52 protein-coding genes and 1 riboswitch (2 of these 53 only partly in view) are annotated in these 56,748 nt (G+C 70.6%); of the genes, 9 read left to right on the top strand and 43 right to left on the bottom strand.

Annotated features, from left to right (window positions below; all coding sequences use genetic code 11):
• Positions 1–899: the 5' portion of a polyprenyl synthetase family protein gene (locus tag ACWDUZ_RS13340; protein ID WP_451631941.1), read on the bottom strand. 112 nt of this gene lie to the left of the window's left edge; 899 of the gene's 1,011 nt are visible here — the first part of the coding sequence; the start codon lies at positions 897–899; the stop codon falls past the left edge of the window.
• A gap of 592 nt (positions 900–1,491) precedes the next feature.
• A riboswitch (cyclic di-AMP (ydaO/yuaA leader) is annotated at positions 1,492–1,668 on the top strand.
• Between the two features lie 3 nt (positions 1,669–1,671).
• Between ACWDUZ_RS13340 and ACWDUZ_RS13335 the strand changes: the two genes are divergently transcribed.
• Positions 1,672–2,160 (top strand): transglycosylase SLT domain-containing protein, encoded by a 489-nt coding sequence (locus tag ACWDUZ_RS13335; protein WP_451631940.1) that lies wholly within the window; start codon positions 1,672–1,674, stop codon positions 2,158–2,160.
• Here ACWDUZ_RS13335 and ACWDUZ_RS13330 read toward each other — a convergent pair.
• From ACWDUZ_RS13330 to ACWDUZ_RS13320, 3 genes are all read right to left on the bottom strand, one after another.
• Positions 2,147–3,022 (bottom strand): HAD family hydrolase, encoded by an 876-nt coding sequence (locus tag ACWDUZ_RS13330; RefSeq protein WP_451631939.1) that lies wholly within the window; start codon positions 3,020–3,022, stop codon positions 2,147–2,149. The genes ACWDUZ_RS13335 and ACWDUZ_RS13330 overlap by 14 nt on opposite strands.
• Positions 3,023–3,137: 115 nt before the next feature.
• Complete coding sequence (locus ACWDUZ_RS13325; RefSeq protein ID WP_451631938.1) at positions 3,138–4,340, bottom strand: FAD-dependent oxidoreductase; 1,203 nt, start codon at positions 4,338–4,340, stop codon at positions 3,138–3,140.
• 227 nt (positions 4,341–4,567) lie between these two features.
• Entirely contained in the window at positions 4,568–5,806 is a 1,239-nt protein-coding gene (locus tag ACWDUZ_RS13320; RefSeq protein WP_451631937.1) for a carboxylate--amine ligase, read from the bottom strand.
• Between the two features lie 245 nt (positions 5,807–6,051).
• On the opposite strand from ACWDUZ_RS13320, the gene fahA reads away from it, so the two are divergent.
• Positions 6,052–7,263 (top strand): fumarylacetoacetase, encoded by a 1,212-nt coding sequence (gene fahA, locus ACWDUZ_RS13315; RefSeq protein ID WP_451631936.1) that lies wholly within the window; start codon positions 6,052–6,054, stop codon positions 7,261–7,263.
• 301 nt (positions 7,264–7,564) lie between these two features.
• Positions 7,565–8,503: a M56 family metallopeptidase gene (locus ACWDUZ_RS13310; RefSeq protein ID WP_451631935.1), complete on the top strand. Its 939-nt coding sequence runs from the start codon at positions 7,565–7,567 to the stop codon at positions 8,501–8,503.
• Positions 8,504–8,518: 15 nt separating this feature from the next.
• Here ACWDUZ_RS13310 and recQ read toward each other — a convergent pair whose 3' ends face one another.
• The 15 genes from recQ to ACWDUZ_RS13235 form a co-directional block, all read right to left on the bottom strand.
• Positions 8,519–10,564, bottom strand: a complete 2,046-nt coding sequence (gene recQ, locus ACWDUZ_RS13305) for a DNA helicase RecQ (RefSeq protein ID WP_451632008.1) — start codon at positions 10,562–10,564, stop codon at positions 8,519–8,521.
• A gap of 187 nt (positions 10,565–10,751) precedes the next feature.
• Positions 10,752–12,401 carry an NADH-quinone oxidoreductase subunit NuoN gene (gene nuoN, locus ACWDUZ_RS13300; RefSeq protein WP_451631934.1) on the bottom strand — a complete coding sequence of 550 codons (1,650 nt, stop codon included), beginning with the start codon at positions 12,399–12,401 and terminating at the stop codon, positions 10,752–10,754.
• A complete protein-coding gene (locus ACWDUZ_RS13295) occupies positions 12,398–13,969 on the bottom strand; it encodes an NADH-quinone oxidoreductase subunit M (protein WP_451631933.1) in 1,572 nt (523 codons plus the stop codon). The genes nuoN and ACWDUZ_RS13295 overlap by 4 nt, the downstream gene beginning before the upstream one ends.
• A gap of 5 nt (positions 13,970–13,974) precedes the next feature.
• Positions 13,975–15,921: an NADH-quinone oxidoreductase subunit L gene (nuoL, locus tag ACWDUZ_RS13290; protein WP_451631932.1), complete on the bottom strand. Its 1,947-nt coding sequence runs from the start codon at positions 15,919–15,921 to the stop codon at positions 13,975–13,977.
• Positions 15,922–15,936: 15 nt separating this feature from the next.
• Positions 15,937–16,236: an NADH-quinone oxidoreductase subunit NuoK gene (nuoK, locus tag ACWDUZ_RS13285; RefSeq protein ID WP_451631931.1), complete on the bottom strand. Its 300-nt coding sequence runs from the start codon at positions 16,234–16,236 to the stop codon at positions 15,937–15,939.
• A complete protein-coding gene (locus ACWDUZ_RS13280; protein ID WP_451631930.1) occupies positions 16,233–17,075 on the bottom strand; it encodes an NADH-quinone oxidoreductase subunit J in 843 nt (280 codons plus the stop codon). Before ACWDUZ_RS13280 ends, nuoK begins: the two co-directional genes overlap by 4 nt.
• Positions 17,072–17,713 (bottom strand): NADH-quinone oxidoreductase subunit NuoI, encoded by a 642-nt coding sequence (nuoI, locus tag ACWDUZ_RS13275; protein WP_451631929.1) that lies wholly within the window; start codon positions 17,711–17,713, stop codon positions 17,072–17,074. Before nuoI ends, ACWDUZ_RS13280 begins: the two co-directional genes overlap by 4 nt.
• Positions 17,706–19,070 carry an NADH-quinone oxidoreductase subunit NuoH gene (gene nuoH / locus ACWDUZ_RS13270; protein ID WP_451631928.1) on the bottom strand — a complete coding sequence of 455 codons (1,365 nt, stop codon included), beginning with the start codon at positions 19,068–19,070 and terminating at the stop codon, positions 17,706–17,708. The genes nuoI and nuoH overlap by 8 nt, the downstream gene beginning before the upstream one ends.
• Positions 19,067–21,571 (bottom strand): NADH-quinone oxidoreductase subunit G, encoded by a 2,505-nt coding sequence (locus ACWDUZ_RS13265; RefSeq protein WP_451631927.1) that lies wholly within the window; start codon positions 21,569–21,571, stop codon positions 19,067–19,069. The genes nuoH and ACWDUZ_RS13265 overlap by 4 nt, the downstream gene beginning before the upstream one ends.
• Positions 21,568–22,944, bottom strand: a complete 1,377-nt coding sequence (nuoF, locus tag ACWDUZ_RS13260) for an NADH-quinone oxidoreductase subunit NuoF (RefSeq protein WP_451631926.1) — start codon at positions 22,942–22,944, stop codon at positions 21,568–21,570. Before nuoF ends, ACWDUZ_RS13265 begins: the two co-directional genes overlap by 4 nt.
• On the bottom strand, positions 22,944–23,723 hold the full coding sequence (gene nuoE, locus ACWDUZ_RS13255) for an NADH-quinone oxidoreductase subunit NuoE (RefSeq protein WP_451631925.1): 780 nt from the start codon (positions 23,721–23,723) through the stop codon (positions 22,944–22,946). The genes nuoF and nuoE overlap by 1 nt, the downstream gene beginning before the upstream one ends.
• Positions 23,720–25,051: an NADH-quinone oxidoreductase subunit D gene (locus tag ACWDUZ_RS13250; RefSeq protein WP_451631924.1), complete on the bottom strand. Its 1,332-nt coding sequence runs from the start codon at positions 25,049–25,051 to the stop codon at positions 23,720–23,722. The genes nuoE and ACWDUZ_RS13250 overlap by 4 nt, the downstream gene beginning before the upstream one ends.
• Positions 25,048–25,821 carry an NADH-quinone oxidoreductase subunit C gene (locus ACWDUZ_RS13245; RefSeq protein ID WP_451631923.1) on the bottom strand — a complete coding sequence of 258 codons (774 nt, stop codon included), beginning with the start codon at positions 25,819–25,821 and terminating at the stop codon, positions 25,048–25,050. Before ACWDUZ_RS13245 ends, ACWDUZ_RS13250 begins: the two co-directional genes overlap by 4 nt.
• A complete protein-coding gene (locus ACWDUZ_RS13240; RefSeq protein ID WP_030174336.1) occupies positions 25,818–26,372 on the bottom strand; it encodes a NuoB/complex I 20 kDa subunit family protein in 555 nt (184 codons plus the stop codon). Before ACWDUZ_RS13240 ends, ACWDUZ_RS13245 begins: the two co-directional genes overlap by 4 nt.
• 14 nt (positions 26,373–26,386) lie before the next feature.
• The gene (locus ACWDUZ_RS13235) at positions 26,387–26,746 is read right to left on the bottom strand and encodes an NADH-quinone oxidoreductase subunit A (protein WP_007383963.1); all 360 of its coding nucleotides are present in this window, start codon (positions 26,744–26,746) and stop codon (positions 26,387–26,389) included.
• Between the two features lie 885 nt (positions 26,747–27,631).
• Here ACWDUZ_RS13235 and ACWDUZ_RS13230 point away from each other — a divergent pair.
• Positions 27,632–28,468, top strand: a complete 837-nt coding sequence (locus tag ACWDUZ_RS13230; RefSeq protein WP_451631922.1) for a C40 family peptidase — start codon at positions 27,632–27,634, stop codon at positions 28,466–28,468.
• A gap of 198 nt (positions 28,469–28,666) precedes the next feature.
• On the opposite strand, the gene ACWDUZ_RS13225 is transcribed toward ACWDUZ_RS13230, so the two are convergent.
• Positions 28,667–29,959 carry a geranylgeranyl reductase family protein gene (locus ACWDUZ_RS13225; protein ID WP_451631921.1) on the bottom strand — a complete coding sequence of 431 codons (1,293 nt, stop codon included), beginning with the start codon at positions 29,957–29,959 and terminating at the stop codon, positions 28,667–28,669.
• Positions 29,960–30,056: 97 nt separating this feature from the next.
• Here ACWDUZ_RS13225 and ACWDUZ_RS13220 point away from each other — a divergent pair, with 97 nt between their 5' ends.
• Both ACWDUZ_RS13220 and ACWDUZ_RS13215 read left to right on the top strand, forming a co-directional pair.
• The gene (locus tag ACWDUZ_RS13220; protein WP_451631920.1) at positions 30,057–30,572 is read left to right on the top strand and encodes a GNAT family N-acetyltransferase; all 516 of its coding nucleotides are present in this window, start codon (positions 30,057–30,059) and stop codon (positions 30,570–30,572) included.
• Positions 30,573–30,691: 119 nt separating this feature from the next.
• Complete coding sequence (locus ACWDUZ_RS13215) at positions 30,692–31,015, top strand: PASTA domain-containing protein (protein ID WP_451631919.1); 324 nt, start codon at positions 30,692–30,694, stop codon at positions 31,013–31,015.
• Positions 31,016–31,037: 22 nt separating this feature from the next.
• Here the strand turns inward: ACWDUZ_RS13215 and ACWDUZ_RS13210 are convergent, their stop codons facing one another.
• The 5 genes from ACWDUZ_RS13210 to ACWDUZ_RS13190 all read right to left on the bottom strand — a co-directional run bounded on the left by ACWDUZ_RS13210 (position 31,038) and on the right by ACWDUZ_RS13190 (position 36,642).
• Complete coding sequence (locus ACWDUZ_RS13210) at positions 31,038–31,730, bottom strand: demethylmenaquinone methyltransferase (RefSeq protein ID WP_451631918.1); 693 nt, start codon at positions 31,728–31,730, stop codon at positions 31,038–31,040.
• Between the two features lie 35 nt (positions 31,731–31,765).
• Entirely contained in the window at positions 31,766–32,365 is a 600-nt protein-coding gene (locus ACWDUZ_RS13205) for an imidazolonepropionase-like domain-containing protein (protein WP_451631917.1), read from the bottom strand.
• A 7-nt stretch (positions 32,366–32,372) separates the two neighbouring features.
• On the bottom strand, positions 32,373–33,587 hold the full coding sequence (gene mqnC / locus ACWDUZ_RS13200) for a cyclic dehypoxanthinyl futalosine synthase (protein ID WP_451631916.1): 1,215 nt from the start codon (positions 33,585–33,587) through the stop codon (positions 32,373–32,375).
• Between the two features lie 261 nt (positions 33,588–33,848).
• Positions 33,849–35,708: a protein kinase domain-containing protein gene (locus ACWDUZ_RS13195; protein ID WP_451631915.1), complete on the bottom strand. Its 1,860-nt coding sequence runs from the start codon at positions 35,706–35,708 to the stop codon at positions 33,849–33,851.
• A gap of 85 nt (positions 35,709–35,793) precedes the next feature.
• Positions 35,794–36,642 carry a menaquinone biosynthetic enzyme MqnA/MqnD family protein gene (locus ACWDUZ_RS13190; RefSeq protein ID WP_451631914.1) on the bottom strand — a complete coding sequence of 283 codons (849 nt, stop codon included), beginning with the start codon at positions 36,640–36,642 and terminating at the stop codon, positions 35,794–35,796.
• 361 nt (positions 36,643–37,003) lie between these two features.
• On the opposite strand from ACWDUZ_RS13190, the gene ACWDUZ_RS13185 reads away from it, so the two are divergent.
• Positions 37,004–37,207, top strand: coding sequence for a cold-shock protein (locus ACWDUZ_RS13185; protein WP_004984723.1), 204 nt, complete (start codon positions 37,004–37,006; stop codon positions 37,205–37,207).
• 207 nt (positions 37,208–37,414) lie between these two features.
• A complete protein-coding gene (locus ACWDUZ_RS13180) occupies positions 37,415–38,080 on the top strand; it encodes a class I SAM-dependent methyltransferase (protein WP_451631913.1) in 666 nt (221 codons plus the stop codon).
• Positions 38,081–38,107: 27 nt separating this feature from the next.
• Here ACWDUZ_RS13180 and ACWDUZ_RS13175 read toward each other — a convergent pair whose 3' ends face one another.
• A complete protein-coding gene (locus ACWDUZ_RS13175) occupies positions 38,108–40,081 on the bottom strand; it encodes an AMP-dependent synthetase/ligase (RefSeq protein ID WP_451631912.1) in 1,974 nt (657 codons plus the stop codon).
• A 410-nt stretch (positions 40,082–40,491) separates the two neighbouring features.
• On the opposite strand from ACWDUZ_RS13175, the gene ACWDUZ_RS13170 reads away from it, so the two are divergent.
• On the top strand, positions 40,492–41,337 hold the full coding sequence (locus ACWDUZ_RS13170; protein WP_451632007.1) for a MaoC family dehydratase: 846 nt from the start codon (positions 40,492–40,494) through the stop codon (positions 41,335–41,337).
• On the opposite strand, the gene ACWDUZ_RS13165 is transcribed toward ACWDUZ_RS13170, so the two are convergent.
• The 17 genes from ACWDUZ_RS13165 to hemL all read right to left on the bottom strand — a co-directional run.
• Entirely contained in the window at positions 41,325–41,990 is a 666-nt protein-coding gene (locus ACWDUZ_RS13165) for a TetR/AcrR family transcriptional regulator (RefSeq protein ID WP_451631911.1), read from the bottom strand. The genes ACWDUZ_RS13170 and ACWDUZ_RS13165 overlap by 13 nt on opposite strands.
• Positions 41,991–42,062: 72 nt before the next feature.
• Positions 42,063–42,362, bottom strand: a complete 300-nt coding sequence (locus ACWDUZ_RS13160; protein ID WP_451631910.1) for a DUF4229 domain-containing protein — start codon at positions 42,360–42,362, stop codon at positions 42,063–42,065.
• A 109-nt stretch (positions 42,363–42,471) separates the two neighbouring features.
• Entirely contained in the window at positions 42,472–43,005 is a 534-nt protein-coding gene (locus ACWDUZ_RS13155; protein ID WP_451631909.1) for an N-acetyltransferase family protein, read from the bottom strand.
• Between the two features lie 16 nt (positions 43,006–43,021).
• On the bottom strand, positions 43,022–43,696 hold the full coding sequence (locus ACWDUZ_RS13150) for a UdgX family uracil-DNA binding protein (protein WP_451631908.1): 675 nt from the start codon (positions 43,694–43,696) through the stop codon (positions 43,022–43,024).
• 74 nt (positions 43,697–43,770) lie between these two features.
• Positions 43,771–44,934 carry an aminofutalosine synthase MqnE gene (gene mqnE / locus ACWDUZ_RS13145; protein WP_451631907.1) on the bottom strand — a complete coding sequence of 388 codons (1,164 nt, stop codon included), beginning with the start codon at positions 44,932–44,934 and terminating at the stop codon, positions 43,771–43,773.
• Positions 44,935–44,972: 38 nt separating this feature from the next.
• The gene (locus ACWDUZ_RS13140) at positions 44,973–45,428 is read right to left on the bottom strand and encodes an Lrp/AsnC family transcriptional regulator (RefSeq protein ID WP_451631906.1); all 456 of its coding nucleotides are present in this window, start codon (positions 45,426–45,428) and stop codon (positions 44,973–44,975) included.
• Positions 45,429–45,495: 67 nt separating this feature from the next.
• Positions 45,496–46,170: a UbiX family flavin prenyltransferase gene (locus ACWDUZ_RS13135; RefSeq protein ID WP_451631905.1), complete on the bottom strand. Its 675-nt coding sequence runs from the start codon at positions 46,168–46,170 to the stop codon at positions 45,496–45,498.
• 28 nt (positions 46,171–46,198) lie between these two features.
• Positions 46,199–47,101: a menaquinone biosynthesis prenyltransferase MqnP gene (gene mqnP, locus ACWDUZ_RS13130; RefSeq protein WP_451631904.1), complete on the bottom strand. Its 903-nt coding sequence runs from the start codon at positions 47,099–47,101 to the stop codon at positions 46,199–46,201.
• Complete coding sequence (locus tag ACWDUZ_RS13125; protein WP_451631903.1) at positions 47,098–48,555, bottom strand: menaquinone biosynthesis decarboxylase; 1,458 nt, start codon at positions 48,553–48,555, stop codon at positions 47,098–47,100. Before ACWDUZ_RS13125 ends, mqnP begins: the two co-directional genes overlap by 4 nt.
• 89 nt (positions 48,556–48,644) lie before the next feature.
• Positions 48,645–49,049 carry a hypothetical protein gene (locus ACWDUZ_RS13120; protein WP_451631902.1) on the bottom strand — a complete coding sequence of 135 codons (405 nt, stop codon included), beginning with the start codon at positions 49,047–49,049 and terminating at the stop codon, positions 48,645–48,647.
• A gap of 83 nt (positions 49,050–49,132) precedes the next feature.
• A complete protein-coding gene (ccsB, locus tag ACWDUZ_RS13115) occupies positions 49,133–50,239 on the bottom strand; it encodes a c-type cytochrome biogenesis protein CcsB (protein ID WP_451631901.1) in 1,107 nt (368 codons plus the stop codon).
• The gene (resB, locus tag ACWDUZ_RS13110) at positions 50,236–52,035 is read right to left on the bottom strand and encodes a cytochrome c biogenesis protein ResB (protein ID WP_451631900.1); all 1,800 of its coding nucleotides are present in this window, start codon (positions 52,033–52,035) and stop codon (positions 50,236–50,238) included. Before resB ends, ccsB begins: the two co-directional genes overlap by 4 nt.
• A 3-nt stretch (positions 52,036–52,038) precedes the next feature.
• Positions 52,039–52,800 carry a cytochrome c biogenesis CcdA family protein gene (locus ACWDUZ_RS13105; RefSeq protein ID WP_451631899.1) on the bottom strand — a complete coding sequence of 254 codons (762 nt, stop codon included), beginning with the start codon at positions 52,798–52,800 and terminating at the stop codon, positions 52,039–52,041.
• A 6-nt stretch (positions 52,801–52,806) separates the two neighbouring features.
• On the bottom strand, positions 52,807–53,472 hold the full coding sequence (locus tag ACWDUZ_RS13100; protein ID WP_451631898.1) for a TlpA family protein disulfide reductase: 666 nt from the start codon (positions 53,470–53,472) through the stop codon (positions 52,807–52,809).
• Between the two features lie 66 nt (positions 53,473–53,538).
• On the bottom strand, positions 53,539–54,852 hold the full coding sequence (locus tag ACWDUZ_RS13095; RefSeq protein WP_451631897.1) for a hypothetical protein: 1,314 nt from the start codon (positions 54,850–54,852) through the stop codon (positions 53,539–53,541).
• A gap of 170 nt (positions 54,853–55,022) precedes the next feature.
• Positions 55,023–55,724 carry a histidine phosphatase family protein gene (locus ACWDUZ_RS13090; RefSeq protein ID WP_451631896.1) on the bottom strand — a complete coding sequence of 234 codons (702 nt, stop codon included), beginning with the start codon at positions 55,722–55,724 and terminating at the stop codon, positions 55,023–55,025.
• Positions 55,721–56,748, bottom strand: partial view of a glutamate-1-semialdehyde 2,1-aminomutase gene (gene hemL / locus ACWDUZ_RS13085; RefSeq protein ID WP_451631895.1) — the 3' portion only. It continues 289 nt past the right edge of the window; 1,028 of the gene's 1,317 nt are visible here — the last part of the coding sequence; its start codon lies off the right edge, out of view; it ends in the stop codon at positions 55,721–55,723. The genes ACWDUZ_RS13090 and hemL overlap by 4 nt, the downstream gene beginning before the upstream one ends.

Here is a 56,748-nt window from a genome sequence, read left to right as displayed (position 1 = left end):
TCCCGACGGGCCTGCTCCAGGGCCGGGTGCACCCGCAGCGCCGCGAGCGCCTCCGCGTGCCGTGCGTCGTCACTGAGGTCGGAGTCCAGCAGCTCGCACAGCGCGAGGTCCTCGGACAGGCCCAGCCGCTGTGCGCGCTCGCGCAGCCTCAGCACCGGCAGGGTCGGAATGCCCTCCCGCAGGTCCGTCCCCGGGGTCTTGCCCGACTCGTGCGAGTCGGAGGCGATGTCCAGCACGTCGTCGGCCAGCTGGAACGCGACACCCAGCCGCTCGCCGTACTGCGTCAGCACGTCCACGACGGTCTCGTCGGCGCCGGACATCATCGCGCCGAACCGGCACGAGACGGCCACCAGCGACCCCGTCTTGCCGCCCAGCACGTCCAGGTAGTGGTCGACCGGATCCCGTCCGTCCTGCGGCCCCGCCGTCTCCAGGATCTGCCCGGTGACCAGCCGCTCGAACGCCAGTGCCTGCACGCGGACCGCCTCGGGCCCGAGGTCGGCGAGGATCTGGGAGGCCCGGGCGAACAGGAAGTCACCGGTGAGGACGGCGACGGAGTTGCCCCAGCGGGTGTTCGCGCTGGCCACCCCGCGCCGCACGGCGGCCTCGTCCATCACGTCGTCGTGGTAGAGCGTGGCCAGGTGGGTCAGTTCCACCACCACGGCCGCGGGCACGACCCCCGGCGCGTACGGGTCACCGAACTGCGCCGCCAGCATCACGAGCAGCGGTCGGAAACGCTTCCCGCCCGCCTTGACCAGGTGCTGCGCGGCCTCCGTGATGAAGGGGACCTCGCTCTTGGTGGCCTCGATCAGCCCTTCCTCGACAGCCGCCAATCCGGCCTGGACATCGGCTTCGAGAGCCTGGTCCCGCACGCTCAGCCCGAACGGCCCGACGACGGTCACGAGGGGTCTCCTGTCTGCTGGTGTCTGCTGGCGCTTACACGGTTTGTCGATAGGTCGCTGCCATCACTCAAGTCAGCGTATCCGGTCACGTTTCGATCACCGATGGCGCCCACCGCTACAGGCCAGGCACTATCGGATCACGCCCGATATGACCGCTTATCACCACACATGAGCATATATTTAGCGACTCATCTCTCCCTACCCCGGGCCGCCTTCACTCGCACACATGCGCACAGGTGTACACGTACGCACAGGCCATGACGTCACGCGAAGTGACGACCATCATGCCCGAACACTCCATGGCCCGATTTAACCCTATTGTCATCTCAATCCCGTTTGGCCGTAATTGCTCCTCTCTCCATAATTCCGTGAGTTGGGTCACGCCGGGCCCTCGACCCTCCGTGCGGCCCGTCTTCTCGCCTTCCCTTCCCCCGCATGCCAGTTGACCCTTGGCGATAGCAAAGGATCAAGCACCCCATATGCCACAGATCAAGGTCAACTAGGACGATCCGCAAACCGAGCACTTGTTCCGGACATGTGCTGTCGCATACGTTCCCGGTCCATCGAGCGGACGCCGAATCCTGCCGCCGCCCGATGCCCATCGACTGAACCACTCATGGCAGGAGCGGGGGACCCAGGTAAGTCGCCGGGCCGGAGCGTTGTACGTCGCGCCGGAACGGCTCGGGGTGAAGCCACGTCCCACGGGACGCGGCCGGGCACCTCCCCGCCCGAACCCGACAGCTCACCTCGCAGGCGTAGGAGAGGAATCCGCATGTCCGCTCAGGTCCAGCGCCGCACCCGCACCACCCGTCTCGTTCGCACCCTCGTCGCCGGCGGCGCGGGTGCGGCCGTCCTCGCTCTGCCGCTCATCGGCGCGACCAGCGCCTCCGCCGCCACTCCGGCCAAGAGCACCACCGCGGCCGTGAGCACGGTGGCCCATTCGAACAACCTCGACGGCTGGATCCGCGAGTCCCTCGCAATCATGCACAAAAAGGGCATTCCGGGCAGCTACCACGGCATCTACCGCAATGTGATGCGCGAGTCGTCCGGCAACCCGCGGGCCATCAACCTGTGGGACTCCAACGCCGCCAAGGGCATTCCCTCCAAGGGCCTGCTGCAGGTCATCCAGCCGACCTTCAACGCGTACCACGTGGACGGCACCTCGTTCGACATCTACGACCCGGTCGCGAACATCACGGCCGCCTGCAACTACGCGGCCGACCGGTACGGCTCGATCGACAACGTCTTCAGCGCGTACTGATCGGTCGCCCCACCCGTTCGCCAGGGCCTGTCCGATCGGAATCGTCGGACAGGCCCTGGGGGAACAACCGCTCGAGGACGACGGCGATGCCGTCGTCCTCGTTCGACGAGGTGACCTCGTCGGCCACCGCCTTCAGCTCGGGATGGGCGTTGGCCATGGCCACGCCCCGGGCGGCCCACTGGAACATGGGGATGTCGTTCGGCATGTCACCGAAGGCCAGGGCGCTGTGCCGGCCGAGCCCCAGACGCTCGGCGGCCAGCGCCAGTCCGGTCGCCTTGGTGATGCCGCAGGGCTGGAGTTCGACGGTCCCGGGCCCCGACATGGTGACCGTGGCGAGCGAGCCGACCGCGCCACGGGCCACCTCGGCCAACTCGTCGTCGGACAGCACTGGATGGCGCAGCAGCACCTTGCTGATCGGCGCCTGCCACAGCTCCTCGCGCCGCTCGACCCGCCACGCCGGCAGGGTCGGATGCGGCATCCGGTATCCCGGCTCGATGAGCGTGAGCCCGTCCGCCCCGTCCTGGTCGACGGCGGCGTACACCTCTCCCACCTCGGCCTCGATCTTGCCGAGCGCGGTCTCCGCCGTCTCCGTGTCCAGCGTGACCGACCACAGCAGACGGTCGGTCCCGGCGTCGTAGAGCTGCGCCCCCTGCCCGCACACCGCGAGGCCCGTGGAGCCCAGCGCCTTCAGCAGCGCCCGGACCCTCGGCGCCGGCCGGCCGGTCACGACGAGGTGCCGGGCACCGGCCGCCTCGGCCCGCGCGAGCGCGGCCACGGTCCGTTCGGACACGGAGTCGTCGCCGCGCAGCAGCGTTCCGTCCAGGTCGGTGGCGATGAGGGCAGGTGCAAGGGGAGCGGGCATGATCAGAGAATACGGATCCGCCGCACCCCCGGCCCCACCGGAACCGGACGACCCCGTTCGGCCCTCGCTGCACCGGGTCACCCCCCTCCAACTCGCCTCCGCCGTCCGCGAATGCTCAGCCGTGGGCCGTCGCCAGATGACGGGCCAGCCGTGGCGAGGCGAACTCCGTGCCGCACACGAAGCGCATCACCGGGCCGTACGACGCCGCCGCCGGCAGGCCCGTGAAGTACAGGCCCGGGACCGAGGAGACGTAGCCCGCCCCGAGCTTCGGGGCACCCCGGCTCACCGCGACTTCCGTGCGCAGCTCGTGGCCGAGGAAGCCCAGCGCGGCCAGGTCGACGCGGTAACCGGTCGCCGCCACGATGTGGTCGGCGGTCAGTTCCCGGGTGCTGCTGCCCAGGGTGCGCACGGTCAGCGCCGCGTGGTCGTCGCGGGCCTCGGCGCGGAGGATCCGGGCCACCTCGACGACCGGCACCGTTCCCTCGAAGCGGTCGCGCAGCCACCAGGCGCCGAGCGGGCCGAGCACCCGCCGGGCCAGATGGTGGCGGAGCCGGGCGGGGAGGCGGCGGTAGGGGTGGGGGTAGTGGCTGAGCGCCCACAGCGACCAGGCGCGGCCGAAGGGGGACTCGGGGCGCAGCCTGGGCTGGTCCCAGGGCGGGGCGCCGAAGGCGACCTTGCCACGGCCGCGCGCCACCACCCGCACCCGTGCGCCGGCCTCCGACGCGAGCGCGGCAGTCTCCAACGCCGACTGGCCGGCACCGACGACGATCAGCTCCTTGCCGGCGAACCGGGTCAGGTCGTGATGCTGGCAGCTGTGGGAGACCGCCGCGGTGGGCGTGGGGCCGTCCGGTGCCGCGGCGGCCAGTTCCGCCGGCAGATGGGCGAGGCCCGACAGGCCGGTCGCCACCACGACCGCACGGGCGGTGAACTGCTCCCCGGAGTCCAGCTTCAGCTCGAAGCCGTCACCCGGCCGCCGGTCGACCGACACGACCCGGGTCCGCTCCAGTTCGGGCACCAGCCTGCGCTGGAACCACTCGCCGTAGGCGACGAAGGTCTCCACCGGGACGATGTCCTCGTCCGTGACCAGCCGTTCGATGCCGGCCGCGTCGCAGTAGTCGGCCAGGGTGTGGCCGTGTTGCGGGCAGTCGATGCCGGAGGCGGCCGGGGTCGACTTGAGGAGCATTCCGGCGGGCATGTGGTCCCGCCAGGCGACCATGGGCTCGCCGAAGACGCGGACCGGGATGCCGCGTGCGCGCAGATGGGCGGCGGTGGACAGGCCGTACGGCCCGGCACCGATGACTGCTGCCGGATGGTTCACGAAGTCCCTCCCCAGGACGTGCTGATGCGTCACTTCACGGGCCGTCGCGGTGGCCGTGGCCGACCGCGGGGACGACCGCCGAGACGGCCGCCGGACACGGCCGGCGGTGCCACCGGTTCGACGGGTGGATGCGGGGTTGCGGGGGCTGCGGGAGTGTGAGGGCGCACGTGCGTGCCGGTCGCGGCGGACGGGGCACGGGAGTGCGGGCGGTTGCCCGTGACCGGTGTCTAACCGGCCGCGCCGCCGCGGCGGTTGGTACGCCACAGCTGGTACAGGTGCTTCGCGCCGGGCCGTACGAAGCGGGCGAGCATCGTGAAGAACGGCAGCGGGTCGTCACCCGCCAGCCAGGCCAGCTCGGTCCCGCTCGCCTTCGCCGGAGCGTGCGGTGTGGTGTATCCGCTGCGCCGGTAGGCGATCAGGGCGGGCAGGTCGATGTTCTCCACGAGGTAGCGGCGGCCGGCCCGCTGTTCGCCCTCGGGAACGGGTCGCCCGGTCAGGTCCAGGTGCATGGCGCGTACGACGTCCACCCCCGGCTCGTTCTCGAAGAGCCGGAACTGGGCGCCCACGCGCGGGTTGAAGTCGAGCAGCTTGTACTGTCCGTCGCGCCGGTCGAAGCGCAGGTCGAGGTCGATGATTCCGGTGAAGCCGATCTGTTTGACGAAACGCGCGGCGAGGTCGGCGAGTTCCGGGTTGTCGACCACGTAGGCGTTGGCCGTCATCCCCGCGTGCGGCGGCCAGGAGCGGACCTTCACGCCGGTGAACATCGCGAGCGGCGTGGAGTCCTGGTCGAAGTAGGCGTGCACGATCCAGTCCTCGGCCTCCTCCCGGGGCAGGTACTCCTGGAGAACCACCCCCGGCCGCCCGCCCCAGTCGCGGGCGAGCGCGAGCAGTCCCTCCCGGGTGGCGATCCGCGTGGTGCCGTTCACGGCCGGCCGGCTGCGGCGCACGAACGCCTCGCGGTTCTTGGCCACCACCGGGAAGCGGGCCGTCTCGGCGAACGCGGCGATGTCGTCGTACGACTGCGGGAAGGCGGCCGCGGGGCTCGGGATGCCGTGCTCGACGCACAGTTCGTGCAGGCCCTGCTTGCTGGCCAGGCGGCGCGGCAGCCCCGGGGCGACGCGCGGGAAGAGGAAGTGGCCCTTGAGCTCGTCCTGGTGCTCCGCGATCAGGACGGCCGCCTCCTCGTCGGTGGGGACCAGGACGGCGGGCCGCCCGATCCGGCTCCCGATCCGCAGCAGGCCCTCCACCAGGTGGTCCGCCCCCTCGGTGCCCCTTGTCGGCCACACGAACGCCCGTGTGAGATAACGGGAGGAAGCCGCCGGCGTGTACGCGTCCTCGGTGATCGCGTACATGGGCACGCCCAGCCGGCCCAGACTGCGGATCGCCCCCACCCCGCCGTGGTGCAGCGGATAGTCGCCGAACTTCACGATCAGGCCCGGCACATCACGCTCGGCGCCGAAAGGCACGCTGACGGCATTCCTGGCCACGGGTCCCCCCACGTGTCCCCCCTACGGAGCGGACCCACCCCGTCCGCGTCCCCCAAAGGACGCTAAGCCGGAATTACCCGCTCCGACAAGACCAATCCGGACATTGCAAACTCTTTAGGCACTGCCCAAGACAGCCAACCCCCCCGTAACGTGTGGCGCGACCACATGAACGTGTGGCCCGAACCACCTGGAACGCACGGCACACGAAAGAGAGGCAGTACCCGATGCCCCCCTTCGAGGTCCCCGAGGGCGACCCCTTCGGTCCGCACAACCTTCCCTACGGCGTCTTCTCCCGTGCCGGATCGCAGGAGCGAACCGTCGGCGTCCGGCTCGGCGACCACGTCCTCGACGCGGGCGCGGCGGCCATGGCGCTCGGCTCGCCGTACGCCGCCCTGCTCGCGCGGCCCACTCTGAACCCGCTGCTCGCGGCCGGCCGCACCGCCTGGTCGGACGTGCGGCGCGCGCTGACGGCGTGGGTGACGGTGCCGTCGCACCGGGAGACGATCGCGGCGTTCCTGCATCCGCTGTCCTCGGTGACCCTGCATCTGCCCTTCGAGGTCGCCGACTACGTCGACTTCTACTCCTCCGAGAACCACGCGCGGAACGTGGGGCGGATCTTCCGCCCGGACGCGGAGGACTCGCTGACCCCCAACTGGAAGCACCTGCCGATCGGCTACCACGGCCGCTCGGGCACGGTGGTCGTCTCGGGCGCGGACGTCGTACGCCCCTCCGGTCAGCGGAAGGCCCCCGGCGACCCGGCCCCGGTCTTCGGGCCCTCCGTCCGGTTGGACATCGAGGCGGAGGTCGGTTTCGTGGTCGGCGTGCCGTCGCGGCTGGGCCGGCCGGTGGCGCTGGAGGACTTCCGGGAGCACGTCTTCGGGCTGTGCCTGCTCAACGACTGGTCCGCGCGCGACATCCAGGCCTGGGAGTACGTGCCGCTCGGCCCGTTCCTCGGCAAGTCGTTCGCCACCTCGGTGTCGGCGTGGATCACGCCGCTGGACGCGCTGGAGGAGGCGCGGGTGACCCCGCCGGAGCGCACCCACCCGCTGCTGCCCTACCTCGACGACTCCGGGGACGAGCCCGGCGGCTACGACCTGCGGATCTCCGTCGCCATCAACGGCCACGTGGTGTCCGAGCCGCCCTTCTCCACCATGTACTGGACGGCCGCCCAGCAACTCGCCCACATGACGGTCAACGGTGCCTCTCTGCGCACCGGCGACCTGTACGGCTCGGGCACCGTGAGCGGAACCGAGCCCACGCAGCGCGGCTCGCTGCTGGAGCTGACCTGGAACGGCCGTGAGCCGCTGGAACTCCCCGACGGCAAACGGACGTTCCTGGAGGACGGGGACGTGGTGACCCTGTCCGCCTGGGCCCCTGGCGCGGGCGGAGTGCGGGTGGGGCTGGGAGAGGTCACGGGCCGGATCGTGACGGGCTGACCGGCTCGGCGGGGAACCGCGCGCTGTGGTGTGTGCGGTGAGGTGCACACAGCCGTGCACGGGCGGAAGGCGGCGTCCGGTGGTGCGCGCACCGTGACGCGGTGGATGCGGCGAGGATTGGTTGTCGTGCGGGCCTGACCGGCGCCGCCCCTCGCCGTCATACTGACGGCAGGCCGTGCGCGGGCCCCGCGCCGGCCGCCGCACAGCCTCGCCGTGCCACCCCGCACCACCAGCACTCGGCACCACCCCACCGCACGACCCGACACCCGCCCACCTCCGATCAGGATCCGGAGTCCGTGGCATGACCGTCTGCCTGCTCCTGCTGGGCGCCGTCGCACTGACGGCCGCCGTGCCGGTACCCCGCGCACTGACCCGGGCGGCATGGCCCGAACGGGAACCGGTCGTCGCACTGTGGGTGTGGCAGTGCCTGGTCGCCACCGTCCTCCTGTGCTGCCTGGCCGGGCTGGTCCTGGGCACCGCGGCCGCCTTCCACACCGTCCGCGACCGGGTGTTCGCGCCCGCTCCGCCGTCGGTGACCGCCGCCTACGGCCTTTCGGCCACGCCGGTCTGGGCCACCGCCCTGACCCTGCTGCTGGCGTGCGGGGCCGCCTGGACCACCGCGATGCTCGGCCGCGAACTCGCGGAGGCCCGCCGCCGTCGTGGCCTGGCCCGCGCACACCTGCGGGAGCGCGCACCCGACCTGCCGGCCGGGCTGCCCACCGCCCGGGGTCCCATGCTGGTGCTGGAGGACGACTATCCCGACGCCTGGTGGATGCCCGGCCATCCGCCGCAGCTCATCGTCACCACCGGCGCCCTGCAACGCCTCACCGGCCATCAGCTCGACGCGGTCCTCGCCCACGAACGCGGACACGCCCGCGCCCACCACGACTGGCTGCTGCACCTGTCGACCGCACTGGCGACGGGCTTCCCGCGCGTCCCCCTGTTCACCCACTTCTGCGACCAGACCCACCGCCTGGTCGAACTGGCCGCCGACGACACCGCCTCCCGCCGCCACGGCCACCTCACCACCGCCCTGGCCCTGATCGAGCTCAACCAGCACCGCGGGGTCCTCTCCTGCGCCAACAGCCACCGTCTGCTCGGTGAACGGGTGGATCGCCTCCTGGAGCCCCCGCCCCGGCTGGACCGCAGGCGCAGGGCTCTGACGACGACGGTGGCGGCCCTGGTGCCCCTGCTGCCGCTCCTGATCACCTTCGCCCCCGGACTGACGGCGCTGCGCTGAGCCGTCCGGGTCGGGCTACCTCCAGTCCTCGGGCTCGGACTCGGGCTCGAGTTCAGGTTCGGGCTCGGGTTCGGGCTCGGTGTCCCGGCCCGCATCGGCGTCCGGACCCCGCCCCTCCTGCGCCGCCGCGTGCTGCCCGGCCGTGCCGTCCGGCCCCGGGGCGGCCGGTCCGCCCAGCGACTCGAGCACCGCGAGGACCCCCTCCCCGTACGTCGCCAGCTTCTTCTCGCCGACCCCGCCGACCGTGCCCAGCTGGGCCACGGACGTGGGCCAGAGCGTGACGATCTCGCGGAGCGTGGCGTCGTGGAAGATGACGTACGCCGGGACGCCCTGCTCCCGGGCCTGCTCGGCACGCCAGGCGCGCAGGGCCTCGAAGGCGGGCAGCAGTTCCTCGGAGAGTTCGGCCACGGCGGCCTTGCTCCTGCCCCGTCCCGAGGACGCCGACGACCCCGCGGACGAGGCGCCCGACCGCGAGACGGCCGGCCGCTTCGGCTCCTTGCGCAGCGGCACCTCCCGCTCGCGCCGCAGCACCGCTGAGCTCGTGTCGGTCAGCACCAGCGTGCCGTACTCCCCCTCGACCGCGAGCAGCCCCTGCGCCAGCAACTGGCGTACGACGCCTCGCCATTCGCCCTCGGTCAGATCCTCGCCGATGCCGAACACGGACAGCTGATCGTGGTCGAACTGGATCACCCGGCCGGTGCGCTTGCCGAGCAGGATGTCGATGATCTGCCCCGCGCCGAACTTCTGCCCCCGCTCCCGCTGCAGTCGCACCACCGTCGACAGCACCTTCTGGGCGGCGATCGTGCCGTCCCAGGTCTCGGGCGGGGTCAGACAGGTGTCGCAGTTGCCGCAGCCGGCCGGGTCGGGCTCCTGGCCGAAGTAGGCGAGGAGCTGGCCGCGGCGGCACCGCGCCGTCTCGCACAGGGCGAGCATCGAGTCCAGACGCGCGGCGGCCCGGCGGCGGAACGCCTCGTCGCCCTCCGAGGACTGGATCAGCTTGCGCTGCTGGATGACGTCGTTCAGGCCGTAGGCCATCCAGGCCGTCGACGGCAGGCCGTCCCGCCCCGCGCGGCCCGTCTCCTGGTAGTAGCCCTCGACCGACTTGGGCAGGTCCAGGTGGGCGACGAACCGTACGTCCGGCTTGTCGATGCCCATGCCGAAGGCGATCGTGGCGACCACGACCAGGCCGTCCTCGCGCAGGAAGCGGGACTGGTGGGCCGCGCGCGTGCCCGCGTCCAGGCCCGCGTGGTAGGGCACCGCCTCGATCCCGTGCTGCGTGAGGAACTCCGCCGTCCTCTCCACCGAGTTGCGCGACAGGCAGTACACGATGCCCGCGTCGCCCGCGTGCTCCGCGCGCAGGAAGGCCAGCAACTGCTTCCTGGGGTCGGACTTGGACACGATGCGGTACTGGATGTTGGGCCGGTCGAAGCTCGCCACGAAGTGCCGGGCCCGCGGCATGTCCAGCCGCTGGGTGATCTCCTGGTGGGTGGCGTGTGTCGCGGTCGCCGTGAGCGCGATCCGCGGCACGTCCGGCCAGCGCTCGCCCAGCACCGAGAGCGTCAGGTAGTCCGGGCGGAAGTCGTGGCCCCACTGCGAGACGCAGTGGGCCTCGTCGACGGCGAAGACGGAGATCTTGCCGCGGGAGAGCAGGTCCATCGTGCTGTCCAGACGCAGGCGCTCCGGTGCCAGGTAGAGCAGGTCCAGTTCGCCCGCCAGGAACTCCGCCTCCACCACGCGCCGCTCGTCGAAGTCCTGGGTGGAGTTGATGAAGCCGGCGCGCACGCCCAGCGCCCGCAGGGCGTCCACCTGGTCCTGCATCAGCGCGATCAGCGGCGAGACCACGATGCCCGTACCCGGTCTGACCAGGGCCGGGATCTGGTAGCACAGCGACTTGCCACCGCCGGTGGGCATCAGGACGACGGCGTCGCCGCCCGCCACCACATGCTCGATGACCGCTTCCTGCTCGCCCCGGAAGGCCTCGTATCCGAAGACACGGTTCAGCGTGGCCAGCGTCTCGCTGTCCGTCACTGGCATCTCGGTGACACCGCCCGTCCCGTCCATCGTCTCGTCCCCCGTACGTCGTCCCTCGACCACTCCCTCCACGATAGGGGGCGGCGCGGACAACGCCGGAGTTGTCCACAGGCCGCTGCCCGGGTCGGCGGCCTGTGGACCCGCGCCCGCCTCACACCGCTGCCCGGCACCCCGCTGACGGAGGTGCCGGGCAGCCGGCCGTTGGAGAAGGGGCGCCTCAGCGCACGAACACCCCCGCCTGGTTCGCCAGGTCCAGGAAGTACTGCGGGGCCACGCCCAGGACCACCGTGACCACCACACCCACGGCGATCGCGGTCGTCGTCAGCGGCGACGGCACGGCCACCGTCGGGCCCTCGGGCCGCGGCTCGCTGAAGAACATCAGCACGATCACCCGGATGTAGAAGAAGGCGGCGATCGCGGACGAGATCACACCGATCACGACCAGCGGCACCGCGCCGCCCTGAGCCGCCGCCTTGAACACGGCGAACTTCCCGGCGAACCCGGAGGTCAGCGGGATGCCTGCGAAGGCCAGCAGGAACACCGCGAACACGGCCGCCACCAGCGGCGAGCGCCGGCCGAGACCGGCCCACTTCGACAGGTGCGTCGCCTCGCCGCCCGCGTCGCGCACCAGCGTCACCACCGCGAACGCGCCGATCGTCACGAAGGAGTACGCGGCCAGGTAGAACAGCACGGAGGAGACGCCGTCCTTCGAGGTGGCGATGACACCCGCGAGGATGAATCCCGCGTGGGCGATCGACGAGTACGCCAGCAGTCGCTTGATGTCGGTCTGCGTGATCGCGACGATCGCACCGCCCAGCATGGTGAGGATCGCCACGCCCCACATGACCGGCCGCCAGTCCCACCGCATGCCCGGCAGCACGACGTACAGCAGCCTGAGCAGCGCGCCGAAGGCCGCCACCTTGGTCGCCGCCGCCATGAACCCGGTGACCGGGGTCGGGGCGCCCTGGTAGACGTCCGGTGTCCACATGTGGAACGGGACAGCGCCCACCTTGAACAGCAGGCCCATCACGATCATCGCGGCGCCGATCAGCAGCAGTGCGTCGTTGCCCATGGTGTTGGCCAGCGCCGGGTCGACGTTGGCCACGTTGCCCTCGACGACCTGCGCGATCCTGGCGTACGACACGGAGCCCGCGTACCCGTACAGCAGCGCGATGCCGAACAGGGTGAAGGCCGAGGCGAACGCGCCGAGCAGGAAGTACTTGACCGCGGCCTCCTGCGACATCAGCCGCTTGCGGCGGGCCAGCGCGCACAGCAGGTACAGCGGCAGGGAGAAGACCTCCAGTGCCACGAACAGCATCAGCAGGTCGTTGGCCGAGGGGAACACCAGCATGCCGGCGACCGCGAAGAGCAGCAGCGGGAAGACCTCGGTGGTGGTGAAACCGGCCTTCACCGCGGCCTGCTCACTGTCGCTGCCCGGCACGGCCGAGGCCTGCGCGGCGAAGGAGTCGACGCGGTTGCCGTGCGCCTGTGGGTCCAGGCGCCGCTCGGCGAAGGTGAACAGGCCGACCAGGGCGGCCAGCAGGATCGTCCCCTGCAGGAAGAGCGAGGGGCCGTCGACCGCGATGGCGCCCATCGCCGCGATGTGCGCCTTGGTGGTGCCGTAGCCGTCCGCCGCGAGCGCGACGACCGCGGCGAACGCGGCCGCGAGCGCGACGACGGACACGAACACCTGAGCGTAGTAACGGGACCTGCGCGGGATGAACGCCTCGATGAGCACCCCGACGACCGCCGCGCCCACGACGATCAGGGTGGGCGACAACTGCCCGTATTCGATCTTCGGCGCCGGGATCTTCGAGATCGGGTCGGCTGCCGTTGTCCACAGGCTGTGGACGGCTGTTGCACTCACTTGGCCGCCTCCACCGCGGGCTTGGGGTCGGTCTGGTGTACGTCGGACATGGTCTGCTTCACCGCCGGGTTGACGATGTCCGCGACCGGCTTCGGATAGACCCCGAGGAAGATCAACAGCACGATCAGCGGGGCCACCACCACCAGCTCGCGCACCCGCAGGTCGGGCATCGCCGAGACCTCCGGCTTCACCGGACCGGTCATCGTCCGCTGGTAGAGGACGAGGGTGTACAGGGCGGCGAGCACGATGCCGAGGGTGGCGATGATGCCGATCGCCGGGTGCCGCGTGAACGTGCCGACCAGGACCAGGAACTCACTGACGAAGGGGGCCAGTCCGGGCAGCGAGAGCGTCGCCAGGCCGCCGATCAGGAAGGTGCCGGCGAGCACCGGCGCCACCTTCTGCACGCCGCCGTAGTCGGCGATGAGCCGCGAGCCGCGCCGGGAGATCAGGAACCCGGCGATCAGCAGGAGCGCGGCCGTCGACAGGCCGTGGTTGACCATGTAGAGCGTCGCGCCGGACTGGCCCTGGCTGGTCATCGCGAAGATGCCCATGATGATGAAGCCGAAGTGCGAGATCGACGCGTACGCGATCAGGCGCTTGATGTCCCGCTGACCCACCGCGAGCAGCGCCCCGTAGAGGATGCTGATCAGGGCCAGGACGAGGATGACGGGCGTGGCCCACTTGCTGGCCTCCGGGAACAGCTGGAGGCAGAAGCGGAGCATCGCGAAGGTGCCCACCTTGTCCACGACCGCCGTGATGAGGACGGCGACCGGGGCAGTGGCCTCGCCCATGGCGTTGGGCAGCCAGGTGTGCAGCGGCCACAGCGGGGCCTTCACCGCGAAGGCGAAGAAGAAGCCGAGGAACAGCCAGCGTTCGGTGCTGGTGGCCATGTGCAGGGAGCCGTTCGCGCGGGCCTGCGCGATCTCGGTGAGCGAGAAGTTCCCCGCGACCACGTACAGGCCGATCACCGCGGCCAGCATGATCAGACCGCCGGCCAGGTTGTAGAGGAGGAACTTCACCGCCGCGTACGACCGCTGCGTCGACGCCGTCTCCTCGCCGTGCTCGTGGGCACGGTCCCCGAAGCCGCCGATGAGGAAGTACAGCGGGATCAGCATGGCTTCGAAGAAGATGTAGAAGAGGAAGACGTCCGTGGCCTCGAAGGAGATGATCACCATCGCCTCGACGGCCAGGATCAGGGCGAAGAAGCCCTGCGTCGGCCGCCAGCGGCGGCTGCCGGTCTCCAGCGGGTCGGCGTCGTTCCAGCCCGCGAGGATCACGAACGGGATCAGCAGGGCGGTCAGCGCGACCAGCGCCACGCCGATGCCGTCCACACCGAGCTCGTAGCGCACCCCGAAGGCCGAGATCCACGCGTGGGACTCGGTGAGCTGGTAACGGGCGCCGCCCGGGTCGAACCGCACCACGACGGCGATGGCCAGGGCGAGCGTGGCGAGTGAGGCGATGAGCGCCAGCCACTTGGCGGCGGTGCGCCGGGCGGCCGGCACGGCGGCCGTGGCCACCGCCCCGAGGGCCGGAAGCACCGCCGTCGCTGTCAGCAGAGGAAAGGACATCGGTATCAGACCGCCCTCATCAGCAGGGTCGCGGCGACCAGGAGCGCCGCACCGCCGAACATCGAGACCGCGTAGGAACGCGCGAAGCCGTTCTGCAGCCGGCGCATCCGTCCGGACAGGCCGCCCATCGAGGCCGCCGTGCCGTTGACGACGCCGTCGACCAGGGTGTGGTCGACGTACACCAGGGAGCGGGTGAGGTGCTCACCGCCGCGGACCAGGACGACGTGGTTGAAGTCGTCCTGGAGCAGGTCGCGCCGGGCCGCCCGGGTGAGCAGCGAGCCGCGCGGGGCGACGGCCGGAACGGGCTTGCGGCCGTACTGGGCGTAGGCGATCGCGACGCCGACGACCAGGCACACCATGGTCGCTCCGGTGACCGTCAGGGCGCTGACCGGCGAGTTGCCCTCACTGTGCCCGGTGACCGGCTCCAGCCAGTGCAGGAAGCGGTCGCCGATGCTGAAGAACGCGCCGCCGAAGACCGACCCGACGGCCAGCACGATCATGGGGATCGTCATGACCTTCGGCGACTCGTGCGGGTGCGGCTCCGCGTGCGCCCCGTGCTCCTCGGCCGCCGGCTCCACGTCGGGCTCCGCCGGGGAGGCGGTGGGCCGGTGGCGCCAGCGCTCCTCGCCGAAGAACGTCATCAGCATCACCCGCGTCATGTAGTACGCCGTGATGGCCGCGCCCAGCAGGGCGGCGCCGCCGAGGATCCAGCCCTCGGTGCCGCCCTTGGCGAAGGCGGCCTCGATGATCTTGTCCTTGGAGAAGAAGCCGGACAGGCCCGGGAAGCCGATGATGGCGAGGTAGCCGAGGCCGAAGGTGATGAACGTGACCGGCATGTACTTCCTGAGGCCGCCGTACCTGCGCATGTCGACCTCGTCGTTCATGCCGTGCATGACGGAACCGGCGCCGAGGAACAGTCCGGCCTTGAAGAAGCCGTGCGTCACCAGGTGCATGATCGCGAAGACGTAGCCGATGGGACCGAGACCCGCGGCCAGCACCATGTAGCCGATCTGGGACATGGTCGAGCCGGCGAGCGCCTTCTTGATGTCGTCCTTCGCACAACCGACGATCGCACCGAAGAGCAGCGTGACCGCGCCCACCACGGTGACGGCGAGCTGCGCGTCGGGCGCCGCGTTGAAGATCGCGCCGGAGCGGACGATGAGGTAGACGCCCGCGGTCACCATCGTGGCGGCGTGGATGAGCGCGGAGACCGGGGTCGGGCCCTCCATCGCGTCCCCGAGCCAGGACTGCAGCGGCACCTGGGCGGACTTGCCGCACGCGGCGAGCAACAGCATCAGGCCGATCGCGGTGAGCCTGCCCTCGCCGGTGTCCCCCGCATGGCTGAGCACCGGGCCGAAGGCGAAGGTCCCGAACGTCGTGAACATCAGCATGATCGCGATCGACAGACCCATGTCGCCGACGCGGTTGACCAGGAAGGCCTTCTTCGCCGCGGTGGCCGCGCTGGGCTTGTGCTGCCAGAAGCCGATCAGCAGGTAGGAGGCGAGACCGACGCCCTCCCAGCCGACGTACAGCAGCAGGTAGTTGTCGGCGAGGACGAGCAGCAGCATCGCCGCGAGGAACAGGTTCAGATAGCCGAAGAAGCGGCGGCGCCGCTCGTCGTGCTCCATGTACCCGACCGAGTACAGGTGGATCAGTGAGCCGACGCCGGTGATCAGCAGCACGAACGTCATCGACAGCTGGTCGAGCCGGAAGGTGACGTCGGCCTGGAAGCCGGCCACCGGGATCCAGCTGAACAGGTGCTGGACCATGGTCCGGTCGTCGGCGCCCTTGCCGAGCAGGTCGGCGAAGAGGACCAGGCCGATCACGAAGGAGACGGCCGCGAGCAAGGTGCCCAGCCAGTGGCCGACGGCGTCGAGCCGCCGGCCGCCGACCAGGAGGACGGCCGCTCCGAGCAGTGGCGCCGCGATCAGCAGCGCAATCAGGTTGTCCACGATTCTTCCGACCCCTTACAGCTTCATCAGGCTGGCGTCGTCGACCGAGGCCGAGTGGCGGGAACGGAACAGCGACACGATGATCGCGAGTCCGACCACGACCTCCGCTGCGGCGACGACCATCGTGAAGAAGGCGATGATCTGGCCGTCGAGACTGCCGTGCATCCGGGAGAAGGCGACGAACGCGAGGTTGCAGGCGTTCAGCATCAGCTCGATGCACATGAAGATCACGATGGCGTTGCGCCGGATGAGGACGCCGGTGGCGCCGATCGTGAACAACAGGGCGGCGAGATAGAGGTAGTTGACGGGATTCACTTCGACGCCTCCTCGGTCCGCTTGAAGGCCGACGGCTGGATCTCGGCGCGCTCCAGGCGTTCCTCGGCGCGCTGCTCCAGGGCCTTGAGGTCGTTCAGCGCCTCGGCGGAGACGTCACGGATCTGACCGCGCTCGCGCAGGGTCTTGCTGACCGTGAGCTCGGACGGGGTGCCGTCGGGCAGCAGACCCGCGATGTCCACCGCGTTGTGCCGGGCGTAGACGCCGGGCGCCGGCAGCGGCGGTACGTACTTCCCCTCGCGCACGCGCTGCTCGGACAGCTCGCGCTGGGTCCTGGCACGCTCGACGCGCTCCCGGTGGGTGAGGACCATGGCGCCGACGGTGGCCGTGATGAGCAGGGCGCCGGTCAGTTCGAAGGCGAACACGTACTTGGTGAAGATGAGGGACGCCAGGCCCTCCACGTTGCCGTTCGCGTTCGCCTTGCCGGTGCCGGCGAAGTCCTTCAGGGAGGCGTTGGCGATGCCCGCGAAGAGCAGGACGCCGAAGCCGAGGCCACACAACAGGGCCAGCCAGCGCTGGCCCTTGATGGTCTCCTTCAGGGAGTCCGCCGCGGTCACACCGACGAGCATCACCACGAACAGGAACAGCATCATGATCGCGCCGGTGTAGACGACGATCTGCACGATGCCGAGGAAGTAGGCGCCGTTGGCGAGGTAGAACACCGCCAGGATGATCATGGTGCCGGCCAGGCACAGCGCGCTGTGCACGGCCTTCTTCATGAACACCGTGCACAGTGCCCCGATCACCGCGACGGTGCCGAGGACCCAGAACTGGAAGGCCTCACCGGTGGAGGTGGTGTAGGCGGCGAGCTGTGCGGTCATCGGCCGATCACCTTCTCCGAGGCCGGCTCGTCCTCTCCGAAGGTGGCCGCGGCCTCCTGCGGGACCTCGCCCCTGGAGACGGCGACCTGGCGCTCCGTGCCGGGCGCGGCCTCCGTCACCAGGCCCCGGTAGTAGTCCTGTTCATCGGTGCCCGGGTAGATGGCGTGCGGCGTGTCGACCATGCCGTCCTCGAGGCCGGCGAGCAGCTGCTCCTTGGTGTAGATGAGATTCGCGCGGCTGGAGTCGGCCAGTTCGAACTCGTTGGTCATCGTCAGCGCGCGCGTGGGGCACGCCTCGATGCACAGGCCGCACAGGATGCAGCGGGCGTAGTTGATCTGGTAGACGCGGCCGTACCGCTCGCCCGGCGAGTAGCGCTCCTCGTCGGTGTTGTCGGCGCCCTCCACGTAGATGGCGTCGGCGGGGCAGGCCCAGGCGCACAGCTCGCAGCCGACGCACTTCTCCAGGCCGTCCGGATGGCGGTTGAGCTGGTGCCGTCCGTGGAAGCGCGGAGCCGTGGTCTTCTTCTGCTCCGGGTACTGCTCGGTCAGCCGCTTCTTGAACATGGCCTTGAAGGTCACGCCGAAGCCGGCCACGGGGTTCATGAAACCGGGTTTGGTCTCCTTGGGCTCCTCAGCCATCGGACGCCTCCTTTCCATCCAGAGATCCGTCACTGTCAGTGTCCGATCCGCCACTGACAATCAACTCGCCCTCGCGGCGGGGGCGGCGCCGCGGCACCGCCGGCAACTCCTGACCCGGCAGCGGCGGCACGGGGAACCCGCCGGCCATCGGGTCGAACCCGGCCGGCTCGGCCGCCGGCTGCTCGGCCGCCTTCGCCTTCTCGCGGAACATGTCGGCGACGAAGGACAGCACCAGCAGGGCCAGGACGGCGCCGCCGACGTACAGGGCGATGTCGGCGAAGTCGTAGTTCTCGTTCCTGAGGGTCCGCACGGCCGCGACGAGCATCAGCCAGGTCACCGAGACCGGGATCAGAACCTTCCAGCCGAGCTTCATCAGCTGGTCGTAGCGGACCCGGGGGAGGGTGCCGCGCAGCCAGATGAAGAAGAACAGCAGCAACTGCACCTTGATCACGAACCAGAGCAGCGGCCACCAGCCGTGGTTGGCGCCGGCCCAGAAGGTGCTGATCGGCCAGGGTGCCCGCCAGCCGCCGAGGAAGAGCGTGGTCGACACGGCCGAGACCGTCACCATGTTCACGTACTCGGCGAGCATGAACATCGCGAACTTGATCGACGAGTACTCGGTGTTGAACCCGCCCACCAGGTCGCCCTCGGACTCCGGCATGTCGAAGGGGGCGCGATTGGTCTCGCCGACCATGGTGACGATGTAGAGGATGAAGGAGACCGGCAGCAGCAGGATGTACCACCGGTCGTGCTGCTGCGCGACGATCGTCGAGGTCGACATCGATCCCGAGTACAGGAACACCGAGGCGAACGCGGCGCCCATGGCGATCTCGTAGGAGATCATCTGCGCACACGAGCGCAGGCCACCGAGCAGTGGATACGTCGATCCGGAGCTCCAGCCCGCCAGCACGATGCCGTAGATGCCGACCGAGGCGACCGCGAGGAGGTAGAGCACCGCGATCGGCAGGTCGGTCAGCTGCATGGCCGTGCGGTGACCGAAGATCGAGACCTCGTTGTCCGCCGGGCCGAAGGGGATCACCGCGATCGCCATGAAGGCCGGGATGGCCGCGACGATCGGCGCGAGGACGTAGACCACCTTGTCCGCCCGCTTGACGACGACGTCCTCCTTGAGCATCAGCTTGATGCCGTCGGCGAGCGACTGGAGCAGTCCCCAGGGCCCGTGCCGGTTCGGGCCGATGCGCAGCTGCATCCAGGCGACGACCTTGCGTTCCCAGACGATGGAGAACAGCACGGTCACCATCAGGAACGCGAAGCAGAACACCGCCTTGACGACGACCAGCCACCAGGGGTCGGTGCCGAACATCGAGAGGTTCTCTGCGGCGAGGTACGGGCTCATGCCTCCACCTCCTTGGGGGCCTCGGTCGCGCGGGTCGCCGGGCCGATGCGGACGAGGGAGCCGGGCAGGGCCCCGGTGTCGGAGGCGACGCCCCCGCCGACGGAGTTCAGCGGGAGCCACACCACCCGGTCGGGCATCTCGGTGATCTCCAGCGGGAGTTCGACCGTGCCGGAGGGGCCGGTCACGGCGATCGGTTCGCCGTCGGCCACGCCCGCCTCGGCGGCCGTGGCGGACGACACGCGCGCACGGGCCGCGTGCCGGGTACCGGCGAGCGCCTCGTCGCCCTCCTGGAGGACGCCGTGGTCGAGCAGCAGCCGGTGCCCGGCGAGCACGGCCTCCCCGGCGGCCGGCCTGGGCAGCACGCCCGCGCTCTCCAGCGGATCGGTGGCGCGCGGCCCGGTCCAGGCGCCGAGCCGGTCCAGCTCGGCGTGCGCGGTCCGCAGGTCCGGGAGCCCCAGATGGACGTCCATGGCGTCGGCCAGCATCTGCAGCACACGCAGGTCGCTGGGGGCCAGGCGGCGGGTCATCTGGTCGGGCTTGAGCGCGGCCTCGAAGAAGCGCACCCGGCCCTCCCAGTTGAGGAAGCTGCCGGACTTCTCCGCGACGGCCGCCACCGGCAGGACCACGTCCGCGTGCTCGGTGACCTCACTGGGCCGCAGTTCCAGCGACACCAGGAAGCCGACCTCCGTCAGGGCGGCACGCGCGCGTGCCGGGTCGGGCAGGTCCGCCACCTCCACACCGGCGACGACCAGCGCCTGCAGCTGGCCGTCGGCCGCGGCCTGGACGATCTGGCCGGTGTCACGGCCGTAGCGGTGCGGGAGTTCGGCGACGCCCCACACGGCGGCGACCTCCTCCCGCGCGCGCGGGTCGGTCGCCGGGCGGCCGCCCGGCAGCAGCGACGGCATCGCGCCCGCCTCGATCGCACCGCGCTCGCCCGCGCGGCGCGGCATCCACACCAGCTGGGCGCCGGTCGCGGACGCGGCCCGTACGGCGGCGGTGAGTCCGCCCGCCACCGAGGCCAGCCGCTCCCCGACGACGATCACGGCGCCCTCGGCGCGCAACGCCTGCGCGGCCTGTGCGCCGTCGCCCTCCAGGCCGACGCCGCTGGCCAGCGCGTCCAGCCACTCGGTCTCGGTGCCCGGCGCGGCCGGCAGCAGTGTGCCGCCCGCCTTGTGCAGGCCCCGGGTGGCGTGGGTGGCCAGCGCGAACACCTTCTGCCCGTGCCGGCGCCAGGCCTTGCGCAGCCTCAGGAAGACCCCGGGCGCCTCCTCCTCGGACTCGAAGCCGACGAGCAGGACGGCGGGGGCCTTCTCCAGGGAGGTGTACGTGACCCCCGTACCGTCGACGTCCCGTCCGCGTCCGGCGACCCGGGCGGCGAGGAAGTCGGCCTCCTCACCGCTGTGCACGCGCGCGCGGAAGTCGATGTCGTTGGTGTCGAGCGCCACGCGCGCGAACTTGCTGTACGCGTAGGCGTCCTCGACGGTGAGCCGGCCGCCGGTGAGGACGCCGGTCCGGCCGCGCGAGGCGAGCAGGCCCTGGGCGGCGATCTCCAGCGCCTCCGGCCAGGACGCCGGGACGAGCTCGCCCTCGGGGTTGCGCACCAGCGGCGTCGTCAGCCGGTCCTTCTGCTGCGCGTACCGGAAGGCGAACCTGCCCTTGTCGCAGATCCACTCCTCGTTGACCTCGGGGTCGTTGGCGGCGAGCCGCCGCATGACCTTGCCGCGGCGGTGGTCGGTGCGGGTGGCGCAGCCGCCCGCGCAGTGCTCGCACACCGACGGCGACGACACCAGGTCGAAGGGGCGGGAGCGGAACCGGTAGGCCGCCGAGGTCAGCGCGCCGACCGGGCAGATCTGGATGGTGTTGCCGGAGAAGTACGACTCGAACGGGTCGCCTTCTCCGGTACCGACCTGCTGAAGCGCGCCCCGCTCGAGCAGCTCGATCATCGGGTCGCCGGCCACCTGGTTGGAGAACCGGGTGCAGCGCGCACACAGCACGCACCGCTCGCGGTCCAGCAGCACCTGCGTGGAGATCGGCACGGGCTTCTCGAATGTCCGCTTCTTCCCTTCGAAGCGGGACTCGGCGTTGCCGTGCGACATGGCCTGGTTCTGCAGCGGGCACTCGCCGCCCTTGTCGCAGACCGGGCAGTCCAGCGGGTGGTTGATGAGCAGCAGCTCCATCACACCCTTCTGGGCCTTCTCCGCGACCGGCGAGGTCAGCTGGGTCTTGACCACCATGCCGTCCGTGCAGGTGATGGTGCAGGACGCCATCGGCTTGCGCTGGCCCTCGACCTCGACGATGCACTGGCGGCAGGCACCGACCGGGGCGAGCAGGGGATGGTCGCAGAACCGGGGGATCTCGATGCCGAGCTGCTCGGCGGCCCGGATGACCAGGGTGCCCTTGGGCACGCTGATCTCGATGCCGTCGATCGTCAGCGTCACGAGATCTTCCGGCGGGAGTGCCGCCTCGCCGCCCGAGGAGGGGGCGTTGGTGGTCACGGTCATGCGAGCACCTCCGTGTGCTGGTCCGCCCAGGCCGTCGACTTGGCCGGGTCGAAGGGGCAGCCGCGGCCCGTGATGTGCTCCTCGTACTCCTCGCGGAAGTACTTCAGGGAGGAGAAGATCGGCGAGGCCGCACCGTCGCCGAGGGCGCAGAAGGACTTGCCGTTGATGTTGTCGGCGATGTCGTTCAGCTTGTCGAGGTCGGCCATGACGCCCTTGCCCGCCTCGATGTCCCGCAGCAACTGCACGAGCCAGTACGTCCCTTCACGGCAGGGCGTGCACTTGCCGCAGGACTCGTGGGCGTAGAACTCGGTCCAGCGGGTCACCGCCCGCACCACGCACGTCGTCTCGTCGAAGCACTGGAGGGCCTTGGTGCCGAGCATGGAACCGGCCGCGCCGACACCCTCGTAGTCGAGGGGGACGTCGAGGTGCTTGTCGGTGAACATCGGCGTCGAGGAGCCGCCCGGGGTCCAGAACTTCAGCCGGTGCCCGGGGCGCATGCCGCCGCTCATGTCGAGGAGCTGGCGCAGCGTGATGCCGAGCGGGGCCTCGTACTGGCCGGGGCTCGCGACGTGACCGCTGAGCGAGTAGAGCGTGAAGCCGGGAGACTTCTCGCTGCCCATCGACCTGAACCATTCCTTGCCGTTTTTCAGGATGGCGGGAACCGACGCGATCGACTCGACGTTGTTCACCACAGTCGGGCACGCGTAGAGGCCCGCGACAGCAGGGAAGGGAGGACGGAGCCGCGGTTGACCCCGGCGGCCTTCGAGCGAGTCCAGCAGCGCTGTTTCCTCACCGCAGATGTACGCGCCCGCGCCCGCGTGCACGGTGATGTCGAGGTCGACGCCGCTGCCCAGGATGTTCCTGCCGAGGTAGCCCGCCGCGTAGGCCTCGAGCACGGCCGAGTGCAACCGCCGCAGCACGGGGACGACTTCACCACGCAGATAGATGAAGGCGTGCGACGACCTGATGGCGTAACAAGCGATCACCATGCCCTCGATGAGGCTGTGCGGGTTCGCGAAGAGGAGCGGGATGTCCTTGCAGGTGCCCGGCTCCGATTCGTCGGCGTTGACAACCAGATAGTGCGGCTTTCCATCACCCTGGGGAATGAACTGCCACTTCATCCCGGTCGGGAACCCCGCGCCGCCGCGCCCGCGCAGGCCGGACTCCTTGACGTACGCGATCACGTCGTCCGGCGACATGGCGAGTGCCTTGCGAAGTCCCTCGTATCCTTCGTGCCTTCGGTAGACGTCCAGCGTCCAGGACCTGTCCTCGTCCCAGAAGGCCGACAGCACGGGTGCGAGCAGCTTCTCCGGACTGGGCTCTCCCCCGGCCTCCGGCTGGGAGGTGCCCCCGTATCGAGTGGACAAGGTCATCACTCCCCCTCCTCGGCGCGGTGGCCGGAGGGCTGCTGGTCCCCGGCCTCCTGGGTGCGCGGGTGGACCACGCGCGCGGGTGCGGTCTCTCCCCTGGCCAGGCGGAGGCCCACCAGCGAGGCGGGTCCCGCGCTGCCGCCGGCCTCGGTGGCCCCCTCCCGCTCGTCGGGGAAGCCGGCCAGGATCCGGGCGGTCTCCTTGAAGGTGCACAGCGGCGCGCCGCGGGTCGGCGACACCGGCCGTCCCGCCCGGAGGTCGTCGACGATGCGCCTGACGCTGGCCGGGGTCTGGTTGTCGAAGAACTCCCAGTTGACCATCACGACCGGCGCGTAGTCGCAGGCCGCGTTGCACTCGATGTGCTCCAGGGTGATCTTGCCGTCGTCGGTGGTCTCACCGTTGCCGACGCCCAGGTGCTCCTGGAGCGATTCGAAGATCGCGTCGCCGCCCATCACCGCGCACAGGGTGTTGGTGCAGACGCCCACCTGGTAGTCGCCGGACGGCTTGCGCCGGTACATGGTGTAGAAGGTGGCGACCGCGGTGACCTCGGCCGTGGTCAGGTCGAGTACGTCCGCGCAGAACTGCATCCCGGTGCGCGTGACGTGCCCCTCCTCCGCCTGCACCAGGTGCAGCAGCGGCAGGAGGGCGGACCGGGAGTCGGGGTAGCGGGCGATGATCTCGCGCGCGTCGGCCTCCAGACGGGTGCGGACGTCGTCCGGGTAGTCGGGCGCGGGCAGCTGGGGCATGCCCAGGCTGACGCCCTCGGAAGAAGAGGTGGTCACCGGTCGACGCCTCCCATCACGGGGTCGATGGACGCGACGGCGACGATGACGTCGGCGACCTGGCCGCCCTCGCACATCGCCGCCATGGCCTGCAGGTTGGTGAAGGACGGGTCGCGGAAGTGGACCCGGAAGGGACGGGTGCCGCCGTCGGACACGGCGTGCACGCCGAGCTCGCCCTTGGGCGACTCGACCGCCGCGTACGCCTGTCCCGGCGGGACGCGGAAGCCCTCGGTGACCAGCTTGAAGTGGTGGATCAGGGCCTCCATCGAGGTGCCCATGATCTTCTTGATGTGGTCGAGGGAGTTGCCCAGTCCGTCCGGCCCCAGGGCGAGCTGGGCGGGCCAGGCGATCTTCTTGTCGGCGACCATGACCGGGCCGGGCTGCAGCCGGTCCAGGCACTGCTCGACGATCCTGAGCGACTGGCGCATCTCCTCCAGGCGGATCAGGAAGCGGCCGTAGGCGTCGCAGGTGTCGGCGGTCGGGACGTCGAAGTCGTACGTCTCGTAGCCGCAGTACGGCTGGGCCTTGCGCAGGTCGTGCGGCAGACCGGTGGCGCGCAGGATCGGGCCGGTGGCGCCGAGGGCCATGCAGCCGGCCAGGTCGAGGTAGCCGACGTCCTGCATGCGGGCCTTGAAGATGGGGTTCCCGGTGGCGAGCTTGTCGTACTCCGGGAGGTTCTTCTTCATCTTCTTCACGAACTCGCGGATCTGGTCCACCGCGCCGGGCGGCAGGTCCTGGGCGAGTCCGCCGGGCCGGATGTACGCGTGGTTCATCCGCAGGCCCGTGACCAGCTCGTAGATGTCGAGGATCATCTCCCGGTCGCGGAACCCGTAGATCATGATCGTGGTGGCGCCGAGCTCCATGCCGCCGGTGGCGATGCACACCAGGTGCGAGGAGAGGCGGTTCAGCTCCATCAGGAGCACCCGGATGATCGTGGCCCGGTCGGGGACCTGGTCCTCGATGCCGAGGAGTTTCTCGACGGCGAGGCAGTAGGCGGTCTCGTTGTAGAACGACGTCAGGTAGTCCATGCGCGTGACGAAGGTGGTGCCCTGCGTCCACGTGCGGTACTCGAGGTTCTTCTCGATGCCGGTGTGCAGATAGCCGATGCCGCAGCGGGCCTCGGTGACGGTCTCGCCCTCGATCTCCAGGATCAGGCGCAGCACTCCGTGGGTGGACGGGTGCTGGGGGCCCATGTTGACGACGATGCGCTCGTCGTCGGCGCGGGCCGCGGACTGGACGACCTCGTCCCAGTCGCCACCGGTGACCGTGTAGACGGTGCCTTCCGTGGTCTCGCGGGCCGCCGCGGAAGAGGGGGTGTGCGTGCTCATGAGTACGACCTCCGCTGGTCCGGAGCCGGGATCTGTGCGCCCTTGTACTCGACGGGGATGCCGCCGAGGGGGTAGTCCTTGCGCTGCGGGTGGCCCTGCCAGTCGTCCGGCATCATGATCCGGGTGAGCGCGGGATGGCCGTCGAAGACGATCCCGAAGAAGTCGTACGTCTCGCGCTCGTGCCAGTCGTTCGTCGGATAGACCGAGACCAGCGACGGGATGTGCGGGTCGCTGTCGGGGGCGCTGACCTCGAGACGGATCAGCCGGTTGTGGGTGATCGAGCGCAGGTGGTAGACGGCGTGCAGCTCGCGGCCCTTGTCGTACGGGTAGTGGACGCCGCTGACCCCCGTGCACAGTTCGAAGCGCAGGGCGGGGTCGTCGCGCAGGGTGCGGGCGACGCGCAGCAGGTGCTCGCGCTCGATGTGGAAGGTGAGCTCGCCGCGGTCGACGACCGTCTTCTCGATGGCGTTGTCGGGCAGGAGCCCCTGTTCCTCCAGCGCGCCCTCGAGCTCGTCGGCGACCTCGTCGAACCAGCCGCCGTAGGGCCGGGTGGCCGGTCCCGGGAGGCGGACCGAGCGGACCAGGCCGCCGTAACCGGAGGTGTCACCACCGTTGTTGGCGCCGAACATGCCGCGCTGGACGCGGATCTCCTCGCCGCCCTCGCCGCGCCGGCCGGGCAGGTTCTGGGCGGAGAGGTCCTTCTCCGGGTTGACCCCGTTCGCGGACCCGTTCAGCCCCTTCGCACCGCCGGTGCCGTTCACGTCGCTCACCGCAGCAGCCCCTTCATCTCGATCGTGGGCAGGGCCTTGAGCGCGGCCTCCTCCGCCTCGCGGGCCGCCTCCTCGGCGTTCACGCCGAGCTTGCTGGACTGGATCTTCTGGTGGAGCTTGAGGATCGCGTCCATCAGCATCTCGGGGCGGGGCGGGCAGCCGGGAAGGTAGATGTCGACGGGGACGACGTGGTCGACGCCCTGGACGATCGCGTAGTTGTTGAACATGCCGCCCGAGGAGGCGCAGACACCCATGGAGATCACCCACTTGGGGTTGGGCATCTGGTCGTAGACCTGCCGGAGGACCGGCGCCATCTTCTGGCTGACCCGGCCGGCCACGATCATCAGGTCCGCCTGGCGGGGCGAACCGCGGAACACCTCCATGCCGAAGCGCGCCAGGTCGTAGCGGCCGGCGCCGGTGGTCATCATCTCGATCGCGCAGCAGGCGAGGCCGAAAGTGGCCGGGAAGACGGACGCCTTGCGCACCCAGCCCGCGGCCTGCTCGACGGTCGTCAGCAGGAATCCGCTCGGCAGCTTTTCTTCGAGTCCCATGTCTGTAAGGCCCCTCAGTCCCATTCCAGGCCGCCGCGCCGCCATACGTACGCGTAGGCGACGAAGACGGTGAGCACGAAGAGCAGCATCTCCACGAGCCCGAAAACACCCAGGGCGTCGAAGGTGACCGCCCAGGGGTAGAGGAAGACGATCTCGATGTCGAAGACGATGAAGAGCATCGCCGTCAGGTAGTACTTGATGGGGAAGCGCCCGCCGCCGGCCGGCGTGGGGGTCGGCTCGATGCCGCACTCGTACGCTTCGAGCTTGGCGCGGTTGTACCGCTTCGGACCGATCAGCGTGGCCATGACCACGGAGAAGATCGCAAAGCCTGCCCCGAGGGCTCCCAGTACGAGGATGGGCGCATACGCGTTCACCGCTCCTCGCTCCTCTCAGTCGGCACTGACTGCTGGCGGTTGCGCTGGACTCGGATCCGTCTCGTCTGTCCCACCACCCCCGCCGGCCCCGCGAAGATCGAGAACATGTGAAGCAGGTCACAAGCCCAACTGCAGGGCATCTTATGCCCGACGCTCTGTGATCTGCGACACGGGGTATTACTCGAGCTTTGTGATCTCTACCACCTGACGAACGATCATCAAGGCGGATGAGCGGTGATCTTCGCACTCGAAGCACCTGAGCGATCACCACTGGTTACATTTTACCTCGTATTTGCAGGTGAGAGGGGGTCTGCACTATCAGACGGCCAGCGCCCGCCGCAAAGTGGCGAGGGCCGTCAAGGCCTTGATATAGGGCTGCTTTTCACACCTCGGAGGGACGCCGGAACGGGAAGTGGACACGTTCACCGCTTCACAAGCGAGCACCCGTCAGCGGAAGAGGCGTGAGTGAGCAACAGGAGAGGCCTGCGAGTCCGCTGAGGCCGACGAGATTTCGGTGACTGTTGTGATGAAAGGGACTTCAGCTCATCAAACAGTCATAGCTCTCACACTGCCTCGCGCGATCGCGCGTGGGCCTGATGCACAGACGCAGGGCGGCGCGGTGACCGTTCCGTGACCTCCGCCACATCCATGAGAACACCATGAGAACCGGGCTTGGCCAACCGTCCCCACCAGTGATAGGCGGGAGGGCAATTCGGGCGTAACAGCGAAAGGACATGATCACAGGCATGATCACGTGCGTCCGCAATGTCCGTTACGGCGTCAATAAAGAGCGGCACGCCCGGGATTCTGGCTCCCCGTTGAGTAAATGTGGCGCAGCACACGTTTCTTGAAGATATGAAGGAGCCCCTGATACCGGTTGTTCCCATGTCCCACACCGCTCACATACGCAGCCACCGGAAGCCCCGCCGTAGCGCGTCGAAAATCGCGATGCGGGCCGGAGTTGCCGGTGGCGTCCTCGGCACCCTGGCGGTGGCCAGTGCGTCCGCCTCGTCGGCGAACGCGGCCGAGCCGGTCACCCAGACCCTCGAACTGCCCACGCTGACGGCCGACCTGGCCGCTCAGGTCGCTCAGTCCGCGGATGCCACGCAGCAGGCTGCCGCGAACTACCAGCTCCGGGCCGAGCGCGACGCGGCCGCCGCGAAGGCCGCGAAGCAGGCCAAGTCGGACCTGGCGAAGGCGAAGAAGAAGGCCGAGGCCGAGGCCGCGGCCAAGAAGAAGGCCGCCGAGGCCGCCGCTCGCAAGGCCGCCGCCGAGCGCGCCTCCCGCAGCACGGCGCGGGCCACGCTGACCGCCTCCGCGGGCTCCGACACCTCCGCCTCCGTCTCCACGAGCACGTCCAGTGCCACCGGTTCGGCCGCGACCGTGATCTCCTTCGTCAAGGCGCAGATCGGCAAGTCCTACGTCATGGGCGCCACCGGCCCCAGCGCCTACGACTGCTCCGGTCTGGTGCAGGCCGCCTTCAAGCAGGTGGGCATCAGCCTGCCGCGCGTCTCGCAGGACCAGTCGACCGCCGGCACCCAGGTGTCGCTGTCCAACCTGCAACCGGGCGACATCCTCTACTGGGGCGGCGCGGGCAGCGCGTATCACGTGGCTGTGTACGTCGGTGACGGTATGTTCGTCGGCGCGCAGAATTCCTCCACGGGCATCGTGGAGAAGCCGCTGTCGTACGACCCGCCGACCGGCGCGGTCCGGGTGCTCTGAGACAGCGCACGGAGCCGTACGGGGTGAAAGGGCCGCAGCCGCTCGGGGGCAGCGGCCCTTCCGGCTTTCCCGGTTCGCCCGGTTCGCCCCGGACGGAACCGAAACGCACCCTGAAGGGCCCGAACCGCTTTTGGGCAGACGTGGTTGAGGCCGGCTCGGGAACGAGCCGGCCTCCGCGTCATCCCGTCCCGCGACGGTTCACGCCTTCGGCGCCACCTTGCTCAGGCCGTTGATGATGCGGTCCATCGCGTCGCCGCCCGTGGGGTCGGTGAGGTTCGCCAGCAGCTTGAGGGTGAACTTCATCAGCACCGGGTGGGTCAGGCCACGCTGGGCGGCGATCTGCATGACCTTCGGGTTGCCGATGAGCTTCACGAAGGCCCGGCCCAGGGTGTAGTAGCCGCCGTAGGTGTCCTTCAGGACGCGCGGGTAGCGCTGGAGGGCGAGTTCGCGCCCGGCGGCCGTGCCGCGGGAGTGCGCCTGGACGATGACGTCGGCGGCGAGCGCGCCGGACTCCATGGCGTAGGCGATTCCCTCGCCGTTGAAGGGGTTCACCAGGCCGCCCGCGTCACCGACGAGCAGCAGCCCGCGTGTGTAGTGCGGCTGGCGGTTGAAGGCCATGGGCAGCGCGGCACCGCGGATCGGTCCCGTCATGTTCTCCGGCGTGTAGCCCCAGTCCTCGGGCATGGAGGCGCACCACGCCTTGAGGATCTCGCGCCAGTCCAGCTCCTTGAAGGCGGCGGAGGTGTTGAGCACGCCGAGGCCCACGTTGGACGTGCCGTCGCCCATGCCGAAGATCCAGCCGTAGCCGGGCAGCAGGCGGTCCTGGGAGCCGCGCCGGTCCCACAGCTCCAGCCACGACTCGAGGTAGTCGTCGTCGTGGCGCGGCGAGGTGAAGTACGTCCGCACGGCCACGCCCATCGGGCGGTCCTCGCGGCGGTGCAGGCCCATGGCCAGGGACAGACGGGTGGAGTTGCCGTCGGCGGCGACGACGAGCGGCGCGTGGAAGGTGACCTCGCGCTTCTCCTCGCCCAGCTTGGCCTTCACCCCGGTGATGCGGCCGGTGCGGTCGTCGACGATCGGCCCGGAGACGTTGCAGCGCTCGAACAGCCGCGCGCCCGCCTTCTGGGCCTGCCGGGCGAGCTGCTCGTCGAAGTCGTCGCGCTTGCGGACGAGTCCGTAGTCGGGGAAGGAGGCGAGTTCCGGCCAGTCCAGCTGGAGCCGGACACCGCCTCCGATGATCCGCAGCCCCTTGTTGCGCAGCCAGCCCGCCTCTTCCGAGATGTCGATGCCCATGGCGACGAGCTGCTTGACGGCGCGCGGGGTGAGACCGTCGCCGCAGACCTTCTCGCGGGGAAACGCGGTCTTCTCCAGCAGGAGCACGTCGAGACCGGCCCGCGCGAGGTGATACGCGGTGGTGGAACCGGCCGGCCCCGCTCCCACGACGATCACATCAGCGGTGTTCTCGGAGAGGGGCTCAGTCACGACGGTCACGGCGGGATCTCCCCAAATTCGAAATCTGCGTGCCGACCGGCACTGGACATGGGCAGTCTATTCAGCGGAATTGATCAACCGGTCGAAGGGATGCCCCGTGAACCGAGCCCTCCCCGTCGTAAGGCTGCGCGTCCCCACCGACGAGGACGCCGTCGCCTGGCACCGGATCTTCGACGACCCGGAGGTCATGGAGTTCCACGGCGGCAGGTCGGCCGGGCTCTCCGTCTACGAGGAGCTCACCGCCCGCCAGCGCCGGCACGACGCCGAACGGGGCTTCTGCCTCTGGACGATGCTGGACGAGTCCGGCACCGTCCTGGGTTTCACCGGCGCCCAGCCGTGGCCGGGCGACTGGGGTCCGGTCGGCGAGACCGAGATCGGCTGGCGGCTCGGACGGGCGTACTGGGGCCGGGGATACGTCACCGCCGCCGCCCGGATGACCCTGGAGCGGCTGCGCGCGGTGGGACTGCCGACGGTGGTGGCCATGGTGGACGCACGCAACGCGCGGTCCATCGCGGTCACCCGGCGCCTCGGCATGCGCCTGGAGGAGACCTTCGTGACCCCCGAGTTGCGGCGTGAGGGCCACTGCTACCGGCTCGACCTCGGCACGTCGTGACGGTACGTATTCAATTGTCACGGAAAGACACCTGACGCTTCCGGGCGGCACCCCGGCCGGTTACCCTTCCGGTACCGCTGGGGGTGACGTCTGTGCACATAACACCCAAGACACCGGAAGTGCGTGTTCCGCGCCTGGTCGGACTGATGGCCGTGGACGCGCGCGAGACCGCCCGGGCACGGGGCCTGTTCCTCAACGCTCCCGACCGCCCCGACTTCCACCTGACCGTCGTCGACTACGTCGTACGCCAGTACCCGCAGCCCGGTGCCGAGGTGCCCCGGGACTCCATGGTGTACGTGTGGTTCGACTTCGGCCTGGGCGAGGGCGGCGGAGGCGTCCGCGAGCCGCGCGTGCCGAGACCGCCCGCGGGCGGTCTGCCGCGGGAACTGGAGGAGCCGGGCCACTCCTACGCCGTCACCCCCGCAGCCGTCACCCCCACATGAGGAGGGCTGCCCGGCGGGACGCTCAGGCCTTGAAAGCCCGGTGCAGGGCCACGATGCCGCCGCTGAGGTTGCGCCAGGCCACCTGCGACCAGCCCGCCGTGCGCAGCCGTTCGGCCAGCGCGGGCTGGTCGGGCCAGGCACGGATGGACTCGGCGAGGTAGACGTACGCGTCGGGGTTGGAGGACACCGCGCGCGCCACGGGCGGCAGGGCGCGCATCAGGTACTCGGTGTAGACGGTGCGGAACGGCGCCCAGGCGGGGTGCGAGAACTCGCAGATCACCACCCGGCCGCCGGGCCGGGTCACCCGGTGCATCTCGCGCAGCGCCGTGTCGAAGTCCTGGACGTTGCGCAGCCCGAAGGAGATGGTGACCGCGTCGAAGGTGTCGTCCTTGAACGGCAGCCGGGTGGCGTCGCCGGCCGTGAACGGCAGCCAGGAGTGCCGGCTCTTGCCGACCTGGAGCATCCCGAGGGAGAAGTCGCAGGGGACGACGTAGGCGCCGGCGCGGGTGAAGGGCAGCGAGGAGGTGGCCGTGCCGGCGGCGAGGTCGAGGACCTTCTGCGCCGGCCGGGCGTCGACCGCTCTGGCGACCTCCTTGCGCCACCGCCGGTCCTGTCCCAGGGACAGCACGTCGTTGGTCAGGTCGTACCGTTCCGCCACGCCGTCGAACATCGAGGCGACTTCGTGCGGCTGCTTCTCCAGGGATGCGCGGGTCACGGGCCCATTGTGGCAGGCGGGGGTGCGCAACGGGCTCAGCGGCCCCGGTACACCAGCCGTCCGCCGATCACGGTCGCCACACACGTGGAGGCGCCTCGGCGGACCAGCTCGGCCCGGTCCGCGACGTCGAACACGGCGAAACGGGCGGGCCCGCCCGGGACCAGCCGCGGCAGCAGGACCAGCGGGGTCGGGGACAGCGCCGCCGGACCCGGAAGGCGCTCGGGCCGCTGCCCCACGGCGAGCCCGGTGCGGCGCACCGCGTCGGCCACGGCCCGCGACCGGAACTCCCCGGCCACCGCCACCGTGCCGTGCGCCAGCATCCGCTGCACCCCGCGTCGCGCGCTGGCGCCGAGGCGCGCGGGATCGCTGCGGAAGATCTCCTTCGCCCGCGCCCCGCCGATGGGCTCGGTGCCGAGGACGCCGGCCTCGCGCGGGTCGGGGTGGTAGGTGGCCTCCAGCAGTTCGGGACCGTACGGGTTCAGCAGCCCCGGCGTGAGGATGCCGGGCCAGCGCCGCACCCTCGCCCGGGGCTCGGCGGCGGCCAGCTCCTCGTACGGGCCGACGGCGACCACGGTCGCGCCGTCGACCAGGACGGCCGCCTCCGGAGAGTGCTCGGCGAAGTGAAGTGTGAGCACGGCGCGCCTAGTTGGACGCCAGCAGCTTCAGCTCGGGGTGCGCGGTGCCACCCGCGATCGCGGTCGAGGAGATGTGGGACATCACGCGGTCGTCGACCGGGTCGTTCGCCGGGTCGTCGTGGACGACGAGGTGCTCGTACGTCGTCGAGCGCTGGGCCGGGACGCGGCCCGCCCTGCGGATCAGCTCGATGATCTCCATCCGGTTGGAGCGGTGCTTGGCTCCGGCGGAGGAGACGACGTTCTCCTCCAGCATGATCGAACCGAGGTCGTCGGCGCCGTAGTGCAGGGTCAGCTGGCCGACGTCCTTGCCGGTGGTCAGCCAGGAGCCCTGGATGTGCATCACGTTGTCCAGGAAGAGGCGGGCGATCGCGATCATCCGCAGGTACTCGAAGATCGTGGCCTGCGTACGGCCCTTCAGATGGTTGTTCTCCGGCTGGTAGGTGTACGGGATGAAGGCGCGGAAGCCGCCCGTGCGGTCCTGGACGTCCCTGATCATGCGCAGGTGCTCGATGCGCTCGGCGTTGGTCTCGCCGGTGCCCATCAGCATGGTGGAGGTGGACTCCACGCCCAGCCGGTGCGCGGTCTCCATGATCTCCAGCCAGCGCTCACCGGACTCCTTCAGCGGTGCGATGGCCTTGCGCGGCCGCTCGGGAAGGAGTTCGGCGCCGGCGCCGGCGAAGGAGTCGAGCCCGGCCTCGTGGATCCGGGTGATGGCCTCCTCGACGGAAACCCCGCTGATCCGGGCCATGTGCTCGACCTCGGAGGCGCCCAGCGAGTGGATGACCAGCTGGGGGAAGACCTCCTTGATGGCGCGGAAGTGCCTCTCGTAGTACTCCACGCCGTAGTCCGGGTGGTGGCCGCCCTGGAACATGATCTGCGTGCCGCCGAGCTCGACGGTCTCGGCGCACCGCCGCAGGATGTCGTCCAGATCCCGGGTCCAGCCCTTCTCCGTGTCCTTGGGAGCGGCGTAGAAGGCGCAGAACTTGCACGCGGTGACGCACACGTTCGTGTAGTTGATGTTGCGCTCGATGATGTACGTCGCGATGTGCTCGGTGCCCGCGTACGTGCGGCGGCGCACGGCGTCGGCGGCGGCGCCCAGCGCGTGCAGCGGCGCACGGCGGTAGAGCTCGAGCGCTTCCTCGGGGGTGATCCGCCCGCCGGCGGCGGCACGGTCGAGGACGGCTGTGACATCAACAGAAGCGAGGTCGGCCTTCTCGGACACCGGCGGTCCCTTTCGCAGGATTCGTCAGGGTGGACAGACCCGGCCAGCTTATGCCAGCGCGTTCACCGGGCCGACGCCAGGCCGCCCCGGCCGGGCGCGGACGGCCCGGCGGTGCACGCACGGTCCCCGTCCCGGTCCCGGGGTCGGATCTGCCCGCCGACGAGGACGTCTTCGTGGTGGACGGGGAAAGCCTTCCTCGTCCACCGGGTACTCAAGGAGCCTTTGTTCGTCGCCGGCCCGGTCGCGGGCGGCGCGCGCGGATCAGTTCACGCGCTCCACACGGGCCTTGGGGTTGCCGGCCTTCGGGTCCTCGGAGGTGAACCGCAGTGCGTCGGCGCCGTCGGGGCGGAGGCGGACCACATGGGCGTCGGGGACGCAGTGCGAGGGGTTGCCCTTCTTGCCCCGCCCGACGGCCACGAGTTCCTTGTCGGTGACGGACTTCAGGGTGAGGACATCGACGCAGGCGTCTCCGAGGGCGTCCGTCTGGGTCACCGAGCCGACGACGCCGCCCGGCGCGGCCTGGCGTACGACGATGTCGTAGGTGCCGCCGGGGATGTCCACCCCGGCCGCGGTCACCGTGCCGGCGCCGCGCCAGGTGCCGAGGTAGGCCTTGGGCACGGCGGCGGCCGTCGACGACGCGGGCGGCCGGCTTCCGGTGTCCGCGGGAGGCGTGCCACCGGTGCCGGAGGACCCGCCGCCGTGAAGCTGGTCGAGCAGCACCCCGCCCACCGTGGTCACCACCGCCAGCGCTGCCGCGACCGCGAGCACCACACCGCAGCTCAGCCGCCGCCCCCGGCCCGCATTCCCGGGTGCCGACCCGGCCGACACGGTGACGGAGAACCTGCCGGACCCGGACCCGGGTCCCGGCCGCCGATCGGCCTCGCCCGAGGGGCCCGGCGCATCGGGGCCGGGCGCGGCGGGAAAGGCTGGCGTCGTCTGCTGTCCGGGCCGGGGCGGCAGGGTCGTGGCGGACGCTCTCGGCGGAGGTACGGAGGGGGCCGCCGGCATCACGGGCGGCGGCCCGAACACCCCGGGCACCGGCGGCGCTTCGGGTGTCAAGGCCTCCGGTCCGGAACCGGTGGGCCCGCTCCCCTCCCGCACACCGCCTCCGGGAGAGGCGACCGCCGCCCCGCTGTACCCCGTCGGACCGGACCCCGATTCAGCGGATTCAGCCGACTCGGCCGGTCCGGCGGGTACGGCAGGTCCGGCCGGCTCGCTGTGCTCGGCCTCCAGGTTCAGCAGCTGTACGGCGCCGCGGCTGACCTGCTCGACCAGCCGTCCCGGGAGCCAGCCGCCGGCCACCAGTCGGGCCGCGCCCTCGGGGGCGAGGCGGCGGGCGATCGCGGCGGGGGCGGGGCGGGTGGCCGGGTCCTTGGCGAGGCACGCCCGTGCCAGCTCTCGTAGTTCGGCGTCGGCCAGCCGGTCCAGCTCCGGTTCCTCGTGGACGACCTTGTAGAGCAGCGCCGCCGAGGAGTCGCCGGGGAACGGCGGCTCACCCGTCGCCGCGTGGACCAGGACCGCGCCCAGGGAGAAGACGTCCGCCGCGCCGGTGACGCCCTTGCCGAGGATCTGCTCGGGCGCCATGTAGCCGGGCGAGCCGATCGAGACGCCGGACGAGGTCAGGGACGCCGTGCCCGCCATGGCGCGGGCGATGCCGAAGTCGATCAGCAGCGGGCCGTCGAGGGTGAGCAGCACGTTGGACGGCTTCACGTCCCGGTGCACCAGGCTCAGTTCGTGCACCGCCGTCAGCGCCTCGGCCAGACCGGCGACGAGGCCCCGTACGGAATGCGCGGGCAGCGGCCCCGCGTCCGCGATCGCCGCCGCGAGGGAGGGACCGGCCGCGTAACCGGTGGCGACCCAGGGCACGGGCGCCTCGGGGTCGGCGTCCAGCACGGGGGCCGTCCAGGCGCCGCCCACCCGGCGCGCGGCGGCCACCTCGCGCCGGAACCGGGCCCGGAACTGCTCGTCCAGCGCGAAGTGCGGATGCACGATCTTCACCGCGACCGTGCGGCCGCCCGCGCTGCGGCCGAGATAGACACGGCCCATACCGCCGGAGCCCAGCCGGCCGAGCAGCCGGTAGGGCCCCACGACGGTGGGCTCGTCGGGTCCCAGCGGCTGCATGCGTGCGTCCTCCCCCGTACGACTCCCTCAGCAGGGTAGTGCCGAACGGCGGAGCCCCCCAGGGACTTCCCGCGGCCCGGGCCCGCTACGGACGCAGCAGGTCGACCTTCACGTCCGCCGGGAAGCCCGTCGTGGGGCCGACCCGGCGGGCGAACTCGGCGACCGCCTCCAGCTGCGGTCCGCCGAAGCTGAAGTCGAGGGTGGTGAAGTACTCCTGAAGGACCTTCTCGTCGAAGGCCTCCCAGCGGGCCGCCTGTTCGGCGACCTTGCCGACCTCCTCCAGGGACAGGTCGCGGGAGGACAGGAACGCCTCGTGCACCTTGCGGGTGAGCAACGGCTCCCGTTCGGCGTACTCGCGGCGGGCCGCCCAGACCGCGAAGACGAACGGCAGGCCGGTCCACTCCTTCCACAGCTGCCCGAGGTCGTGCACGTCGAGGCCGTAGCGGGGGCCGTCGTGGAGGTTGGCGCGCAGGGCCGCGTCGCCGATGAGCACGGCCGCCTCCGCCTCCTGCATCATCAGGCTCAGGTCGGGCGGGCAGGTGTAGTAGTCCGGTGTCACACCGAACCGCTCGGCAAGCAGCAGCTGGGCCAGGCGGACGGAAGTGCGGGAGGTCGAGCCGAGGGCGACACGGGCGCCGTCGAGCCGGTCCAGCGGGATCTGCGAGACGATCACGCACGACATCACCGGGCCGTCGCAGCCGACGGCGATGTCGGGGAAGGCGACCAGGTCGTCGGCGTGCTTGAGGAACTCCACGAGGGTGACCGGGCCGATGTCGAGGTCTCCCCGCACGATCTGCTCGCTGAGCTTCTCCGGAGTGTCCTTGGTGAGCTCGAAATCGAGGAGCGTGCCCGTTCTCGCGAGCCCCCAGTACAGGGGCAGGCAGTTGAGGAACTGGATGTGGCCGACGCGCGGCCGGGTGCGAGAATTGTCCACATCGCGAGACTAGACCCTGGCCGATACGCTCCCGTCCCCACCCCCTCGACCGGCGCGGGCCCGCCCCGGCTCTCACCCGTCCGGCCGAAGCACCGCTCTACTTCCATCAAATGCTCTGCGTCAACCTCTCGCCAGAGCCTTCAAACGTCCGGGTGACGTGATCTTGACCTCTATTGCGTTCCCACGCCCGCGTGCTAGGCTCGCCACCAAGTTGCAGTTTTGGTTTCCCTTGCAGTACAGAGCCTGCGGAGCATGTGACCGCGGGCTCTGGTCGTTTTCAGACATATGCAGTTGTGCGGCGATCTCGTTTTCACATTGCAGGTTCTGGAGCAGGGCGACCCTTTGGGCCCAAGGAGGGCTTATGGCTACCGGAACCGTGAAGTGGTTCAACGCCGAAAAGGGCTTTGGCTTCATTGCCCAGGAAGGCGGCGGCCCCGACGTCTTCGTCCACTACTCCGCGATCAACGCGACCGGTTTCCGCTCTCTCGAAGAGAACCAGCAGGTGTCCTTCGACGTCACCCAGGGCCCGAAGGGCCCGCAGGCGGAGAACGTCACCCCGGTCTGAGCGAATCTCGCGCAGTACCAGACCTGAGCGCAGTACCCAAGGAGCCCCGCGCCGCAAGGCGACGGGGCTCCTGCCTTTGCGGAACGACGGCCCGTACCCGGGGCCGGCCCCGGATGAATTCTCCGCGAACTCTTTCTCCGCGATCCTCCGAACCGTCCGCCCGCGCGCGGCGTGCGTTGTCAGTGGGCGCCTCTAGAGTCCCCGACCATGACGACGGACTTCCTCACCAGCACCCGGACCTTCTACGACGCCATCGCCGAGGACTACGCCGAGCTCTTCCGCGGGATCGTCGCCGCCACGCCCCTGGACCGGGCGGTGCTCGCGGCCTTCGCGGAGCTCGTGGGGAAGGACGGCGAGGTCGCCGACCTGGGATGCGGGCCCGGACGGGTCACGGCACACCTCGCCGCGCTCGGGATGCGCGTGTTCGGGCTGGACCTGTCGGCGTCGATGCTCGCCATCGCCCGCCGGGAGAACCCGGGGCTGCGGTTCGAGCAGGGTTCGATGCTGGAGCTGGAGCTTCCCGACGGCGGGCTTGCCGGTGTCGTCTCCTGGTACTCCTCCATCCACACGCCCCTGGACCGGCTGCCGGTTCTCTTCGAGGAGTTCCACCGCGTGCTCGCACCGGGCGGGCACCTGCTGATCGCCTTCCAGGTCGGCGACGAGCCGCGCCGTCACGAGCGGCCGTTCGGCCGTCCGGTCTCCCTGGACTTCGAACGGCGGCGGCCGGACCGGATCGCCGCGCTCCTGGCCGGGGCCGGTTTCGCGCTGCGCTCCCGGACCGTGCGCGAGCCGGACGAGGCGCTCGGGGAGCCGGTCCCCCAGGCCTTCCTGATCGCCCGCAAGCCTCCCCTCACGGCTCCGCACGAGGCGTGAGCGCCACCGTCACCGGCCCGGCCGGGCTCACGTCTCGTACAGCCGTTCCACGTCCCGCGCGAAGTCCCGCATGATCGCCTCCCGCCGCAGCTTCATCGACGGGGTCAGATGGCCCGCCGCCTCCGTGAAGTCCACGGGCAGCACGGCGAAGCGGCGGATCGACTCGGGGCGGGAGACCAGCTTGTTGGCCTCGTCCACGGCCCGTTGCAGGATCGCCGCCAGCTCCGGGTCGCCGGTCAGCAGTTCCGGCGGCACCGGGTGCCTGCCGTTCATCCGGCGCCAGTGGGTGATGCCCTCCGGGTCCAGGGTGATCAGCGCGGAGACGTAGGGGCGGCCGTCGCCCAGGACCATGCACTGGGAGATCAGGGGGTGGGAGCGGAGCCAGTTCTCCAGGGGTGCCGGCGCCACGTTCTTGCCGCCCGCCGTGATCAGGATCTCCTTCTTCCGGCCGGTGATCGTCAGATAGCCCTCGTCGTCCAGGCGGCCGATGTCCCCCGTCGGGAACCAGCCGTCGTGCGTCGCGGGGACCACCCCGCCGGCGTTCGGGTCCCAGTAGCCGCGGAACACCTGGTCGCCGCTGAGCAGCACCTCGCCGTCCGCGGCGATGCGCACCCGGGTGCCCGGCAGCGGCCAGCCGACCGTCCCCAGGCGGGGCCGGTCCGGGGGCGTCACCGTGGCCGCGCCCGTGGTCTCCGTCAGTCCGTACCCCTCGTAGACCTCGATGCCCGCCCCGGCGTAGAAGGCGGCCAGGCGGCGGCCCAGCGGGGAGCCGCCGGAGATGACGTGCCGCAGCCGCCCCCCCAGTGCGCCGCGTATCCGGCGGTAGACGAGCGGGTCGTAGAAGGCCCGTGCCGTCCGCAGGACGCGGCTCGGTCCGGGGCCCGTGCCGTGCCGGCGGGCCTCGACGGCCTCGCCGTGGCGGCGGGCCACCCTGGCGGCGCGGTCGAAGGAGGACGCCCGGCCGCTCCGTTCCGCCGTGGCCCGGGCGTTGTTGTAGATCTTCTCCAGCATGTACGGGATGGCCAGCAGGAACGTCGGCCGGAAGCTCGCCAGGTCGGCCAGCAGGTCCTCGGCCGCGAGGCTCGGCGCATGCCCCAGCCGTACCCCGGCCCGGACGCAGGCGACCGCCACCATGCGGCCGAAGACATGCGAGAGGGGGAGGAAGAGAAGCGTCGCGGGCTCCTCCGTCGTCCTGCTCCGGAAGACCGGGTAGAGGAGTTCGATCGCGTTGTCGACCTCGGCCAGGAAGTTGCGGTGGGTCAGTGCGCAGCCCTTCGGGCGGCCCGTCGTGCCGGAGGTGTAGACGAGGGTCGCCAGGGTGTCGGGGCCGAGCATGCCCCGGCGCACGTCCACCTCCTGGTCCGGGACGGTCGCGCCCGCCTCCGCCAGGCGGTCGACGTGGCCCTGCTCGACGACCCAGATGTGGCGCAGGTCCAGCAGGCGGTCGCGTTCCGGGCCGAGGGCCGCCGCCTGCCCGGCCGTCTCGGTCACCAGGGCGACGGCGCCGGAGTCCTGGAGGATCCAACGGGTCTGGAAGAGGGAGGAGGTGGGGTAGACGGGGACGGTGACCAGGCCCGCGGCCCAGGCCGCGAAGTCCAGCAGCGTCCACTCGTAGGTGGTGCGGGCCATGACCGCGATCCGGTCGCCCGGCATCAGGCCCTCGGCGATCAGGCCCTGCGCCACCGACCGCACCTGGTCGGCGAACTGTTGTGCCGTCAGATGGGTCCAGCCGCCGCCCGCGGCCCGCCGGCTCAGGACCCGGCGGGCCGGGTCCGCGGCCGCGTTCTCGAACGGCAGGTCGGCCAGCGAGCCGTGCGTCACCCGCGACACCAGCGGCGGTACGTACGCCTCGCGCACCTCGCCGTTCAGCCGCCGGGTCTCCGGCGCGACGAGCACCGGGCCGCCCTCGGGGTCGTAGTCGTAGCCGTGGTCGCGCTCCGGGGCGGACGGCGGCACGGCGGAGCCGGAGGGCGACGGGGACGACGAGTACGAGATGGGCATGGCAGCTCCTGGGGCCGGCGGCGACTGCCGCTCTGCTGCATAGGGGTACGCGCGGTGCGGACCGAGTCGTTCACCGGTGGTGCGTGCGCGGCTGTGCGGTCTTCGGTGTTACCGCCGGTTGCATGCGGATCGTACGGCGCGCTCGTGGGGAGTCCGTGCGGGTTCGGGGCGGGTTGGGAGATGGTCCGGGAACGGGGCTGTGCAATCTTGGACGTCAGCAAGCGGTGTCCGCGGGCCGCTCCGCGGGCGATGTCGCGCACGGGGCTCGTCCCGGTCGGCTCCTCATCCACGACATGGCCTTACCTTCGGTAACATTACTCTAGAGTAAGTACATCCTCAGTCGCACGGGAGTCGCACATGGCCGCAGGCCCTCGGCTGATCGAGGCCGGCCCACAGGGACGGGGGGCGTGATGCGTATCGTCCTCACCGGGCCTCCCGCACTTCCGCCCCTCCTCCTGCGCGGGGCCCTGCTGTCGCCCTTCAAGCGGCCCGGCGCCGGCGGCGGGTTTCCGCGCGTCCGGCTCGTCCTGCCGGGGCTGCGCGCCGACCCGGCCCGCCTGGCGGCGTACGAACAGGTGTGCGGGTTCGCTGCCGGTCCCGCCGGGGACGGCACCCTGCCGGTGACGTATCCGCAGGTGCTCGGCTTTCCGCTCGCCATGCGGCTGATGAGCGGACGGGACTTCCCGCTGCCGCTGCTCGGCCTCGTCCACACCTCGCTGGAGATCACGCGGCACCGGGCGCTCGCGGCCACCGGAGAGTACGAACTGACCGTGTACGTCGAGGGGACGGTGCTGCACCGGCGGGGCACGGAGGCCGTCGTCGTGACGGAGATGCGGGCCGGCGGGGACGTCGTCTGGGAGTCGAGGAGCCGGTATCTGGCCCGGCACCGCACGGGGCACGGGACCCCCGAGCCGGCCGGGGAGGCACGGCGGCCCCTTCCCGCCGTCGCCCAGTGGCACCTGCCCGGCGACCTCGGACGGCGGTACGGCGCCGCGTCCGGCGACCGCAACCCGATCCACCTCCACCCGCTCACCGCCCGGCCGTTCGGCTTCCCCCGCGCGATCGCGCACGGCATGTGGACCGTGGCCCGCTGTCTCGCCGCGCGCGGCACGTCCGACTCCTGCGCCGTACGCGCCGAGTTCCGGGCGCCGGTGCTGCTGCCGGGGACGGTGACGTACGCGGCGCGGGGCCGGCGATTCGAACTGCGGGACCGGTCGGACCGGGTGCGGGTGGCCGGGGAGGTCTATCCCTTGTGACCCACGGGCCGCTCCCCCGGTGGCGACCAGACCCGGCCCTCCATGAGGTTGCCCAGGCCGGCCCAGGCGAAGTTCATCAAGGTGGCCGCGGCCTGGCGGGCGGTGACGCCCGGGGTGGTGTTGGCCCAGGCGGCCAGGGACTCGGCGGCGCCGACCAGGGCCTCGGCGAGCCCGGCGACCTCACGCTCGGGCAGATCGGGGTCGCCGTGGGCGTCCCGGGCCGTGACGGCGATCAGCTGGGTGACGAAGGCCACGATCTCCGCACGCATCGCGGCCACCTCGGACGCGAACGGCTCACCGTGCGTGCGCGCCTGGAGGTGCAGCACCGCCCAGCCGTCCGGGTGTCGCGCGGTGTGCGTGAAGAACGCCCGCAGCCCCTCCCAGAGCTGCCGGTCGGCGGGCGCGTCGACGCGCACCCCGGCGCGCACGGCGTCGGTCAGCGCGGCGGCCTCACGGCGTATGCAGGCGCTGAAGAGGTCTTCCTTGGAGTTCAGATACAGGTAGACCAACGGCTTGGAGACGCCCGCGAGTTCGGCGATCTCGTCCATGGACGCGGCCATGTATCCGCGCCGCCCGAAGGTCCGTACGGCGGCGTCGAGCATCTGCTGTTCGCGAACGGCCCGCGGCATCCGCTTGGTCTTCACGGCACCCATGGGGGCAAGCCTACGGTTCGCCGCGCCGCCCGCAGATCCCGGAAGCGGCCGTGCGCGGTCGTTCCGGCCGGATCAGGACGCCTGGGACCGGGCCCGCGCCTGCTCGTCCGCCAGGTCCTCCACCCCGGCGCTGGCCTCCATGTTCGCCTTCATCCGGTCCACCCGCCGGGCGACCTGCGCCGAGGCCCGGTCCCGCTCCTTGCGCAGGGCGACGAAGCTGATCGGGGCCGAAACGACCAGGGCGAGCAGGGCGATCCACAGGCCGTTGGAGCTGCCGAGGCCGCGCGGGGCGATGCCGAGTCGGACGAGGCCCCAGACGACCACGAGGCAGCCCACGAAGATCCCGAGGCGCATCAGTGTGTAGCGGAGCATCTCAATCCACTCTTCCGTATCCATGGGGGGAGAAGGTCCAACGGCCCAGCATTCAGTGAAGCACGCCCGGCACCGGATCTTTCACGGGGGTGCCAAAGCGGGCAAACCCTCAGGCCAGCGGCAGAAGCATGATCACGTCGTCGCGTTCGTCGCCGGGTGCGACGCGGATGGCGCCGGGCACCCGGCCGACCTCCTTGTAGCCGCAGGAGGCGTAGAACCGCTCCAGGCCGAGCCCACCCCGGCAGGTGAGCCGGATCGCCTCGATGCCGTCGATGCCGCGGGCCGCGTCCTCGGCGGCCGCCAGCAGGTCCCGTCCGTGGCCGCGGCCCTGGTGCCGGGGGTGCACCAGGGCCGTGTAGAGCCACAGCCAGTGGGTCATCAGCCGATGGGTGTTGCGGGTCAGGAAGGCCGTCGCGGCGACGCGGCCCTCCTCGTCGTGGCCGACCAGGAGCCGGGCGCGGCCCTCGGCCATCGCCACGAAGTGCCGCACCAGCTCGGCCCGGATCTCCTCGCGCGTCACCGGGGTCACCGGCGCCACGAAGCCGACCGCGCCGCCCGCGTCCGTCACGTCGCTCCACAGGTCGAGGATGCCGTCGCGCAGCGCGCGGTTCACGGAGGGGTCGAGCGTGAAAGTAAGGGGCATGAGGCGAGTGTATCTATTACGCCAGGGCCCTCGCCGCCACTTTCAGATCCGCGACCAGCCCCCCATAGGCCGCCTTTCGGTCCTCGTCGTCCTGCGCCCGCAGCACCGACGACGGATGCACGGTCGGCACCAGCCGCTCCGGCCGCCCGTGGATCTCCCGTTCCAGGACGGTGCCGCGCACCTCGCCCACCCGGAACGACGGACCGAGCAGCGCCTTCCCGGCGGTCGCCCCGAGCACCACGATCAGCTCGGGGTCCACGACCGTCAGCTCGGCGGCGAGCCACGGCCCGCACGCCGTCATCTCCCGCAGGCTCGGCGCCTTGTGGATACGGCGCTTGCGCGGCTCGGCCCGGGTGAACTTGAAGTGCTTGACGGCGTTGGTGACGTACGCCTCGCCGGGGTCGATGCCCGCCTCGGCCAGCGCCCGGTCCAGCAGCCGCCCCGCGGGCCCGACGAACGGCTTGCCCTGCCGGTCCTCCTGGTCCCCCGGCTGCTCGCCGACCAGCATGACCCGGGCGTCCGCGTTCCCGGCGCCGAACACCGTCTGCGTGGCGTTCAGATGCAGCGGACAGCCCCGGCAGTCGGCGGCGGCCCGGCGCAGCGCCGGCAGCCCGCCGCGCTGCGGCACGAAGGGCTCGGCGGTGTACGCCTCCTCGGGCGCGCCGGCGCCCGCCGATGTACGTGGACTCACGCCCGCCGGGTACCGCGCCCCGATGGGCTCACACCCGCGCCGGCGGCGGGCTCACATCCGGGTGCGCGACGAGCTCACACCCGCATGGGCTGCGGCGACTCGCGGCGCGCCGGGTCCGGGCCGTCGAACTCCCGGATGATCTCGTAGCGCGTGTTGCGCTCGACCGGGCGGAAGCCCGCGTCACGGATCAGCTCCAGCAGGTCCTCGCGGGTCAGCTTGTTCGGGGTGCCGAAGTCGTCCGCGTCGTGCGTGATCTTGTACTCGACCACCGAGCCGTCCATGTCGTCCGCGCCGTGCTGGAGCGCGAGCTGGGCGGTCTGCACGCCGTGCATCACCCAGAACACCTTCACATGCGGGACGTTGTCGAACAGCAGCCGGGAGACGGCGAAGGTCTTCAGCGCCTCCGCACCGGTGGCCATCGTCGTGCGGGCCTGGAGCCGGTTGCGGACCTTGCCGTCCTTCATGTCGACGAAGTCGTGCTGGTAGCGCAGCGGGATGAAGACCTGGAAGCCGCCGGTCTCGTCCTGGAGTTCACGCAGCCGCAGCACGTGGTCGACGCGGTGGCGGGGCTCCTCGATGTGGCCGTAGAGCATGGTGCACGGGGTCTTCAGGCCCTTCTCGTGCGCCAGGCGGTGGATCCGCGACCAGTCCTCCCAGTGGGTGCGGTGGCCCACGATGTGCTGACGGACCTCCCAGTCGAAGATCTCCGCGCCGCCGCCGGTCAGCGACTCCAGGCCGGCGTCGATCAGCTCGTCGAGGATCTCGGAGGCGGAGAGCCCGGAGATGGTCTCGAAGTGGTGGATCTCGGTGGCCGTGAACGCCTTCAGCGACACGCCGGGGAGGGCCGCCTTGAGCTCGCGCAGGGAGCGCGGGTAGTAGCGCCAGGGCAGGTTGGGGTGGAGGCCGTTGACGATGTGCAGCTCGGTGAGGTTCTCCGACTCCATCGCCTTGGCGAGCTTCACCGCCTCCTCGATGCGCATCGTGTACGCGTCCTTCTCGCCCGGCTTGCGCTGGAAGGAGCAGTACGCGCAGGACGCGGTGCACACGTTCGTCATGTTGAGGTGCCGGTTGACGTTGAAGTGCACCACGTCGCCGTTCATGCGGGTGCGCACCTCGTGCGCCAGGCCGCCGAGCCAGGCCAGGTCGTCCGACTCGTACAGCGCGATGCCGTCCTCACGGGTCAGCCGCTCACCGGAACGGACCTTCTCCTCCAGCTCGCGCTTGAGCCCGACGTCCATGCCAACACCTTTCTCCGACAGCACGCCCAACCCTATGCCTACACCTCCTCCGGCAGCTCCCCGACCCGGTTCTCCCACTTCGTGGACAGCACGATGGTGGTACGGGTCCGGGAGACGCCCTTGGTGCCGGACAGCCGCCGGATGATCCTCTCCAGACCGTCGACGTCCGCGGCACGCACCTTGAGCATGTAGGAGTCGTCGCCCGCGATGAACCAGCAGTCCTCGATCTCGGGCAGATCCTTCAGCCGCTGCGCCACGTCCTCGTGGTCGGCAGCGTCCGAGAGCGAGATGCCGATCAGGGCGGTGACGCCGAGACCGAGCGAGGCGGCGTCCACGGTGGCCCGGTAGCCGGTGATGACACCGGCCGCCTCCAGCCGGTTGATGCGGTCGGTGACGCTCGGTCCCGACAGTCCGACGAGGCGCCCCAGCTCCGCGTAGGAGGCCCGGCCGTTCTCCCTCAGAGCCTGGATGAGCTGCCTGTCCACCGCGTCCATGCGATCGAGCCTTCCGCTGAAGAGTTCTGATGAGGTGACAAGGGATGGGTGGGAGCTGGACGCGGGCTCAGGCGGTGCCGCCGGCGCCGCCGAGTCCGCCCTCCCACCGCCGGTAGAGGGTGTGCGCGACTCCCACCGCGTCGAGCACGCGGCCGGCGACGAAGTCCACCAGGTCCTGGATGTGCGTCGCCCCCGCGTAGAAGGCCGGAGAGGCGGGCAGGACGGTGGCGCCCGCGTCGTCCAGTGCGACCAGGTGCCGCAGCGTCGGTCCGTTCAACGGGGTCTCCCGAACGGCCACGACCAGCGGCCGGCGCTCCTTCAGGGTGACGCTCGCCATCCGCTGCAGCAGGTCCTTCGACAGTCCGAGCGCGACCCCGGCCACGCAGGCCGTGGAGGCCGGCACGATGAGCATGCCCTTCGCGGGGTACGACCCCGACGACGGCCCCGCGGCCAGGTCGCCGGCGTTCCAGTACCGCACCCGGTCGACGTCGGCGTCGAAGGCGCCCGGCTTGCCGTCGGCCCCGCGCGCCAGCCATTCGCGCAGGTCGTCGCGCCAGTGGGCGTCCCGGAAGGAGATGCCGGTCTCGTCGAGCAGGGTCAGTCGCGAGGCCCGGCTGACCACCAGGTCGACACTCTCCCCGGCGTCCAGCAACGCCCGCAGCACAGCGGCCGCGTACGGCGTCCCGGACGCACCGGACACCCCCACGATCCAAGGCGTGCGCTGCGTTTCTCCTGCGTTCACGTCTTGAGCGTACCGGGATGCGGGGTACTCAGACCGACAGGCCCCGCACCAGCAGGTCCAGCAGCGCGCACAGGAACAGGGCGATCCCGATGAACCCGTTGACGCTGAAGAACGCCCTGTTCAGGCGGGACAGGTCGTGCGGGCGGACGATCGAGTGCTCGTAGACGAAGGCGCCCGCCACCACGACCAGGCCCAGCCAGAAGAAGGTGCCCGCGCCGGTGACGACCGCGTACCAGACGAGCAGCGCGGTGGTGACGGTGTGGCAGGCCCTGGCTCCCCAGATGGCGGCCGGGATGCCGAATCGGGCCGGGACCGACCGCACGCCGATCTCACGGTCGGTCTCGACGTCCTGGCAGGCGTAGATCAGGTCGAAGCCGCCGATCCAGATGCCGACGGCCAGGCCGAGGACCACCGCCTTCCAGTTCCACTCGCCGCTGATCGCCAGCCAGCCGCCGATCGGGCCCATCGCCTGGGCCAGGCCCAGGATGGCCTGCGGGAAGTCGGTGAACCTCTTGCCGTAGGGGTAGACCACCATCGGGATCACCGCGATGGGGGCGAGGGCCAGGCAGAGCGGGTTGAGCAGGGCGGCGGCGGCCAGGAAGACCACGACGGCGATCAGGGCGCCCGTCCAGGCGTGGCGGACGGACATCGTGCCGGTCACCAGTTCGCGGTGCGCGGTGCGGGGGTTGCGGGCGTCGATCTCCCGGTCGATGATCCGGTTGACCGCCATGGCGAAGGTGCGCAGACCCACCATGCAGACGGTGACCAGCAGCAGCCGCTCCCAGTGGATGTTCCGGTCCCACGTGTACATCGCCGTCAGCGCGGCGATGTACGCGAAGGGCAGCGCGAACACCGAGTGCTCGATCATCACCAGGCGCAGGAACGCCTTGGTGCGTCCCGGTTGCGGAAGTGCCGCGGAGGCGCTGCTCACAGGCCGTACTCCTTCCAGCGGCGGTCCACCAGGGCCGCCGTATCGGGGTCCGACAGGACCATGTCCGGCCACCCGCCGTCTCGCGTGTAGCCCTCCTCGGGCCATTTCCTGGTCGCGTCGATGCCCGCCTTGCCTCCCCAGAACTGCTGGTAGGAGGCGTGGTCGAGGTGGTCGACGGGGCCCTCGGCGACCGTGAGGTCGCGGGCGTAGTCCGTGTTGCCCAGGGCCCGCCAGGCGACCTCGTGCAGATCGTGCACGTCGCAGTCGGCGTCGACGACCACGATCAGCTTGGTCAGCGACATCATGTGCGCCCCCCAGATCGCGTGCATCACCTTCTGGGCGTGCTTGGGGTACTTCTTGTCGATCGAGACGATCGCGCAGTTGTGGAAGCCGCCCGCCTCGGGCAGGTGGTAGTCCACGATGTCCGGCACGATGATCTTCAGCAGGGGCAGGAAGAAGCGCTCCGTCGCGCGGCCCAGCGGACCGTCCTCCGTCGGGGGGCGCCCGACCACGATCGACTGGAGCAGCGGGCGCCTGCGCATCGTCACGCAGTCGATGGTCAGCGCCGGGAACGGCTCCTGCGGGGTGTAGAAGCCGGTGTGGTCGCCGAACGGCCCCTCCGGCAGCATCTCGCCGGGCTCCAGCCAGCCCTCCAGAACGACCTCGGCCTGCGCGGGCACCTGCAGCGGCACGGTCTTGCAGTCGACCATCTCGATCCGCCTGCCCGCGACGAACCCCGCGAACAGGTACTCGTCGATGTCACCGGGCAGCGGGGCGGTGGAGGCGTACGTCACGGCGGGCGGGCACCCGAAGGCGATGGCGACCGGCAGCCGCTCGCCCCTCCTGGCCGCCACCTGGTAGTGGTTGCGGCTGTCCTTGTGGATCTGCCAGTGCATGCCGATGGTGCGCCTGTCGTGGCGCTGGAGGCGGTACAGCCCGAGGTTGCGCACCCCGCTGACCGGGTCCTTGGTGTGGGTCAGCCCGAGGTTGAAGAAGGACCCGCCGTCCTTCGGCCAGGTGAACAGGGCCGGCAGCCGGTCGAGGTCGACCTCGTCGCCGCGCAGCACGACCTCCTGCACGGGCGCGCTGTCGCTCTTCACCTTCTTCGGCGGTACGTGCGTCATCGCGCCGAGCTTGCCGAACGCCTCGCGCACGCCCACGAACCCGTGCGGCAGTTCGGGCTTGAGCAGCCCGCCGATCCGGTCGCTGATCTCGGCGTACGACTTCAGGCCGAGCGCCTTCAGCAGCCGTCGATCGGTGCCGTAGACGTTCATGGCCAGCGGCATGGCCGAGCCCTTCACGTTCTCGAAGAGCAACGCGGGGCCGCCGGACTTCTGCACCCGGTCGACGATCTCCCCGACCTCCAGGTAGGGGTCGACCTCGGCCTTGATGCGCTTGAGGTCGCCCTCGCGCTCCAGCGCCCTGAGCAGGGAGCGCAGATCGTCGTAAGCCATGCGCACCAGTATCTGCCACGCACCACCGGGGTCCCGTCACCGGGGCTGCCGTCAGGGCTCGTTGCCGCCGGGGACCCGGCGTCCGTGCCTCACGGCTCGGCCGCCAGCTGTTCGATCAGCCGCTCGAACCGGGTGCGCCAGGCCGCCTCCGAGTCCTGCTCGCCCTGGAACTCGTGGGTGAAGCGCAGGACGCACGCCTGGTCGCCGTCCCGTTCCAGGTGGAAGCGGAGACGGCCGCCGTCCTCCAACGTGTACTCGGCGATCCGGTCCACGTCCCACGCGGTGACCCGCCCGCTGCCCAGGCCCCGCAGGGTGACCTCGCCACCGAGCCGGGGCTGGAGTTCGTCGGCGGCGGTGAACCATCCTGCGAGCCCCTCGGAGGTCGCCAGCGTCGGCCAGACCTTCCCCATCGGCCGGGGAAGCCGCACCACGAAGTGCAGCAGATGGGTGTTCCCGTGGGTCTGGCTGGTGCCCTGTTCGATGGAACCGGTCATGACACCAGCCTGACTCCATACGGATGACGGCGCACGGCACACGTGTGGGCGTGTGCCGGTCCTGTCCTTCCGTACGGAGCGGGTCAGACGCCCGCGTACGAGTGCTTGCCGCTCACGAAGAGGTTGACGCCGTAGTAGTTGAACAGGAAGCAGGCGAAGGCGATCAGCGCGATGTACGCCGCCTTGCGGCCCTTCCAGCCGGCCGTGGAGCGGGCGTGCAGGTAGCAGGCGTAGCCGACCCAGGTGATGAACGCCCAGGTCTCCTTCGGGTCCCAGCCCCAGTAGCGGCCCCAGGCGGACTCGGCCCAGATGGCGCCCGCGATGATCGTGAACGTCCACAGCGGGAAGACGGCCGCGTTGACGCGGTAGGAGAACTTGTCCAGGGACGCCGAGGCGGGCAGCCGCTCCAGGACGGAGGTCGCGAAGGAGCCGGGCTTGCCGCCGCTCGCCAGTTTGCTCTCGTAGCTGTCCTTGAACAGGTACAGCAGGGCGGAGATCGCGCCGACGTAGAAGACCGCGCCGCAGAAGATCGCGGTGGAGACGTGGATGTACAGCCAGTACGAGTGCAGGGCGGGGACGAGCTGGTCGCTCGCCGTGTAGAGCTTGGTGACCGCGAGGCCCAGGTCGAGCAGGACCGTGGTGGTCAGGAACAGGCCGATCCAGCGCACGTTCTTCTTCAGCGCGAGCAGACCGAGGTACACGCCGACCGCGACCGTGGAGAAGGTGATGTTGAACTCGTACATGTTGCCCCACGGCGCCCGCTCCACCGAGGCCGCGCGGGCGACGACGCCGCCCAGCTCCACCAGGAAGGCGAGCACCGTGAAGGAGACGGCGATCCGGCCGTACAGGTCGCCCTGCTCGTCGCCGCCGTGCGCGCCGGGACCGTCGGGCACGTCACGCGACCCGGCCGAGGAGCGTACGACCACCTTGGGCCGCTCCAGTACGGCGGTGCCCCCGGCGGACTTCACCGTCACCGCCGGTCCCCGGGCCGTGGCGGCGGACTCGTTCTCGGCGGTCAGCGCGGCGGCCGTACGGGCCACCTTGCTGCGGCTGCCGAGGAGCCATTCGGCGATGTAGGCGAAGAAGGCCAGGGTGTAGACGGCCATCGAGGAGTAGACCAGCGCGTTGCTGATGTGCGCGAGATTTTCGTTGCTCGCCGTGGCGAGCTCGGTTGCGGCGGCGAGAGTCACTTCTGCTCAGCCCCTTCGGCGGGTGCGGGGGTGTCGGCGTCCGGCTCCGGGTCGGGGTCGGCGTCGGTCTGTGTCGGTGCCTTGTCGTGGACGAGGGCGGCCAGGTCGCCGATCTCCTCGGGGAGCTTCGCGGACTCGCTGCGGCCCAGGCCCGCCACCTCGACGACCGTCACGCCGTCGGCGCCCCGCACCGCGCGGACCCAGACGCGGCGGCGCTGGATGAACAGCGAGCCGGCCAGGCCGGCGATGGCGGCGAGGGAACCGGTCAGCGCCCAGCCGTTGCCGGGCTGCTGGACGATCTGGAAGCCGGCCCACTCCTTGATGTCCTTGTCGAAGGTGATGGACCCGGCGCCGTTCGGCAGCTTCATGGTCTCGCCGGGGAGCAGCCGGGCCGCGAGGATGTTGCCCTTGGCGTCCTTGTACTGCTTCAGGTTCGGGTTCTTGGTGTCCAGCTGGTAGACGTTCTGCGGGACGCCCGCGTCCACGCCCAGGTCGCCGTGGTAGGCGTTCAGCGCGAGGACGGGGAAGTCCAGCGCGGGGAACTGGGAGAACATCGTGCCCTTGCCGGCGCCCGCGAAGGTCGGCACGAAGAACGCCTTGAAGCCCAGCTGCTCGCGCTTGTGCTGCGGGTTCGTGTAGCCGTCCATCACCTTGATCGCGCCCTGCGAGGTGACGTTGGCGTCCATCGGCAGCAGCGGGACCGCCTGGTGGTAGACGACGTCGCCCTTGCCGTCGCGCACGGTGACGGTCGGTGCGTAGCCGTGGCTGACGAGGTAGACCTTGGCGTCGTCGATCTCCAGCGGGTGGTTGGGCGAGATGGTGCCCTTCCGCGTCGTGCCGTCGGCTCCCACGCTGTAGTCGACGTCCGCCCGGTAGACGCGCGGGGTGCCCTTGTTGGGGCCGCTGCGCGCGTAGGTCCCGGTGAACTTCTTCAGGTTGAAGCTGAACGGCACCAGGTCGTCGTCGTCGAAGAGGTTGCCCGACTTGAAGTCGTCGTACTGGATGAGGGTGTTGGTGAAGCCGTCGCCCTCGATGATCAGCTTGTTGCCCTCGGTCTTGAACAGCTGACCCCAGGCGAAGGCGATCAGCATCACGATCAGCGCCAGGTGGAAGACCAGGTTGCCGACCTCGCGCAGATAGCCCTTCTCGGCGGCGACGGCGTCACCTTCGGTGTGCGCGCGGAAGCGCCGCTGCTTGAGGATCCTCAGCGCCGCCTCGCGGACCTCCTCGGGCGTGACGGCGGTGCGCCAGGTGGCGTGCGCGGGCAGCCGGTTCAGCCGCTTCGGCGCACCCGGCGGGCGGCTGCGCAGCTGGCCGGTGAACTGCCAGGTGCGCGGCACGATGCAGCCGATGAGGGAGACGAACAGCAGGATGTAGATCGCGGAGAACCACACCGAGCTGTAGACGTGGAACAGGCCGAGCTTGTCGTAGAGGGGCGCGAGCGTCTTGTGCGTCTGCCTGAAGGTCTCGACCTTCAGCGCGTCGCTGCCGTTCTGCGGGATCAGGGAGCCCGGGATGGCGCCCAGGGAGAGCAGGAACAGCAGCAGCAGCGCGACCCGCATGGAGGTCAGCTGCCGCCAGAACCAGCGCACCCAGCCGGTGATCTCGCGCCCGGTCCAGGCGAGCCGTCCGGCCAGACCCGGGGCGCGGTTGCCGCCGAAGGAGCCGGGGACCGTGGTCTCCACGGGCGCGGTGGACAGCTGTGAGCCGGCCGCTCCCAGGTCGTCCTCGGCGGCCCCGGGGTGCCCGGCGGCGGGGGTCTCGTCGGCGGTGGTGCCGGTGGTCGTCTTGCTCATGGATCAGATCCCCACAGTGAAGCCGGTGGACCAGTTCTGCATCTCCTGCACCAGCCGGTCCCAGGCGCCGGTGAGCAGCAGCACACCGGTCACGATCATCATCGTGCCGCCGATGCGCATCACCCAGACATAGTGGCGCTTGACCCAGCCGAAGGCGCCGAGGGCCTTGCGGAAGGCGATCGCGGTGAGCACGAACGGGATGCCGAGCCCGGCGCAGTAGGCGACGGTCAGCACGGCACCGCGTCCGGCGCTGGCCTGCTGGAAGGAGAGCGTCTGGACGGCGGAGAGGGTCGGCCCGATGCACGGGGTCCAGCCGATGCCGAACAGCGCTCCGAGGAGCGGCGCGCCGACCAGACCGGTGGTCGGGCGCTTGTGGAACCGGAACTCACGCTGGGTCATCCAGGGCATCAGGCCCATGAAGAACACGCCCATGAGGATCATGAGCACGCCCAGCACCTTGGTGAGGGGGCCCTTGTGGTCCTGGAGGTTCTGGCCGAAGTAGCCGAACAGCGCGCCCCCGGAGACGAACACGGCGGTGAAACCGAGGACGAAGAGGGAGGCGCCGACGGCCATCCGCCCGCGCCGGGCCTCCGCCAGATCGGTGCCGGTGACGCCCGTCACATACGACAGATAACCCGGGACGAGGGGCAGGACGCACGGCGAGAAGAAGGAGACGAGCCCACCGAGTACGGCGATGGGCAGCGCGAGCACGAGGGCTCCGCTGCTGACGGTCTGGTTGGCGTCAGTGGCCGCGGCCAGTAGCACGGTGGCTCACTTCTCCGCGACGACCGGGTCGAGCATCTTGCGCAGCTTCTCCTCGCTGAGCGCCTGGAGCGCTCGCGCGGCGATGTTCCCGTCCCGGTCGACGATGATCGTGGTCGGGATCAGCTGCGGGTTCAGCGTGCCCTTCTTGAAGCGGAGCATGAGCTTGCCGGTCGGGTCGTACAGGCTCGGGAACGGCACCCCGTAGCGCTTCTCGAAGGCGAGGGCCGGCTGGGGGCTGGTGTCACGGGTGTTGATGCCGACGAACTGCACGCCCTTGTCGGCGGTGTCCTCGGCGACCTTCACCAGGTTGGGCGCCTCGGCCCGGCACGGCGCGCACCAGGAACCCCAGACGTTGAGGACGACGACCTTGCCCTTGTAGGAGGCGATGTCGAGCTGCTTGCCGTCGATGGTCCGGCCGGACAGGTCGGGCGCGGGCTTGCGGTCGCCCTTCTTCACGGTCGCGATGCCGTCGGCGCCGGTGATGAAGTTGGTGTTGCCGGAGCCTCCGGAGGCACCTCCGGAGCCGCACGCGGACAGGGCGAGTGCCAGGGCGGCGGTCCCGGCCGCGAGGAGGGTGGTGCGCCCGCGGACGCGGGTCGTGCGCGTGCGGTGCGGTGCGGACGTACGGTTCGCCCGGTTCGAGCACTGGGGGGCGCGGCTGACGACACTCATGTGAAAAGTTTCGCATGCCTGTTCCGGGGATCTTGCACACCCCCCTCGCGGGCGGAAAACCGCATATCAGGCAGCGTTCACGGCGCCCTTGGACGTCCCGGAGGTCCCGGCGTCCTTCAGGAACTCGTTCCAGCCGCCGGCCGGCCGCTGCCCGACCTCCAGGGTGCGCAGCCTGGCGAGCACCTCCGGCTTCTGCACGTCCATCCAGTCGACGAACTGCCGGAAGGAGACCAGGCGCACGTCGGCGCCCTTCTCCCGCTCGCGCGCGATGTGCTTGACGGCCTCTTCGACGGCGTCCATGTAGATCCCGCCGTTCCACTGCTCGAAGTGGTTGCCTATGAAGAAGGGAGCCCGATTTGTCTCGTATGCCCGCTGGAAGCCCTGGATGTAGGACTGGGCGGCCTGCCGGCGCCAGCCGGGGTAGTTGGCGGGCGGGGCCTTGGTGGAGTTCACCGACTGGTTGGCGAGCATGTTGTAGTCCATGGAGAGGACCTCGAACCTGTGGCCGGGGAAAGGTATCTGCTGCAACGGCAGGTCCCAGATCCCCCGGCGCTTGACCGGCCACACCTGACGACCGCCGGGCGAGGAGGCGTCGTAGCGCCAGCCGAGCTCACGGGCGGTGGGCAGCAGGTTGTCCTGGCCGAGCAGGCAGGGGGTGCGGCCGCCGACGAGTTCCTTGTCGTAGTCGAAGGGCAGGGAGGGCAGGTCGTGCCGGCCCGTGTTGGTGCGCCACTGCTTGACGAAGGACTTGGCCTGCTCGATCTCGTTCTTCCACTGCTGCGGGGTCCACCACTTGACCGAGCCGCGGGTCTCGCCGCAGAAGTGGCCGTTGAAGTGGGTGCCTATCTCGTGCCCCTCCAGCCAGGCGCGGCGGACGTTGGCGAGGGTGGCCCTGATGTGGTCGTCGGTCAGATAGCCGATGTCGGAGGCGCCGCGCGGATTGTTCGGCGGGTCGTACATCCGCTTCTTGCTCTCCGGCAGCAGATACAGCCCGGACAGGAAGAACGTCATGTGGGCGTCGTGCTGCTCGGCGAGGTCCAGGAAACGCGGGAACAGGCCGTTGCCGACCTCGCCCGCCCCGTCCCAGGAGAAGACGACGAACTGCGGCGGGGTCTGACCCGGCTCCAGCGGCTCGGGCCTGGCGGGCTGGTGGGGCTGCTTGCCGGTGAACGACGTCGAACCGTCACCGATCGGACGGACCGGGTTCTCCGTGTGGGCGCCGCCCTGGCTCTTGTCCCCGTGCGAACCCGCACCCGGCCCGGAACCGCCGGCGTGGTGCGAGCCGCCCGAGGACTCGAGGCTGCCGCAGCCCGCGAGTCCGGCGGCGACCGCGGTGCCCGCGCCGAGGCCGAGTATTCCCCTCCGGGAGAAGGTGCGCATGAGTTCCCCGATCCGTCACGTCCTCTGATGTGGTCACCCACTCAGAGCGCGCGACGGACACGGCGGTTGCACGGGAGCGATATGAATTTCACAACAAATAACGGGAAATTGTCCGTATGTGACGGAACCCTTACCGCGCTCTCACGCTCCGTGCACTTCTCTCCGGCTCGCTACGCCCCGAAGGCCTTGCCCTTCCCCTTCACCGGCTTCGCGCCCGCGAGGAGATGAGCGGGCACCAGATCGCGGGCGGGCTCGGTGTAGCCCACGGACACGATCCGGTCGCCCTGGTACGTGAACGTCGTCAGCGAGGCGAGCGTGCACTGTCGCTTGCGCGGGTCGTGCCACAGCCGCCGCCGCTCGACGTAGGAGCGCACGATCCAGATCGGCAGCTGGTGGCTCACGAGCACCGCCTCGTGCCCGCGCGCCGCGTCCTTGGCCGCGTTCAACGCGCCCATCATCCGCACGACCTGGTCGATGTACGGCTCTCCCCAGGACGGCTTGAACGGGTTGACCACGTGCTTCCAGTTCGCCGGCCGGCGCAGCGCGCCGTCGCCGACCCCGAAGGTCTTGCCCTGGAAGACGTTCGCCGCCTCGATCAGCCGCTCGTCGGTGGCGAGGTCGAGTCCGTGCGCCTTGGCGATCGGCGTGGCCGTCTCCTGCGCCCGCTCCAGCGGGGAGGCGACGACGTACGTCACATCACGGGCGGCGAGGTGCTCGGCGACCCGCTCGGCCATCCGCCGCCCGAGGTCGGAGAGGTGGTAGCCGGGCAGCCGTCCGTACAGGATCCCGGTCGGGTTCTCCACCTCGCCGTGCCGCATCAGGTGGACGACGGTGATGTCGTCCTTGCCGTTCTTCTCCGGCGTCCCGCTCATGCCGTCGCCTCCGCAGCCGCCCGGGCCGCCGCCGGAAGGGCGTCGGCGATCCGCTGGAGGGCCTGCTCGTCGTGCGCGGTGGAGACGAACCAGGACTCGAAGGACGAGGGCGGCAGGTAGACACCGTTCGCCAGCATCGCGTGGAAGAAGGCGGTGAAGCGGTACGACTCCTGCGCCTTGGCGTCCTCGTAGTCGCGCACCGGTCGGTCGGTGAAGAACACCGAGAACATGTTGGAGGCGTTCTGCAGGGTGTGCGCCACACCCTCCTTGGTCAGCGCCTCGGACACCATGACCTGGATCTGCTGCGAGACGGCGTTCACCTTCGCGTACGCGGCGTCGTCGAGCAGGCGCAGCTGGGCGAGGCCCGCGGCGGTGGCGACAGGGTTCCCGGACAGGGTGCCGGCCTGGTAGACGGGCCCGGCGGGCGCGAGGTGCGCCATGACGTCGGCACGCCCGCCGAAGGCGGCGGCGGGGAATCCGCCGCCCATCACCTTCCCGAAGGTCATCAGGTCGGGCTCGACCCCGTCGACGCCGTACCAGCCGGCGCGGCTGGTACGGAAGCCGGTCATGACCTCGTCGGAGACGTACAGCGCGCCGTTCTCCCGGCACAGATCCCTCAGCCCCTGGTTGAAGCCGGGCAGCGGCGGCACGACGCCCATGTTGCCGGGCGAGGCCTCGGTGATCACGCAGGCGATCTCGCCCGGGTGGGCCGCGAAGCCCGCGCGCACCGCGTCGAGGTCGTTGTAGGGCAGCACGATCGTGTCGCCGGCCTGGGCGCCGGTGACGCCCGGCGTGTCGGGCAGCGCGAAGGTGGCGACCCCGGACCCGGCCGCGGCGAGCAGCGAGTCGACGTGCCCGTGATAGCACCCGGCGAACTTGATCACCTTGGTCCGCTGCGTGAACCCGCGGGCGAGCCGAATCGCCGACATGGTCGCCTCGGTCCCGCTGGACACGAGCCTGACCTGCTCCAGCGGCCCGACCCGGTCCACCATCTCCTCGGCGAGCGCGACCTCGCCCTCACCCG

It is taken from the genome of Streptomyces sp. NPDC003393 (assembly GCF_053589015.1).
Note: the sequence above shows the minus strand (reverse complement) of the source record. Positions and strands in the feature narration are given on the sequence as shown.

What these genes read in the sequence shown, in the direction of transcription:
- nuoI (WP_451631929.1), bottom strand. Translation starts at nt 17,713, where the DNA reads ATGGCTGAGGAGCCCAAGGAGACCAAACCCGGTTTCATGAACCCCGTG.
- ACWDUZ_RS13120 (WP_451631902.1), bottom strand. Translation starts at nt 49,049, where the DNA reads ATGACCGGTTCCATCGAACAGGGCACCAGCCAGACCCACGGGAACACC.
- ACWDUZ_RS13095 (WP_451631897.1), bottom strand. Translation starts at nt 54,852, where the DNA reads ATGCGCACCTTCTCCCGGAGGGGAATACTCGGCCTCGGCGCGGGCACC.
- resB (WP_451631900.1), bottom strand. Translation starts at nt 52,035, where the DNA reads ATGAGCAAGACGACCACCGGCACCACCGCCGACGAGACCCCCGCCGCC.
- fahA (WP_451631936.1), top strand. Translation starts at nt 6,052, where the DNA reads ATGCCCCCCTTCGAGGTCCCCGAGGGCGACCCCTTCGGTCCGCACAAC.
- recQ (WP_451632008.1), bottom strand. Translation starts at nt 10,564, where the DNA reads ATGGACGGGACGGGCGGTGTCACCGAGATGCCAGTGACGGACAGCGAG.
- ACWDUZ_RS13185 (WP_004984723.1), top strand. Translation starts at nt 37,004, where the DNA reads ATGGCTACCGGAACCGTGAAGTGGTTCAACGCCGAAAAGGGCTTTGGC.
- nuoF (WP_451631926.1), bottom strand. Translation starts at nt 22,944, where the DNA reads ATGACCTTGTCCACTCGATACGGGGGCACCTCCCAGCCGGAGGCCGGG.
- nuoH (WP_451631928.1), bottom strand. Translation starts at nt 19,070, where the DNA reads ATGAGCCCGTACCTCGCCGCAGAGAACCTCTCGATGTTCGGCACCGAC.
- ACWDUZ_RS13250 (WP_451631924.1), bottom strand. Translation starts at nt 25,051, where the DNA reads ATGAGCACGCACACCCCCTCTTCCGCGGCGGCCCGCGAGACCACGGAA.
- ACWDUZ_RS13280 (WP_451631930.1), bottom strand. Translation starts at nt 17,075, where the DNA reads ATGACCGCACAGCTCGCCGCCTACACCACCTCCACCGGTGAGGCCTTC.
- ACWDUZ_RS13125 (WP_451631903.1), bottom strand. Translation starts at nt 48,555, where the DNA reads ATGGCTTACGACGATCTGCGCTCCCTGCTCAGGGCGCTGGAGCGCGAG.
- ACWDUZ_RS13195 (WP_451631915.1), bottom strand. Translation starts at nt 35,708, where the DNA reads ATGCAGCCGCTGGGACCCGACGAGCCCACCGTCGTGGGGCCCTACCGG.
- ACWDUZ_RS13160 (WP_451631910.1), bottom strand. Translation starts at nt 42,362, where the DNA reads ATGCTCCGCTACACACTGATGCGCCTCGGGATCTTCGTGGGCTGCCTC.
- ACWDUZ_RS13265 (WP_451631927.1), bottom strand. Translation starts at nt 21,571, where the DNA reads ATGACCGTGACCACCAACGCCCCCTCCTCGGGCGGCGAGGCGGCACTC.
- ACWDUZ_RS13140 (WP_451631906.1), bottom strand. Translation starts at nt 45,428, where the DNA reads ATGGACGCGGTGGACAGGCAGCTCATCCAGGCTCTGAGGGAGAACGGC.
- ACWDUZ_RS13230 (WP_451631922.1), top strand. Translation starts at nt 27,632, where the DNA reads ATGTCCCACACCGCTCACATACGCAGCCACCGGAAGCCCCGCCGTAGC.
- ACWDUZ_RS13100 (WP_451631898.1), bottom strand. Translation starts at nt 53,472, where the DNA reads ATGAGTGTCGTCAGCCGCGCCCCCCAGTGCTCGAACCGGGCGAACCGT.
- ACWDUZ_RS13330 (WP_451631939.1), bottom strand. Translation starts at nt 3,022, where the DNA reads ATGCCCGCTCCCCTTGCACCTGCCCTCATCGCCACCGACCTGGACGGA.
- ACWDUZ_RS13335 (WP_451631940.1), top strand. Translation starts at nt 1,672, where the DNA reads ATGTCCGCTCAGGTCCAGCGCCGCACCCGCACCACCCGTCTCGTTCGC.
- ACWDUZ_RS13170 (WP_451632007.1), top strand. Translation starts at nt 40,492, where the DNA reads ATGCGTATCGTCCTCACCGGGCCTCCCGCACTTCCGCCCCTCCTCCTG.
- mqnE (WP_451631907.1), bottom strand. Translation starts at nt 44,934, where the DNA reads ATGGACGTCGGGCTCAAGCGCGAGCTGGAGGAGAAGGTCCGTTCCGGT.
- ACWDUZ_RS13295 (WP_451631933.1), bottom strand. Translation starts at nt 13,969, where the DNA reads ATGTCCTTTCCTCTGCTGACAGCGACGGCGGTGCTTCCGGCCCTCGGG.
- ACWDUZ_RS13165 (WP_451631911.1), bottom strand. Translation starts at nt 41,990, where the DNA reads ATGGGTGCCGTGAAGACCAAGCGGATGCCGCGGGCCGTTCGCGAACAG.
- ACWDUZ_RS13155 (WP_451631909.1), bottom strand. Translation starts at nt 43,005, where the DNA reads ATGCCCCTTACTTTCACGCTCGACCCCTCCGTGAACCGCGCGCTGCGC.
- ACWDUZ_RS13240 (WP_030174336.1), bottom strand. Translation starts at nt 26,372, where the DNA reads ATGGGACTCGAAGAAAAGCTGCCGAGCGGATTCCTGCTGACGACCGTC.
- ACWDUZ_RS13175 (WP_451631912.1), bottom strand. Translation starts at nt 40,081, where the DNA reads ATGCCCATCTCGTACTCGTCGTCCCCGTCGCCCTCCGGCTCCGCCGTG.
- ACWDUZ_RS13310 (WP_451631935.1), top strand. Translation starts at nt 7,565, where the DNA reads ATGACCGTCTGCCTGCTCCTGCTGGGCGCCGTCGCACTGACGGCCGCC.
- ACWDUZ_RS13180 (WP_451631913.1), top strand. Translation starts at nt 37,415, where the DNA reads ATGACGACGGACTTCCTCACCAGCACCCGGACCTTCTACGACGCCATC.
- ACWDUZ_RS13090 (WP_451631896.1), bottom strand. Translation starts at nt 55,724, where the DNA reads ATGAGCGGGACGCCGGAGAAGAACGGCAAGGACGACATCACCGTCGTC.